The following is a 57671-nucleotide window of genomic DNA, read 5'->3' on the forward strand; positions in this document are numbered from 1 at the left end:
AAATCCCGATTTAACGAGATGTTTGGGGATCCGGTTTTGAATGAAATGGGTTGGGATAAACATGCTTTGAAGGAATTTGGAATATGGAAAAGCGGTGGAACTCCTAAAAGAAATGAAGAAGAATTTTTTAGAGGAAATATTCCTTGGATTACATCAGGAGAACTAGAACATAAATACATTGAAGATTCTTTTGAAAAAATTACAGAAAAGGCAATTGAATGTAGTTCTGCAAAAATAATTGAAAAAGGTAGTTTATTACTGGGTATGTATGATACTGCGGGATTAAAATCATCGATCAATACTAAAGTAATATCTTGCAATCAAGCTATTGCTTTTGCAAAATTAGATGATAAAATAACGAATACTATATATGTTTATTATGTAATTCAAAATTTAAGATCAATGCTATTGAATCAACAAAGAGGCGTACGTCAAAAAAATTTTAACTTATCGATGATCAAAAATATTTCCATCCCCCTCCCCCCTCTAGCCCTCCAAAATGAGTTCGCAGACTTTGTAGCCCAGGTCGACAAATCACAATTGGCAATCCAAAAATTTCTGGAAGAACTTGAAACTTTGAAGAAATCTCTGATGCAGGAGTATTTTGGCTGATATTCTGCCATTGTAATTACGGTAATGATTTGTTATAATACTTCAAAGGAGGAAATCAGATGGTAGTAAAAACAAGAAAACAAGGAAATTCAATCACCATTACGATTCCAAGTGAATTTAATATTCCAAGTGGTGTTAAATACGAAGCGAAATTGTTACCAAGTGGTGAGATTATCTTTACTCCTGAAGAATTGGGGCAGCAGGTTTCTTATGTATCTGATGATGCCTTTGACTTAAATTTAGATAAAATATTTGACGAATACGACGATGTTTTCAAAGCTTTGGTGGAAAAATGACAATCTATCTGACAGAAAAGCAAATTGAAAAAATAAATGCTTTAGCAATTCAACGGTATTCTCCAAATGAGAAAATTCAAACAGTTAGTCCTTCTGCCTTAAATATGATTGTGAACTTACCAGAACAATTTGTCTTTGGGAAGCCTCTTTATCCAACAATTTTTGATAAAGCAACGATACTATTTGTCCAATTGATAAAGAAGCATGTTTTTGCTAATGCTAATAAAAGAACTTCTTTCTTCGTTTTGGTCAAATTTTTACAATTAAATGGCTATCGTTTTTCTGTAACGGTAGAAGAAGCAGTAAAAATGTGTGTAACCATCGCAGTAGAAGCTTTAACTGATGAAAAAATGATAAGCTACTCCAAATGGGTTTCTGAACATTCTGTTAGAGAAAAGGTCAGAAAGTAACCTAGTATGCTGGATTTGAATGGGCACAAGAAAATAAATGAACAGACAATATTAGAATTCTGTAATGCAGAAACTGATATTGTCTCTTTTTATTGATGAATAAGAAAGTGAAAAATTATGGAATCAAAAGTTACAATTATCATGCAAGAAATGTTACCTCTTTTAAATAATGAACAATTACTAGCATTGAGAGAGAGTTTAGAACATCATCTAGTAGACGGAAAAAAGCAGCAGAAGTATTCGAATAATAACCTGTTGCAACTCTTTATCACCGCCAAACAGGTAGAGGGCTGTAGCTCAAAAACAATTCGTTATTACCAGAGGACGATTGAAAACTTGTTTAATGCTATTAAGGAGTCTGTGACACAACTCACAACAGATGATTTAAGGAGTTATTTAGCAAATTACCAGTCTGAAAAGGATTGTAGTAAGGCGAATTTAGACAATATTAGGCGTATATTGTCTTCTTTTTTTGCTTGGCTTGAGCAAGAGGAATATATCATTAAAAATCCCATTCGACGGATAAAGAAAATTAAGACTGAGCAAAATGTGAAGGAAACTTATACTGATGAACATTTGGAAATTATGCGCGATAACTGTGAAAATTTGAGAGATTTGGCAATAATAGACCTACTAGCATCGACAGGTATGCGTGTAGGGGAGCTTGTACAGTTGAATCGTTCAGATATTGATTTTGAAAACAGAGAGTGTGTTGTCTTTGGTAAAGGAAAGAAGGAGAGACCAGTATATTTTGACGCTCGGACGAAAATTCATTTAAGAAACTATCTTAACGACAGAAAAGATAGTCACCCTGCTCTTTTTGTAACGTTAGTTGGAAAAGTCCAGAGGCTTGGAATTGCTGGTGTAGAGATTCGCTTAAGAAAGTTAGGAGACAAACTCGGTATACAAAAGGTTCACCCACATAAGTTCAGAAGAACTTTAGCGACTAAGGCAATTGATAAAGGTATGCCTATCGAACAAGTCCAAAAACTGCTAGGTCATAGCAAGATTGACACAACCCTGGCCTATGCCATGGTCAATCAAAATAATGTCAAGCATTCACACCAAAAATTCATCTCTTAAAAGCAAATCCCGATTTAACGAGATGTTTGGGGATGTTATTCTAAATGAAAAAGAATGGAAAGTTAGCAAATGGAACGAGATTCTAACAATAAGAAATGGTAAAAATCAAAAACAGGTTGAAGATGCTGATGGGAAATTTCCTATTTATGGAAGTGGGGGAATTATGGGATATGCTAAAGATTGGATAGTGAAGAAAAATTCAGTTATTATTGGACGTAAAGGAAATATAAATAAACCTATTTTAGTTAGAGAAAATTTTTGGAATGTAGATACAGCATTTGGATTAGAGCCTGTTTTAGAAAAAATAAACTCAGAATATTTATTCTATTTTTGTCAATTATACAATTTTGAGAAGTTAAATAAGGCTGTAACAATACCTAGTTTAACCAAATCAGATTTATTAGATATTTCCATCCCCCTCCCCCCACTAGCCCTCCAAAATGAGTTTGCAGACTTTGTAGCCCAAGTCGACAAATCACAATTTGCTTGTGAGATAGCTATAAAAGTGTGGAGAAATAGCTTGAAATTTAGTATAATATAGCTAAACTATTTGTTTAAAGTGAGAAAAAAATGGGAAATTTTAGCTTTCTTTTAAAAAATGACGAATATGAATCTTTTTCAAAACCTTGCATTGAAGCTGAGAATATGATTGCTACATCAACTGTGGCTACCGCCTTTATGGCGCGTCGTGCTTTAGAGCAGGCTGTCCATTGGATATATAGTCACGATTCATATTTAGAAGCTCCCTATCGTGCTACTCTATCTTCTTTAGTATGGGATGATGATTTTAGGGATATCGTAGATTCTGAACTCCACAAGCAGATAGTTCTGTTGATTCGATGGGGAAACCATGCTGCTCATGGTGGTGAAATTAAGGAACGAGAAGCGATTTTAGCTTTGCATCATTTGTATCAGTTTGTTAATTTTATCGATTATTGTTACAGCAATGAGTTTGTGGAGCGTTATTTTGATGAGAAGTGCTTACCACTTTCAGCAAACATTAAATACCGAGAAACTCCACAATCTATGATAAAGTTACAAGACAGTTTACCAGAACTGCCTGATTTTCATGAACAGATGGCTGCTCAGTCCGTAGAAGTTCAAGAGACTTATACTGAAAAACGTGAGACTGCAGCGCAACGGCAAGATGTGCCTTTCCATATTGATCAATTATCTGAGGCAGAGACAAGAAAGCTCTTTATTGATATCGATCTCCGTCTAGCAGGATGGATATTTGAAGAAAACTGTCGTGTTGAGATAGCTGTTGATGGTCTCAAGCACGGTTCAGGAATTGGTTACTGTGACTATGTACTTTATGGTAAAAATGGGAAAATTTTAGCGATTGTAGAGGCTAAAAAAGCCTCTGTCAATCCAGAAGTAGGGGAAGTACAGGTCAAAGAATATGCTGAAGCTTTGGAGAAACATATCGGCTATCAGCCAATTTGCTTTATTACAAATGGGTTGAAGCACTATATACTTGATGGTCCGAACCGCCGCCAGATTGCAGGCTTTTACTCTCAAGAAGAATTGCAATTAGTGATGGATAGACGTCATCTTCAAAAACCACTTGAGGATATTTCTAGTAAAATTAGAGACGATATTTCCGGGCGTCACTACCAAAAACATGCGATTGCAAGCGTTTGTGAAGCTTTCTCTAATCATCGTAGACAGGCACTTTTGGTTATGGCAACTGGGGCTGGGAAAACTCGTACAGCAGTTTCTCTAGTTGATATCTTATCACGTCATAACTGGGTAAAAAACGTTCTCTTCTTAGCCGATAGAACTTCCTTGGTTAAGCAAGCATATGATTCGTTTAGAAAATTACTCCCAGATCTTTCCGTTTGTAACTTCTTAGAAGATAAAGAAGGAGCTCAATCAAGTCGCATGGTCTTTTCAACTTATCCGACTATGATTGGAGCGATTAGTGGTCAAGAAGAAGTAAATCAACGCCCTTTCACTGTTGGGCATTTTGACCTTATCATAATTGACGAGTCTCACCGTTCTATTTATCAGAAATACAAGTCCATTTTTGATTATTTTGATGCAAGGATTGTAGGCTTAACAGCTACTCCGCGTCAAGATTTAGATAAAAACACCTATGGATTCTTTAATTTGGAGAATGGTGTTCCAACATATGCATATGATTTGGAAGAGGCTGTTAAAGACGGATATTTAGTAGCCTATCATTCTATCGAAACCAAACTGAAACTACCTACGGATGGTCTACATTATGATGATTTATCCGAAGAAGAAAAGGAACATTTTGATAGCAAATTTGAAGACGATAGCTGTGAAAAAGATATTGATGGGAGTGTGTTTAATTCCTTTATTTTCAATAAAAGTACAGTAGAAATTGTTTTAAATGAACTCATGACAAGAGGAATTCAGACAGCCTCGGGTGATGAAATTGGTAAAACTATTATTTTTGCTAAAAATCATGACCATGCGGAATATATCAGAGGTATTTTTAACAACCGCTATCCTGAAAAAGGGAGCGACTATGCTCAGGTGATTGATTATAGTATTAAGCATTATCAGACCTTGATTGATGATTTTAAAATTAAGGAGAAGTATCCTCAAATTGCGATTTCTGTCGATATGTTAGATACAGGTATTGATGTACCAGAGGTTGTGAATTTAGTCTTCTTCAAGAAAGTACGCTCTAAAACTAAGTTTTGGCAGATGATTGGTCGAGGAACCCGTCTGTGTAAAGATTTATTTGGACCTGAACAGGATAAGGAAAACTTCTTGGTATTTGATTATGGGGACAATTTTGATTATTTTCGTGCAGATCCAAGAGATGGAGAGGGTCGTCACATTGTTTCGTTGACTCAGCGTTTATTTAATATCAAAGTGGACTTGATTCGAGAACTTCAGGGACTCCAATACCAAGAAGATCAGTTTGCGAGAGCATACCGTCAGGAGCTTGTCTCAGAACTTCAAGGTCGTATAGAGAGCTTAAATGAGTTGGACTTCAGGGTTCGTATGGTTTTAGACACAGTTTATAGCTATAGGAAATTGGAAAGTTGGCAGAATCTAACTGCTGTTACAAGTGAAACCATTCAAAAAAATCTCTCTCCGCTTTTATTTGATGAAGATAAAGAAGATGAGATGGCGAGGAGATTTGATTTGTGCTTACTTCATATTCAGTTGGGGCAACTGACAGCTAAATCTTCCACTGTTCATATTTCCCAAGTGATGAAGACGGCTAGAGCTCTTTCTGCTATTGGCAATATCCCGCAGGTTTTTGAGCAGGCTGAAATTATCAGGAAAGTACAGGAGCCTGAATTTTGGAAAGAAGTTAACTTGTCTGATTTGGAAAAAATTCGTCTTGCTATTCGAGATTTATTACAGTTTTTGGATAAAACAGACCGTAAACCCTACTATGTTAACTTTGAAGATCGTATACTCTCCACTGTTCACGAGACCACAGCATTTTTACAGGTCAACGATCTTCGATCTTATAATGAAAAAGTTGAGCATTACTTGAAAACTCATCTGGATGAAGAGTCCATTTCTAAGCTATACCATAATGAAAAGTTGACATCTGATGATATGCTTGCACTTGAAAAATTGCTCTGGGAAAAATTAGGTAGCAAATCAGACTACCAACATCATTATGAAAATAAGGCAATTCCGAGATTGGTGCGTGAGATTATTGGCTTAGATAGAGAGTCTGCCAATCGTATTTTTTCTAAATTTTTGTCGGATGAGAACCTTAATGCCAGGCAGATTTCATTTGTAAAATTGATTGTAGACTACATTGTAGAAAATGGTTGCTTAGAGATGAAAGTGTTAACGCAAGAGCCGTTTAAATCTCATGGATCTGTTCAACTACTCTTTCAACACCAACTACCAGTACTTCGTAATATTGTTCAAACCATTGAACTTATCAATAATCGAGCTGGAGAAGTGGCTTAAATTCTAAAGTGATTGCCATGCTGAGACTCATTTAAAATTAAAAAGAGTAGAAATTTATGTTATATATGAGAAGTTTTATTAGGAAGAATGTCATCGTTTTCCTAGAATACAGTATCAGTTGTTAAGTGGCTGATAAATTTCAAAGTAGATACTTGTACCACGATGTTTGTTGATCGAGTTATTAACAAAAGAGCTACTTTGATTTTAAAGAAATAGAAAACAAAAAGCCGAGCAAGAATTCAATTGCAGGAGAAAATGAAGTAATACTCAGTGAAAATCAAAGAGCAAACTAGGAAACTAGCTGCAGGCTGCTTAAAACACTGTTTTGAGGTTGTAGATAAGACTGACGAAGTCAGTAACCATACCTACGGCAAGGCGATGTTGACGGGGATTGAAGAGATTTTCGAAGAGTATAAATCTTCCTAGGATAAAGCAAAACGCATAGTATCAAGGGTTTTCAACACTTGATACTATGCGTTTTCTGATGTTAAAGACTTTCTACCAGGTTTTTTAAAGCATAATTGTTAGTTGTAGTCATTTATTATTCTTCAAAGAAAAATGGTGGGGCGAATTTTTTCAGTTCTTCAAAGCACTTTTGAGCAGCATCTGTATCTTCACAGATGATAAGGCAAACATCATCACCACAAAGGGTTGCGATAATATATTGGAAATCAAGAGCATCAATAATTGTAGCGAACGATTGTGCTAGACCAGGAAGAGTTTTGAGTAGGACTTGGTGCTGAATAGGTCGCAACATGATGAGGGCATCTTCCATATAGTTTTCCAAACGTTTTTCCCATTTTGAGATGGAACCATTATTAAGAACATAATAAGCGTTATCTTCTTCGCGGACTTTTGATAGGTTCATATTTTTGATGTCGCGTGAGAGGGTTGCCTGGGTCACTTGAATGTCGTTCTCAGCAAGAAGGGACTGCAATTCAGCCTGTGTATGAATCTTGTTTTTTGCGACAAGAGCGCGTATAAGTTGGTGTCGGTGTTCTGATTTATTCATAATAATTTAACTCCTTTTTTAGTAAGGTATTGTAAGTGTGGACTGAGTGAGGTCGACAGTCAAGTGGTAGTCGGTATTGTCACGGATTGTGATTTCAAAGTCAGTAGTATAGAGGACTAAACGAAGAGTATCTCCTTCTTTTAGCTTATAAATAGTTGGTTGCAGTTCAAATTGCACATCCATCCATTCATCTGCAGTAATATCCTCTACTAACAGTAGATCAGTTCTATTTTGTAAATTAAGGTAGCCTTTTGTCACGACTCGTTGTGCATCTGGCCTAAATGGTAATTCACAGAGATTTTCCAACATGTGGTAGCGTCCATTATCAATGGTTTTAGCACTTAAAATAGCTGGATAAGGTTGTAGGTATTTCTTTTGACCAAGTTCCAGTAGTTGAGCAGATAAGAACCCCTTGTTTGTGCTGGATTTGATACGAAGATTAAGCTGAGCGCGACCGTTCAGGTGGAGATCTTTAGTCACAGGCAGGTCAATAGTAATCTGATTGGCTTTCCCTTGATAGAGTTCCGTATTGAAGGTCTGGTAGGTCTTACCATAACGCTCAAAATCCTTATCTGGGTACTGGTTTTGAATAGCTTGCTCTTCTTGCCCAAGTGAGAAGGTTTCAAAGTTTTCTTGCCCACCGAAGTTATCAAGTGATAGCCAAGTCTGTGGAGCTGTATTGTCCTGCCAGATAAGAGTAGGAAGTTGGAAATCTGTATCTTGTCCCAGTAATTTTTTAGTCAATAAGGCATTCATGGCTTCACGGAAATCAATGGACTGCCAGTTATTCATATAAACATGGGCACCATTATGGAAAAAGAGGTGCTTGTTTATATGATTAGGAAGGGCATGGAACATCTGGTAAACATGAAGTGGTTTGACATTCCAATCCTGTGAACCGTGGGTAAAGACAACCTCTGCTTTTACATTATGGGCATTGAGCAGATAGTTGCGATCATGCCAAAACTGGTTATAGTCGCCGGTCTTGCGATCTAGTTGTTCCTTTACTTTTTCTAAGTCAGCTTGGTGAGCTTCATTGCCACGGATATAGTCGCCAGCCAAGAGATTACGAGAATAGGTTAACTCAGCAAGGGAGTCAAAGTCCTCACCGGGATAACCGCCTGGACTAGTTACCAGACCGTTTTCACGGTAGTAGTTGTACCATGAAGAAATGCCAGCCTCAGCAATGATTACTTCTAAACCATCGACGCCTGTAGTCGCAAGCCCATTGGACATAGTTCCAAGATAGGAAAGTCCAGTTGTGGCAACTTTTCCGTTTGACCAGTCAGCTTTGACTTGACGTTGGCGCGTGTGGTCAGTAAAGGCACGGCAACGGCCATTAAGCCAATCGATGACATTTTTATAAGCCTCGATTTGCTGGTAGTCTCCATTAGTCATGAAACCAGTAGAGTCTTTGGTACCAATACCTGACACATAGAGATTGGCAAAACCTCGTGGAAGGAAATAGTCATTAAGAGTATAGCTAGAGTTGATGTGGCTTAGCTTTTCCTCAGCTTCCGACACAAGCTCAGCTTGGCCTTGGGGTTGGACGAGATTGAGTTGAGGTTCCTCTAGTTCAATCTTATGAGCAGGCTTTACCTCAAGCTCGCCCTCCATCTTGTAGAGAGCCTTATCGCTTGCCTTGTCATTTGTTCCCTGATGATAAGGGCTGGCTGTCATGATGGCAGGGATTTTTCCATCAAAACGAGGACGAATAATGCTGACCTTGACTAAGTCTGGAAGACCTTTTTGGTCAGTATCGACACGAGACTCAACGTAAACGACTTCACGAATGACATCATGGCTGGAAAAAGTTGCTAAACTTTTGCCGTTAAAGTAGTGATAGTCATTATCCTCAGAGATAAGACCGTCGCTTACCAGTTGATGAATCAGGGTATTCCCTTTTTTGGTGCGAGTATTGAGTAACTGATAGAGATTTTCAATCAAGTCATCGTATACAATAGGAAATCCAGTCTCTTTACGAAAAGCTTCACTGTCTTCGAAGTCAACCAAATAAGAAAAGCCTAAAAGTTGAAAAGTAACAGTATAAAAAATATCTGCTGTCAAGTCTTTATCAGATTTGAAAAAAGTTAATATGTTAGTTTCTTTGTCTATAGCCAAGCAGGAGAGTGGATAGTCGGTGTTCTCATAAGTGAAAAAGAAGCGACGTAAAAAAGTTTCCAGTAATTCCTTGGGATTGGCTGTGTTTTGTAAATCAAAGCCACATTTTTTTAGTTCAGATAAGATATTTTCTTTTGGAAAAGTGATATAACTATATTGATTAAAACGCATAGAACCTCCATATAGAATGATAGTTAAGGTTATTATATCAAAAAAAAAGCAGAAAGGGAATTGTTAACTGCAAAAGGAAATAATCCAATAAAAATGAATAAAGTGCTAAATTCAATATAGAGAACAGTGTAATAATAGACGTAATGGGTATAATATAAAAATTCTAGGAGATTTATATTGTATGTTTTCTATTTTATATATAATATAGTATAAATATAAAAAATAATGACAAAAACACAAATGAATAAAAAGTAAATTAGTACGCTGATGAAATGTTTCTCAAGAGAAGCCTTTTATAGGTGAAAATGGTATAATATAGTGAGAAGGATAGAGGAGAAGTGTAAATTGATCGCACAACTAGATACAAAAACAGTCTATAGTTTTATGGAGAGTGTCATTTCAATCACCAAGTATGTGAGAGCAGCTAAAGAATTCGGCTACACTCATCTGGCTATAATGGATATTGATAATCTTTATGGTGCTTTTGACTTTCTAGAGGTTACAAAAAAATATGGCATTCATCCTTTATTAGGGCTTGAAATGACTGTATTTGTGGATGCTCAGGAAGTGAATCTGCGCTTTTTAGCTCTATCTAGTGTGGGCTATCAGCAGTTGATGAAGCTTTCAACAGCCAAGATGCAGGGGGAGAAAACTTGGTCAGTCCTGTCTCAGTACCTAGAGGATATCGCGGTAATTGTGCCTTATTTTGAAGAGCTTGAATCACTAAATCTAGGCTGTGATTACTATATAGGGGTTTATCCGGAAACACTGGTAAGCGAATTTTATCGTCCTATCTTACCCCTCTATCGGGTCAATGTCTTTGAAAGTAGGGATAGAGAAGTTCTGCAAGTCTTAACAGCAATTAAAGAAAACCTACCGCTCAGAGAAGTTCCCTTGCGTTCACGACAAGATGTCTTTATATCAGCAAATTCTTTAGAGAAATTATTCCTAGAACGATTTCCGCAAGCCTTGGAAAACTTAGAAAAGCTTATTTCAGGTATTTCTTACGATTTGGATACTAGTTTGAAACTGCCTCGTTTTAACCCAGCTAGACCAGCAGTAGAAGAGTTGAGAGAACGTGCTGAGCTTGGGCTTGCCCAGAAGGGATTGTCTAGTAAAGAATATCAAGATCGACTAGACCAAGAATTGGCTGTTATTCATGATATGGGTTTTGATGATTATTTCTTGGTTGTCTGGGATTTGCTGCGTTTTGGACGCTTGAATGGTTATTATATGGGCATGGGACGGGGTTCCGCAGTTGGTAGCTTGGTTTCCTATGCCTTGGACATTACAGGAATTGACCCAGTAGAGAAAAATCTGATTTTTGAACGTTTCCTCAATCGTGAACGCTATACCATGCCTGATATTGATATTGATATTCCTGATATTTATCGTCCAGATTTTATCAGGTATGTTGGCAATAAATACGGTAGTAAACATGCGGCGCAAATCGTTACTTTTTCTACCTTTGGCGCCAAGCAGGCCTTGCGAGATGTTTTGAAACGCTATGGTGTGCCAGAGTATGAATTATCTGCAATTACTAAGAAAATCAGTTTCCGGGACAATCTTAAGTCGGCTTATGAGGGTAACCTCCAGTTTCGTCAGCAAATCAATAGTAAGTTAGAATACCAAAAAGCCTTTGAAATTGCTTGCAAGATTGAGGGCTATCCAAGACAAACTTCTGTCCATGCGGCTGGTGTTGTGATTAGCGACCAAGATTTGACCAACTACATCCCTCTAAAGCATGGTGACGAAATTCCATTGACTCAGTATGATGCTCATGGAGTTGAAGCTAGTGGGCTTTTGAAGATGGATTTTCTGGGACTACGAAATTTGACCTTTGTCCAGAAAATGCAAGAGTTGCTTGCTGAAACAGAAGATATTCACCTTAAAATTGAAGAAATAGATTTGGAAGACAAAGAAACGTTAGCTTTATTTGCTTCTGGCAATACAAAAGGTATCTTTCAATTTGAGCAACCAGGTGCCATTCGTCTGCTTAAGCGTGTGCAACCAGTCTGTTTTGAGGATGTCGTAGCAACTACTTCTCTAAATCGACCAGGCGCTAGTGACTATATCAATAATTTTGTGGCAAGAAAGCATGGGCAGGAAGAAGTGACTGTTCTGGATCCAGTACTGGAGGATATTTTGGCTCCAACTTACGGAATTATGCTCTATCAGGAGCAGGTTATGCAGGTTGCTCAGCGTTTTGCTGGATTTAGTCTTGGGAAAGCCGATATTTTGCGCCGAGCTATGGGGAAAAAGGATGCCTCTGCCATGCATGAGATGAGGGCTTCTTTTATTCAAGGTTCATTAGAAGCTGGACATACTGCGGAAAAGGCAGAGCAGGTCTTTGATGTCATGGAGAAGTTTGCAGGTTATGGTTTTAACAGGTCACATGCCTATGCATACTCAGCCTTGGCCTTTCAGTTGGCTTATTTCAAAACGCATTATCCAGCCATTTTTTATCAGGTCATGTTGAATTCTGCCAACAGTGATTACTTAACAGATGCCTTAGAAGCAGGCTTTGAAGTGGCGCCTCTGTCCATCAACACCATTCCCTATCACGATAAAATTGCCAACAAGTCCATCTATCTAGGATTGAAATCGATTAAGGGAGTCAGCAAGGATTTGGCGCTTTGGATTATTGAAAATAGACCTTATTCTAGCATTGAAGATTTTGTAGCTAAATTACCTGAGAATTATCTGAAACTTCCTCTGCTAGAACCTTTGGTAAAAGTTGGTCTTTTTGATTCATTTGAAAGAAATCGTCAAAAAGTATTCAATAATTTAGTTAATCTATTTGAATTTGTAAAAGAGTTAGGAAGTTTGTTTGGAGATACTATTTATAGTTGGCAGGAATCGGAAGATTGGACGGAACAAGAAAAATTCTATATGGAACAAGAGCTTTTAGGGATAGGTGTCAGCAAACATCCCCTACAAGCTATTGCAAATAAGGCTATTTACCCGATTACTCCAATTGGGAATTTGTCAGAAAATAGCTACGCTATTATTTTGGTTGAAGTTCAGAAAATAAAAGTAATTCGTACCAAAAAGGGCGAAAACATGGCTTTCTTACAGGTAGATGACAGTAAGAAAAAATTGGATGTCACTCTCTTTTCAGACTTATATCGTCAGGTTGGGCAGGAAATAAAAGAGGGAGCCTTCTACTATATAAAAGGAAAAATCCAGTCACGTGATGGCCGTCTGCAAATGATTGCACAAGAAATAAGAGAAGCAGTTGCTGAACGCTTTTGGATACAGGTAAAAAATTATGATTCGGATCAAGAAATTTCACGTATTTTAGACCAGTATAAGGGCCCAATCCCAGTCATTATCAGGTATGAAGAAGAACAGAAAACAATCGTTTCCCCTCATCATTTTGTAGCTAAATCCAATGAATTAGAGGAGAAATTGAATGAAATCGCTATGAAAACGATTTATCGCTAAAAATACGGAAAATAGAAGAATTTTAAAATCAAATGTGGTATAATCAAGAAGAATGTTAAAAGAAAAAGGAGCATAAACCAATATGAAACGTATTGCTGTTTTAACTAGTGGTGGAGACGCCCCTGGTATGAACGCTGCTATCCGTGCAGTTGTTCGTCAAGCAATTTCAGAAGGAATGGAAGTGTTTGGTATCTATGACGGATATGCTGGTATGGTTGCCGGTGAAATTCATCCCTTAAATGCGGCTTCAGTAGGAAACATCATTTCTCGTGGTGGTACTTTCCTTCACTCAGCTCGTTACCCAGAGTTCGCTCAACTTGAAGGGCAACTAAAAGGGATTGAGCAATTAAAAAAACACGGCATTGAAGGTGTAGTTGTTATCGGTGGAGACGGATCTTACCACGGTGCTATGCGTTTGACTGAGCATGGTTTCCCAGCTATCGGTCTTCCAGGTACAATTGATAACGATATCGTTGGTACTGACTTCACAATCGGTTTTGACACAGCGGTTACGACTGCTATGGACGCTATCGATAAGATTCGTGATACATCATTAAGTCACCGTCGTACTTTTGTCATCGAAGTTATGGGGCGTAACGCTGGTGATATCGCTCTTTGGGCTGGTATCGCAACTGGTGCTGATGAAATTATCATCCCTGAAGAAGACTTCAAAATTGAAGATATCGTAGCAAGCATCAGAGCTGGCTATGAATGTGGTAAAAGACACAATATCATCGTTTTGGCAGAGGGTGTTATGTCAGCAGATGAATTTGCTCAAAAACTAAAAGAAGCTGGAGATACGACCGATCTTCGTGTGACAGAACTTGGACATATTCAACGTGGTGGTTCTCCAACTGCGCGTGACCGTGTATTGGCGTCACGTATGGGTGCCCATGCCGTTAAACTTCTTAAAAAAGGTATCGGTGGTGTTGCGGTAGGTATTCGTAACGAAAAAATGGTTGAAAATCCAATTCTTGGTACTGCAGAAGAAGGAGCATTGTTTAGTTTGGCAGCAGACGGTAAGATTATTGTAAATAATCCACACAAAGCTGATCTTGACCTGTCACAATTGAACAATTGCTTGTCATAATTCATAATTTAGTTAATAAGACCAAAAGGTCATATATATAAAGGAGTCACAAAAAATCATGAACAAACGTGTAAAAATCGTTGCAACTTTGGGTCCTGCGGTAGAAATCCGTGGTGGTAAAAAATTCGGTGATGACGGATACTGGGGTGAAAAACTTGATGTTGAAGCTTCAGCTAAAAACATTGCTAAATTGATTGAAGCTGGTGCTAACACATTCCGTTTCAACTTCTCACACGGTGACCACCAAGAACAAGGTGAGCGTATGGCAACTGTTAAACTTGCTGAAAAACTTGCAGGTAAAAAAGTTGGTTTCCTTCTTGATACAAAAGGACCAGAAATCCGTACAGAATTGTTCGAAGGTGAAGCTAAAGAATATTCATACAAAACTGGTGAAAAAATCCGTGTTGCAACTAAACAAGGAATCAAATCAACTCGTGAAGTGATTGCATTGAACGTTGCTGGTGCTCTTGATATTTATGATGATGTTGAAGTTGGTCGTCAAGTTTTGGTTGACGATGGTAAACTTGGTCTTCGTGTTGTTGCTAAAGATGACGCAACTCGTGAGTTTGAAGTTGAAGTTGAAAATGATGGCGTAATTGCTAAACAAAAAGGTGTGAACATCCCTAACACTAAAATTCCTTTCCCAGCTCTTGCTGAACGCGATAACGACGATATCCGTTTCGGTCTTGAACAAGGTATCAACTTCATCGCGATTTCATTCGTACGTACTGCAAAAGATGTGAACGAAGTTCGTGCAATCTGTGAAGAAACTGGAAACGGACATGTTCAATTGTTCGCTAAAATCGAAAACCAACAAGGTATCGATAACTTGGATGAAATCATCGAAGCAGCTGATGGTATCATGATCGCTCGTGGTGACATGGGTATCGAAGTACCATTCGAAATGGTTCCAGTTTACCAAAAAATGATTATCAAGAAAGTCAATGCTGCAGGTAAAGTTGTTATCACTGCAACAAACATGCTTGAAACAATGACTGAAAAACCACGTGCAACTCGTTCAGAAGTATCAGACGTATTTAATGCTGTTATCGACGGTACTGACGCTACAATGCTATCAGGCGAGTCTGCAAACGGTAAATACCCACTCGAGTCAGTAACTACAATGGCTACAATCGACAAGAATGCTCAAACTCTTCTTAATGAATACGGACGTTTGGATTCAGATTCATTCGAACGTAACTCTAAGACAGAAGTAATGGCTTCAGCTGTTAAAGATGCGACTAACTCAATGGACATTAAATTGGTTGTAACTCTTACTAAGACAGGTCACACTGCACGTTTGATTTCTAAATACCGTCCAAATGCTGACATCTTAGCATTGACATTTGACGAATTGACAGAACGTGGTTTGATGTTGAACTGGGGTGTTATCCCAATGTTAACAGATGCTCCATCTTCAACTGACGATATGTTCGAAATTGCTGAACGTAAAGCAGTTGAAGCAGGTCTTGTAGAATCTGGTGACGATATTGTTATCGTTGCTGGTGTACCAGTAGGAGAAGCTGTTCGCACAAACACAATGCGTATCCGCACAGTACGTTAAGAAAAATATAAAAACCTATCATATCCAGCTTTAGAGCTTGTGTGATAGGCTTTTTTTGTATAGAGGGTAAGAAAGAGGCAAAACTTTCATAATGGATTGATACTCTTCGAAAATCTCTTCAAACCACGTCAGCGTCGCCTTACCGTATATATGGTTACTGACTTCGTCAGTTTTATCTGCAACCTCAAAGCAGTGTTTTGAGCTGACTTCGTCAGTTCTATCTGCAACCTCAAAGCAGTGCTTTGAGCAACCTGCGGCTAGCTTCCTAGTTTGCTCTTTGATTTTCATTGAGTATGAAATAAGATATGCACAAAGTGCTTAGGAAATTCAAATGAATTTCTACAAATATTTTAGCAATCGGAATCTACTTGTCTAGATTCGATCTGATATATTTTCGATTTAATGATATGGTATTTAAAACCTCCAAAGCAGCTTGCTCCATTATTTTACTTACGTGAGTGTAGATGTTATTTATTGTTTTAGCGTCTTTGTGTTCCACTCTAACCATTATAGCATTCTTCTCAGCTAGTGTACTAAGGAGTGTGTGCCTGAAAATATGGGAACTAAGGGGCTGATTTATCGGTTTCGCTAGTTTAGTATTTGCCTTTTGCAAAGTGATCTTAAATCCCTTTCTCTAAATTGACATATCACTAGTGTTTAACAAAATCTAATCTGCTTTAGGTCACTTATTCTTTTTTTGAAATGTAGAATGAACTTTTTCAAAGTTTTTCGAATCCTTTAAAATCTGTTTGTTTTATATCGCCATTCTCCCCCTTTTTTAATTCTCCCTATACAGCCTGGCAATTTTTCCGATGGTACGAATATGGTTGCTTTCGTTTAGGTGGATGTCGGGATTGAGTTTTTTTGAGGTAGCCTTGGCGGAGTTTCTTGACATAGTTAGCGCCGTCTACTTGGAAGATGCCGATGGTATTATAGTCAATCTGTGGGGGATTCTTGATAAATAGGTAGTCGCCGTTTCTTATCTTTGGCTCCATGGCCCTGCTGACGACATAAGCGATTGCGTCTTAGTCGTCTGGGATTTCATCCTCATAGAATGGGAATTCCATATCTAAATCGTCGTCCTGCATCAAGCGGCTACCTGCAGAGATAAACTACCTAAAACGAGAGTAAGTAGTCTGTCTGTAGTCGTCCAGTCTGATGATTTTTACGATACTTCGTTTATCTTCGTTTTTCTGCTCATACAGTTGCCTCTCGGCATAGGTCAGGATTTTACCTTGTCTGGATGGTGTCCGTTGGTCGTAGATAGATTGGATATCGCTAGGAGAATCCTTTTGAACTGGAGGAAAGAGGCATCAATCAAGCTACTGAATACTTTAGCTAAGTCAAATATAGTATTTTTCTTAGTAGTCCTAACCCTTTTTTCATAATTTCCAATGGTGTTTTTACTTATACCTATCTTAGTACCCAATTTTTATTGAGTCCAACCATTTACTAGTCTATATTGTTTTATTTTTAGACTGTAACAATCGCAATCTCTTCTTTATCCACAAATGAAATCGCTTTCTATTTTTATAAGTAAAGCATAACACGAAATCCACGAAAATGAAAACTTTGTTGTGTTTTCATAAAAAATTTGTTGACAGAGCACGAAACGCCTACTATAATTAAATCAAGTTTAAGGAAATAACAAAAAAACAAATCAGAGAGAAAGACGATGAACACATTAAATGAGAAAGTAATCAATATCTGTAAAGCAGTAGTTAAAGAAACTTTAATCCAAGACATTTAGGAGAAAAAGATGAAGAAATCAAGAAAATTAGCTACACTAGGAATCTGTTCTGCCTTGTTTTTAGGCTTGGCTGCTTGTCAACAACAAAATACTACTTCTGATGGGACGAGTCAAAGGCAAAGTAGTTCAACGAAAGTTCCATGGAAAGCTTCATACACCAACCTAAACAATCAGGTAAGTACAGAAGAGGTCAAATCTCTCTTATCAGCTCACTTGGATCCAAATAGTGTTGATGCCTTTTTTAATCTCGTTAATGATTACAATACCATTGTCGGGTCAACTGGCTTATCAGGAGATTTCACTTCCTTTACTCATACAGAATACGATGTTGAAAAAATTAGCAACCTTTGGAATCAAAAGAAGGGCGATTTTGTTGGAACCAACTGCCGTATCAATAGTTATTGTCTTTTGAAAAATTCGGTCACCATTCCAAAACTTGATAAGAATGATCAAATGCTTTTCCTAGATAACGATGCGATTGATAAGGGAAAGGTCTTTGATTCACAAGATAAGGAAGAGTTTGATATTCTATTTTCGAGAGTTCCAACTGAAGCAACTACAGATGTCAATGTTCACGCTGAAAAGATGGAAACATTCTTCTCCCAGTTTCAATTTAACGACAAAGCTCGAATGCTGTCTGTAGTCTTGCACGACAATCTGGATGGTGAGTATCTGTTTGTAGGCCACGTTGGCGTCTTAGTGCCTGCTGATGATGGCTTCTTATTTGTAGAGAAATTGACTTTCGAAGAGCCCTACCAAGCGATTAAATTTGCCAGCAAGGAAGATTGTTACAAGTATTTAGGCACCAAGTATGCGGATTATACAGGCGAGGGACTGGCTCAGCCTTTTATCATGGATAATGATAAGTGGGTTAAACTTTAATGGTGGTATGATATGACAATAATCTTAGGATTTTTATTTCTATTTTTGATGACTTGGTGGGTTATTTCAATCGTTAATAGCCAGAAACCAAGAAAAAATGAAAAATTTAGTGGCTATATCCAAAGATACGATATTGATGGGAATGGCTATCAATCAGAAGTATGGGAAGTGACTGAGGAGGAAGATTTATAATTAAAGAACAGACTCGTCCTTACAGTATTGCACCTATTTCCAAACAGTCCATTTGTAGTTTTATCTGGATTGGTTTATAATTTAACTTAGAGAAAATAGGAGGATCAATCAGATGGAATTAAAAGATTTTACAGAAAAAGAACAGGAAATGATAAAGAATGGGCTGACTACGTCTAAGATTAGTGACAAGGAAACTGCTGAGAAGATTCTTGCTCTAGTACCACAAGACTTGATTAAGCGAATCCCATTTTTCGTCAGAAAACATGCTACAACACGCACGATTAAACGCATTTCAATCGAACACCCTGAGCTTTACGCTGCAGCTCAAACAAGTGGTGAGATTCCAGAAAAAGAACGCGAAGACTTGCGTCAGATTATCACGACTATCTTTGAACAAAAGATGAATAAGCATAGTATTAAGTAGAGAATGAAAATGTATTTGATTTGTGAATTGTTCACTAGTTATAAATTATATTAAGAATCGCAATTTATATTCTACTATACAATACTCAACAAAAAACGAACAGGCTCTTTTTCTGTTATTCAGAAGAGAACTTGTTCGTTTTTATCTTGATTTTCTTAAAAAGCTCGATAAACATAGGGATTTTCTGGTTTATCGACTTTGGTAAAGCTTTCGATTTCCAAGGTTGGGAGGTTTTGTTTGAGTTCTTTATGATAGTGATTGACCAGTTTTCCTTTGGCTGTTATCCAGGTATTGTTTTCGTACTGACGGGTATTTCCCTTGGTCAACAAACCATAGACACCAGAATCTGCGATACAGTGAATAATGCCGAAGCGGAACAGAAATTGGCTATTGGCATGACTGGGGTCATTATAGACAAAGCCTGTAAACTGGACCGTCTTGCCCTCAAACTCATCTGGATAGTCATAGATAGCTTCCATGACCTCCATATAGTTTTCATTAGTGATCTGAATACTATCTTGGGATAAGTATTTATCCGCCGCCGTTCGCATTTCCTTTTCATAGGCTGATTTTGAAAAATAAGAACTGGTATCTGGTTTCAAATATTGGCTTGTTGTCCCTTCGCTTGTCTGAATGGCCAGATCCGTTCCTTCCGATAGGGGGAAATGATAGCCTTTGGCAGAAACGGTCTGAGAATCCAAGCTAACAGTTGGGAAAGTTAAGCCGATGACAAGTGGAATAGCCAGAAGAGAAATACTCGTCATCTTGGCCAATCGGCTGTTCAGATGACTGTGGGTTTTGACTTGCTTCATCCAGATATACAGTTGAACAATTGCCAAAATAAAGGAAAGCACCATGGAGATATAGGCCAGATAGGAATAGTGCATGTTGATGTACTGGTTTAATTTGCCCGACAGATGGAGGTAAATAGTCAGTTCAAAATAGCCAGCTAAAACTAAAAATCGAATCATAGGATGACTCCAATCAAGAGAGAATAGACTAAGACGACAAGAGTCACAATAGTGATAAAGTGACTGATAAATCGTACTTTCAAGTAATTTTTCATCATGAGAATATTTTTGATATCCAGCATTGGACCAATGACGAGAAAGGCCAGAACTGGTGCCAAACCGAAACTCGAGAGAAGAGAAGCACCGATAAAGGCATCCGCCTCACTACAGAGCGAAAGAAGAAAGGCCAAAAGCATCAGGAGCAGAATGGCAAAAAGAGGGGTCGCACTGATAGAGGTCAGAATCCGAGTTGGAACGTAGACCTGTATAACAGAGGCAAAGAGACAGCCAAATACCAAATAACGCCCCGTATCAAAAAATTCATCAATGGCTTGCACAAAGACCTGAAAAACTTTTTTTGCAGGGGTCAAGTGAGAAAAATCATGTTCATGACAGGCCAACCGATTTTCTTTTTGAATCGGTTCTTGCCAGAAAAATCCTAGAACAATCCCAAGTATCACAGCCACAAGAATGGAACCCAGAGCTCGTAATAGGGCGATATGGAAGGAGTTGCCAAAGGCAGAATAGGTCGCAAAGAGAACAATGGGATTGATAACAGGTGCTGTCACAAGAAAGGGAACGGCCGTGTAACTGGGAACCTTCTTTTCCAGAAAACGATTGATAATGGGGACGATTCCACATTCGCAAGAAGGGAAAAGTATCCCAACGAAGGTCCCAAAAAAGATTCTCCCCCAACGATTTCGAGGGAGAAAATGATAAACCTTGTCAGGTGTGATATAGACCTCAATCAGCCCTGAGACAATACTTCCTATCAGAACGAAGGGTAGGGCTTCAATGATTATAGAGAGAAAAATAGCCCCAGTCTGAAGTACACTAGATGGGAGTTGTTGGAAAGCAGTCATCTAGTTTTTCTTTTCTGCTTTGGCTTTTTTCTCTTTGTCATCAGGGAAAGTGACCTGCTTCAAATCTGGGAGTTTAGCAAACTCTTCAAACATCTTGTCCAAGTCGTCTCGTTTTGTAAATTTTACAGCCATAGGTGTACCTCAATTCTAAATTCTACCTCTATTATACTATTATTTTGAGGAAAAGGGAGTTTTTTAATTTGTTTTCGATAGTTGATACTCTTCGAAAATCTCTTCAAACCACGTCAGTTTCGCCTTGCCGTATATATGTGACTGACTTCGTCAGTCTTATCTACAACCTCAAAACGGTGTTTTGAGCAACCTGTGGCTGGCTTCCTAGTTTGCTTTTTGATTTTTATTGAGTATAAAAAGGATTGGAGAAAGCCTTTCAGCTTGTGGTATAATAGATTTATGGATAAAAAATATGAAAAAATCTCTCAGGATTTGGGAGTGACGTTAAAGCAAATTGATACTGTTCTAAGTTTGACAGCTGAAGGGGCGACTATTCCCTTTATCGCGCGTTATCGCAAGGACATGACTGGTAGTTTGGATGAGGTGGCGATTAAGGCCATTATCGATTTGGATAAAAGTCTGACCAATCTCAATGACCGCAAGGAAGCTGTCTTGGCGAAGATTCAAGAACAAGGTAAGTTGACCAAGGAATTGGAAGAAGCTATCTTAGCTGCCGAAAAATTAGCGGACGTTGAAGAACTCTATCTTCCATACAAGGAAAAGCGTCGGACCAAGGCAACCATTGCCCGTGAAGCCGGACTCTTCCCACTTGCTCGCTTGATTTTGCAGAATGTAGCCGACTTAGAAAAAGAGGCTGAAAAGTTTGTCTGTGAAGGATTTGCGACTGGTAAGGAAACCTTGGCTGGTGCAGTTGATATCTTGGTCGAAGCCTTATCGGAAGATGTGGCCTTGCGTTCCATGACTTATCAGGAAGTTCTGAGACACTCTAAACTCACTTCCCAAGTCAAGGATGAAAGTCTTGATGAAAAGCAGGTTTTTCAGATTTATTATGATTTTTCAGAGACGGTTGGAAATATGCAAGGTTATCGTACCTTGGCCCTCAATCGTGGGGAGAAGCTAGGTGTCTTGAAGGTTGGTTTTGAACATGCGACGGACCGCATTCTAGCTTTCTTTGCAGCTCGTTTCAAGGTGAAAAACGCCTATATAGATGAAGTTGTTCAACAGTCAGTTAAGAAAAAAGTTTTGCCTGCTATCGAGCGACGTATTCGGACAGAATTGACTGAGAAAGCGGAAGAAGGGGCTATCCAACTCTTTTCTGACAATCTGCGCAATCTGCTCTTAGTTGCTCCGCTGAAAGGGCGCGTGGTTCTTGGGTTTGACCCAGCCTTTCGTACAGGTGCCAAGCTAGCTGTCGTGGATGCAACAGGGAAAATGCTGACAACACAGGTCATTTACCCTGTCAAACCAGCATCAGCTCGTCAAATTGAAGAAGCCAAGAAAGATTTGGCAGACTTGATTGGTCAGTATGGCGTGGAAATTATTGCTATCGGAAATGGGACGGCCAGTCGTGAAAGTGAAGCCTTTGTGGCGGAAGTTCTGAAAGATTTTCCTGAGGTTAGTTATGTCATTGTAAATGAAAGTGGTGCTTCGGTCTATTCTGCCAGCGAACTTGCTCGTCAGGAGTTTCCAGATTTGACCGTTGAAAAACGCTCTGCTATTTCTATCGCCCGTCGTTTGCAAGATCCTCTTGCCGAATTGGTCAAAATCGATCCTAAGTCAATCGGTGTCGGTCAATATCAACACGATGTCAGTCAGAAGAAACTGTCTGAAAGTCTGGATTTTGTCGTGGATACAGTGGTAAACCAAGTCGGTGTCAATGTCAATACAGCTAGTCCAGCTCTTCTTTCCCACGTTGCTGGACTCAACAAAACTATCTCTGAAAATATTGTCAAATACCGTGAGGAAGAAGGAAAAATCACTTCACGCGCTCAAATCAAGAAAGTTCCTCGTCTGGGGGCCAAGGCCTTTGAACAGGCAGCTGGTTTCCTTCGTATCCCTGAAAGTAGCAATATCCTTGATAATACAGGAGTTCACCCAGAAAATTACAGTGCTGTTAAGGAGCTCTTCAAACGCTTAGATATTAAAGACCTAAACGAAGAAGCCCAAGGCAAACTCAAGTCGCTTTCAGTCAAGGAAATGGCGCAAGAGCTAGACCTTGGACCAGAAACTCTTAAAGATATCATTGCTGACCTTCTAAAACCAGGTCGTGATTTCCGTGATTCTTTTGATGCACCTGTTCTTCGTCAAGATGTCTTGGATATTAAAGACTTAAAAGTCGGCCAGAAGCTGGAAGGTGTGGTGCGTAATGTCGTTGACTTTGGTGCCTTCGTTGATATCGGGATTCACGAGGACGGCTTGATTCATATTTCCCATATGAGTCACAAATTTATCAAACACCCAAGCCAAGTGGTGTCAGTCGGAGATTTGGTGACTGTTTGGGTCAAGAAAATTGATACTGAACGTGAAAAAGTCAATCTGTCGCTCCTAGCTCCAGATGAATCTAACTGATTACGTCAAGCAAGTTTCGCTAGAAGACTTCGGCAGACCTTTTATCCATCAAGCTCAGTGGAATTCTCGTCTACGTTCGACAGGTGGGCGATTTTTCCCCAAAGATGGGCATTTGGATTTTAATCCCAAGGTTTATCAGGAGCTGGGTTTAGACGTTTTTAGGAAAATTGTTCGCCATGAACTCTGTCACTATCACCTCTATTTTCAAGGGAAGGGCTATCAACACAAGGATAGGGATTTTAAGGAACTGTTGAAAGAAGTTGATGGACTGCGCTATGTACCACCCTTGAAAACACAATCTCAAAGTGCCTACCTAGTCTATTAGTGCCAATCTTGCCAGCAAAGTTATCAGCGTAAGAGAAGGATTGATACTCAACGCTATCGCTGTGGACTTTGTCGAGGTAAATTGCTACTAATAAATCAGCCTGAGGACTGATGAAAGTCGAGCCTACCCGTGATATACTATGTCTAACCTAGCAGAAAGAGGAAATATTATGAATAGTAAATTTTATAAAATGAGACGAAATCGCATGATTTCAGGAGTTCTAGCAGGTCTGTCAGACAAGTGGAACTTTGATGTTACCCTTGTTCGTTTTCTGTTTGCCATTTTCACAGTCGCAAATTTTGGACTTGGCGTGATTATCTATATCATCCTAGCTTCTATCATGCCTACCAAGGAAGAAATCGAAGCAGAAATGTACGGAACAGGCCCACGTAAACGAAAAGAAGCCCAAGCCATTGACGATAATGAAGGCTGGTTTTGGTGAGGTTCTACAGAAGATTTGAAATAAGCAAAAAGCTTTAAATCAATAGTCTAAACTGCTTGATTTAAAGCTTTTTTACTTTTAATAAGATTTTCCCAGCTTCTTCTACAAACTAAAAATATTATTTTAAACTCAGGTTTTCTAATCTGTTTTTTCTTGCTGAGACAATACGTTTTTTGAAAAATGGTGGATGCTGATAACAACTGATAGCCAGCAAATAGCATAAGCAGTAGCTGTAAATTCTGTACCGATAAAGTATGTTTTTTCAACTAAGAGCTGACCGATGAATGGAGAGAGGAGATAGAGAAGTCCGATGAGTATATGTTCTTTATGTTTCATTAAAGCGCACCTTCTTTCCTTATAGGTTGAACGACTTGCTAGTGTTAAATTTAATGGTATGTTATCTAGGCAAGCTTACTCAAATGTTAGTTTCCGCTTCCTCCTTTTCAAAGTAAGCCTTTTCATACTTATATTTTACAATTTTAAAAATAGGAAATCAAATTATTTTATAAGTAATTTTGCCTATATTTCCCCCAATCTTACAAAAATGTAAGATTAAAGTCTCTTTTGTAAGGTTAGGTTATGGCAAGCGGTCTTTTTTTGATGTAAACTAGACTCATAAAGAACAAAGGAGTAACATCATGAAACAAATCTTACAGAAGAAAACAAGAAAACCAAGCCATAAAGATATCGAGCGTGTTCAACTGGGATGCGCTATGATGCAAGCAACATTTCATTTGATGGGATATTAAGAAAGGAGATTCTCATGACACTTTTAGATGTAAAACACGTTCAAAAAATTTATAAAACTCGTTTTCAGGGCAACCAAGTAGAAGCCCTCAAGGATATTCACTTTACCGTCGAAAAGGGTGACTACGTTGCCATCATGGGTGAGTCTGGTTCTGGTAAATCCACTCTTCTCAATATCCTAGCTATGCTGGACAAACCAAGTCGTGGTCAGGTTTACCTGAATGGAACAGACACAGCAACTATTAAAAATTCACAGGCTTCTAGCTTCCGTCGTGAAAAGTTGGGCTTTGTCTTTCAAGACTTTAACTTGCTAGATACTCTGTCTGTTAAGGACAATATCTTGCTTCCGCTTGTCTTGTCAAGAAGACCCATTACGGAGATGATGAAGAAATTGGTGGTGACAGCTGAGAATCTAGGCATCAACCAATTGCAAGAGAAGTATCCTTACGAGATTTCTGGTGGTCAGAAACAGCGTGTAGCAGTAGCACGTGCCATCATCACAGAACCTGAAATTCTCCTTGCGGATGAGCCAACAGGTGCCCTTGATTCCAAGTCCTCTGCAGCCTTACTTGATGTCTTTGATGAAATCAATGAGCGTGGCCAAACTATTCTCATGGTAACCCACTCAACAGCAGCAGCTAGCAGAGCTAAACGTGTACTCTTTATCAAAGACGGCATTCTTTATAATCAAATCTACCGTGGAGAGAAGACAGAGCGTCAGATGTTCCAAGAAATCTCTGATACCTTGACTGTCATGGCAAGCGAGGTGAATTAGTATGTTTCGATTAACCAATAAGTTAGCGGTATCGAACTTGATTAAAAACCGCAAACTCTACTATCCCTTTGCGCTGGCTGTTCTCTTGGCAGTCACCGTCACCTATCTCTTTTACTCTCTAACTTTCAATCCTAAGATTGCGGAAATCCGTGGAGGATCAAGCATTCAAGCTACTCTAGGATTTGGTATGTTTGTCGTCACACTTGCGTCAGCCATTATCGTCCTCTATGCCAATAGTTTTGTCATGAAGAACCGTTCCAAGGAACTGGGAATTTATGGCATGCTGGGCTTGGAGAAACGCCACCTGATCAGTATGACCTTTAAGGAGTTAGTGGTGTTTGGGATTCTAACTGTTGGAGCAGGTATCGGTATTGGAGCCTTGTTTGACAAGTTGATTTTCGCTTTCTTGCTCAAACTGATGAAATTGAAGGTGGAGCTGGTCGCTACCTTCCAGATGAAAGTTGTCATTACAGTACTTCTTGTCTTCGGTTTGATTTTCCTAGGCCTCATGTTCCTGAATGCCCTTCGAATCGCCCGTATGAATGCCCTCCAGCTTTCTCGTGAAAAAGCTAGTGGTGAGAAAAAAGGTCGTTTCCTACCTCTCCAAACGATTCTTGGTTCGATTAGCTTAGGGATTGGCTATTATCTTGCCCTTACGGTAAAAGATCCTCTTACAGCCTTAACAACCTTCTTCATAGCTGTTTTACTGGTTATTTTTGGTACTTATCTTTTGTTCAATGCAGGGATTACCGTTTTCCTCCAAATCTTAAAGAAAAATAAGAAATACTATTACCAACCTAATAACCTCATCTCTGTTTCCAACTTGATTTTTCGTATGAAGAAAAATGCAGTTGGACTAGCAACCATCGCTATCTTGTCAACAATGGTTTTGGTAACCATGTCAGCAGCGACAAGCATTTTCAATTCCGCAGAAAGCTTTAAAAAAGTTCTAAATCCTCATGATTTTGGAGTTTCAGGGCAAAATGTTGAAAAAGAAGACTTGGACAAACTCTTGAGCCAGTTTGCAAGTGACAAAGGTTATAAGATTAAAGAAAAAGAAGTGTTTCGTTACACTTACTTCGGTGTTGCGAACCAAGAAGGAAATAAGTTAACCCTTTTTGAAAAAGGACAAAATCGTGTCCAACCCACAACAGTTTTCATGGTATTTGACCAAAAAGATTATGAAAATATGACTGGTCAAAAACTGTCTCTATCAGGAAATGAGGTCGGACTCTTTGCAAAGAATGAGGGAGTTAAAGAACAGAAAACTCTAACTCTGAATGATCATCAATTTTCTGTCAAAGAAGAATTTACTAAAGATTTTATTGTCAACCATGTCCCAAATCAGTTTAATATTTTGACTGCTGATTACAATTACCTTGTTGTACCTGATTTACAAGCCTTTTTGGATCAATTCCCAGATTCGGCTATCTATAATCAGTTTTACGGTGGCATGAATGTAAATGCCAGCGAAGAAGAACAACTCAAGGTCGCTGACGAGTATGATAAATACCTCGATCAGTTTAATGCTCAATTAAATACGGAAGGTAGCTATGTGTATGGTAGTAATTTATCAGATGCTAGTGCTCAGATGAGTGCCCTCTTTGGAGGTGTCTTCTTTATCGGTATTTTCCTATCCATTATCTTTATGGTCGGAACCGTTCTGGTCATCTACTACAAACAAATTTCTGAAGGCTATGAAGACCGTGAGCGCTTTATTATCTTGCAGAAAGTTGGTTTAGATCAAAAGCAAATCAAGCAAACCATCAACAAACAGGTTTTAACTGTTTTCTTCCTTCCTTTACTCTTTGCCTTCCTACATCTAGCCTTTGCCTACCATATGCTTAGTCTGATTTTAAAAGTGATTGGTGTACTGGATACGACTATGATGTTGATTGTGACCTTGTCTATCTGTGCTATCTTCCTCATCGCCTATGTGCTGATTTTCATGATTACTTCAAGAAGCTATCGCAAGATTGTCCAAATGTAAAAAAAAGATACCTCGACTTCAAAATCGAGGTATTTCTTGTATTTTATACTCAATGAAAATCAAAAAGCAAACTAGAAAGCTAGCCGCAGGTTGCTCAAAGCACTGCTTTGAGGTTGTAGATAAGACTGACGAAGTCAGTGACCATATCTACGGCAAGGCAACGCTGACGTGGTTTGAAGAGATTTTCGAAGAGTATTAAATGCTGAAAAGTTGTCCGAGCAGGAAGGTAACGCCCATGGTCAAGAGACCAATAGCTAGGTTCCGAATCATAGCTGTTCTAGTCGGAGCCTTTCCAAGTTTGGCACTAGTGTAACCAGTGAGAAGAAGAGCCACACCGACGATAAGGACAGTAACAGGGATGCGGTATTCACTTGGGAAAATAGTTACTGACAGCATTGGTGGTAAGCTACCAAGGAAAAAAGAAATAAAGCTAGAGATAGCAGCATGCCAAGGATTGGTAAATTCTTCATACTCAATACCGTATTTTTCCTCTACCAAAGCCTTGAGCGGATTATTTAAAAAGGCTTTGTTGGTCAAGAGTTGAGCAGAGGTTTCACATTCTCCATTTTGGATATAGGCAGCATAGAGGGACTTTTTGGCTAGTTCCATATCTTGGTCTAGCAAGAGCTGCTCACGCGCAACGGCTGCTTCCTCGGTATCTTTTTGAGTTGAAACGGACACATATTCTCCACCAGCCATTGAAAAGGCACCTGCCAAAATAGCTGCAAATCCTGATAAAAAGATAATCCAGATATTGCTCGTAGCACTAGCAACCCCAATAACCACACCAGCAATGGAAATAATCCCATCGTTAGCACCAAGAACACCCGCACGCAGAATATTTAAACGACCTGCAAAATTTGAATCGATTTCGTGATTTGTTTCTGACATACTATTCTCCTTTTTATCCAGTATAAAGGAAACATATAGGGAAATCAATCTTTTAAAAGTATCTGAAAAAAGTTGCACGATTTTAATGATATAAAAATGTCGACATCTTCTCTGATAGATCAAACACCGAAGGTAAAGAGTGTAGAATAGCATAAAAAATTTTAAATTAAATACGATAATCATTTTGTTCACTTTATAATCGATTACAAGAAAATAATTAGTGTGAAATCAAATAAAATCCAAATATTTTACGAACTTTTTTATATTTTTTTCGTAAAACGCTTTACAAGTTCTTAAAAACATGATATAGTAATAAAGCTTAGAAAATGAGATGATGTTTTCTAGCAAATATAAACCCGAGTAAAAAATGCCTACGGACAGGCAGGGTTGAATGCCGAAGCGTGGTTGAAAAACCACATTATTGATAGGGTTAAAAGCCTACTTTTATAAGTTGATGTTAGGACGTTTGTCCTAATTCATAAATTTTTAGTGTGGTGAAAGCACACGTCATCTTGTGAAACGATCAATAAAGTACGTAATATTTGCTACTAGAGAGTTAGGAAACATCGGGAACAGACATACTCAACAGAAACAAACATAAAAACGTCAGAAGATTGCAGAGCAGGTGAAATCCTGCTCTTTTTTCATGAGTCAACCTTTAGTCGCCTTCGTCTTCTTGAAGCGCTAAAAATACGGTAAAGGAGTATGTCTTGAAAGAGTTAGATCAGAACCAAGCCCCTATTTATGAGGCCTTGGTGAAGTTACGCAAGAAAAGGATTGTTCCCTTTGATGTTCCAGGTCACAAGCGTGGACGGGGAAATCCAGAACTTGTCGAACTGTTAGGTGAAAAATGTGTTGGCATTGATGTCAATTCGATGAAACCCTTGGATAATCTTGGTCACCCCATTTCGATTATTCGGGATGCAGAGGAGCTGGCAGCTGATGCTTTTGGAGCAGCCCATGCCTTTCTCATGATTGGTGGAACAACTTCATCGGTGCAGACTATGATTCTGTCAACCTGCAAGGCAGGAGATAAGATTATTCTGCCACGAAATGTCCACAAATCTGCTATCAATGCGCTGGTTCTATGTGGTGCCATTCCCATCTATATCGAGATGAGTGTGGATCCTAAGATTGGTATCGCTTTAGGTCTTGAAAATGACCGAGTAGCCCAGGCCATAAAGAACCATCCAGATGCCAAGGCCATTTTGATTAACAATCCTACTTACTACGGCATCTGTTCAGACCTAAGGGGATTGACAGAAATGGCCCATGAAGCTGGTATGATGGTTTTGGTAGATGAGGCCCACGGAGCGCATTTGCATTTTACAGATAAACTTCCAATTTCTGCTATGGATGCAGGAGCTGATATGGCAGCAGTTTCCATGCATAAGTCTGGTGGGAGTTTGACCCAAAGTTCGCTTCTTTTAATCGGGAATCAGATGAATCCCGAATACGTACGTCAGATTATCAACCTGACCCAGTCAACATCCGCCTCTTATTTGTTGATGGCTAGTTTGGATATTTCGCGTCGCAACTTGGTCTTTCGTGGTAAAGAGTCGTTTGAGAAGGTCATTGAGCTATCCGAGTATGCTCGCCGTGAAATCAATGCTATCGGTGGCTACTATGCCTACTCAAAAGAGTTAATAGATGGTGTCTCGGTATGTGATTTTGATGTAACCAAGTTGTCAGTTTACACTCAGGGTATTGGCTTAACAGGTATAGAGGTTTATGACCTCCTACGAGACGAATACGACATTCAGATCGAGTTTGGAGATATTGGTAATATCTTGGCCTATATTTCGATTGGTGACCGTATCCAAGACATCGAGCGTTTGGTCGGTGCTTTGGCTGATATAAAGAGACTATACTCACGAGATGGGAAGGACTTGATAGCTGGAGAATATATCCAGCCTGAGTTGGTGTTATCTCCTCAGGAAGCCTTCTATTCAGAGAGAAGAAGTTTGACCTTGGACGAATCTGTCGATCAAGTCTGTGGAGAATTTGTCATGTGTTATCCTCCAGGGATTCCTATCTTGGCTCCTGGAGAACGCATTACACGAGAAATTGTAGACTATATTCAATTTGCCAAAGAACGTGGTTGCTCCCTCCAAGGGACGGAAGATCCCGAGGTCAATCACATCAACGTCATTAAGAGAAAGGAGAACTAGATGGATTTATGGTTTTCTGAAGTTCATACTCCAGATGTGAAATTATCCCTGAGAACTGCCAAACAACTCTACGCTGGAAAAAGTGAATGGCAGGATATCGAAGTCTTGGATACGCCAGCTTTTGGGAAAATACTGATTTTAAATGGGCACGTCTTGTTTTCAGATGCGGATGATTTTGTCTACAATGAAATGACCGTCCACGTTCCCATGGCTGTCCACCCAAATCCCAAGAAAGTCTTGGTTATTGGGGGTGGTGACGGTGGTGTTGCTCAAGTTTTGACACTGTATCCTGAACTGGAGCAAATCGATATTGTGGAACCAGATGAGATGTTGGTTGAGGTCTGTCGTGAGTATTTCCCAGACTTTGCTGCGGGGCTAGATGATCCTCGTGTTACCATTTACTATCAAAACGGGCTACGCTTTTTGCGAAACTGTGAAGATGACTACGATATTATCATCAACGATGCGACAGATCCATTTGGACATACGGAAGGGCTCTTTACCAAGGAATTTTACGGTAACAGTTATCGGGCTCTTAAAGAAGACGGTATCATGATCTATCAGCATGGGAGTCCCTTCTTTGACGAGGATGAGTCAGCTTGCCGAAGCATGCACCGCAAGGTCAATCAAGCCTTTCCAATCAGCCGAGTCTATCAGGCCCATATTCCAACTAGCCCAGCTGGCTATTGGTTGTTTGGATTTGCATCGAAAAAATACCACCCTGTCAAAGATTTTGACAAGGAAGGCTGGAAAGAACGCCAGCTTTTCACAGAATACTACACTGCAAACTTACACGTGGGAGCCTTTATGTTGCCCAAGTATGTTGAAGACATTTTAGAAGAAGAGGAAGGAAAAAAATGAGTCGTTTACTAGTTATTGGATGTGGGGGCGTTGCCCAAGTTGCTATTTCAAAGATTTGTCAAGATAGCGAAACGTTTAAAGAAATTATGATTGCTAGCCGTACTAAGTCAAAATGTGATGACTTGAAGGCTAAACTGGAGGGCAAAACAAGTACAAAGATTGAGACAGCTGCTCTTGATGCTGACAAGGTAGAAGAAGTGATTGCCCTGATTGAAAGCTACAAACCAGAAGCTGTTTTGAACGTAGCTTTACCATATCAAGATTTAACCATTATGGACGCTTGTTTGGCAACAGGTGTCCACTATATCGACACAGCCAACTACGAGGCAGAGGATACAGAAGATCCTGAGTGGCGTGCCATCTATGAGAAACGTTGCAAGGAACTTGGTTTTACAGCCTACTTTGACTACTCATGGCAGTGGGCTTATCAGGAGAAATTCAAAGAAGCAGGTTTGACTGCTCTGCTTGGATCTGGCTTTGACCCAGGTGTGACTAGTGTCTTTTCTGCCTATGCTCTCAAACATTATTTTGATGAAATCCACTATATCGACATTTTAGACTGTAATGGTGGTGACCACGGTTATCCATTTGCGACCAACTTCAACCCAGAAATCAATCTACGCGAGGTTTCTGCGCCAGGTTCTTACTGGGAAGATGGAAAATGGGTCGAAGTCGAAGCCATGTCTATCAAGCGTGAGTATGATTTTCCACAGGTTGGACAAAAAGATATGTATCTCCTTCACCACGAAGAAATTGAATCATTGGCCAAAAACATTCCAGGTGTCAAACGTATTCGTTTCTTTATGACTTTTGGTCAATCTTATCTAACACATATGAAATGCTTGGAAAATGTAGGGCTCCTTCGTACGGATACCATTAACTTTAACGGCCAAGAAATCGTTCCAATCCAATTCTTAAAAGCCTTGCTTCCAGATCCAGCCAGCCTTGGACCACGTACTGTAGGTAAAACCAATATTGGATGTATCTTTACAGGTGTAAAAGATGGCGTTGAAAAGACCATCTACATTTACAATGTTTGCGACCATCAGGAATGTTACGCAGAAGTTGGTTCACAAGCCATTTCTTACACGACAGGCGTTCCAGCCATGATTGGGACAAAATTGGTTATGAACGGTACTTGGAAACAAGCTGGAGTGTATAACCTTGAGGAGTTAGATCCAGATCCATTCATGGAAGCTTTGAATGAGTATGGTTTGCCATGGGTTGTGGTTGAAAATCCACAAATGGTGGACTAATGAAGTTAGAACAAGTACCAACACCAGCTTACGTCATTGACTTGACAAAGTTAGAAGCAAACTGCCGCATTCTACAATATGTACAAGAAGAAGCTGGTTGCAAGGTTTTGCTTGCCCAGAAGGCATATTCCCTCTACAAAACCTATCCCCTAATTAGCCAATATCTCTCTGGTACAACGGCTAGTGGACTCTATGAGGCCAAATTGGCAAGGGAAGAATTTCCTGGTGAAGTCCATGTATTTGCGCCTGCTTTCAAGGATGCAGACTTGGAGGAATTGCTTGAGATAACAGACCATATCGTTTTTAATTCTGAGAGACAGTTGCGTAAGCATGGTTCGCGTTGTCGTGAGGCTGGTATCAGTGTTGGTTTACGTCTCAATCCTCAATGTTCAACACAGGGTGACCATGCGCTCTATGACCCTTGTGCACCTGGTTCTCGTTTTGGCGTAACTTCAGACAAGATACCGAGTGATTTGCTGGATTTGGTGGATGGTCTTCATTTTCACACCCTTTGTGAGCAGGGAGCAGATGATTTACAGACAACTTTGAAAGCAGTAGAAGCGCAGTTTGGTTCTTATTTACATGAAGTAAAATGGCTCAACATGGGTGGTGGTCATCACATCACAAGAGAAGACTATGATGTGAATTTGCTGATTTCTGAAATCAAACGTATTCGAGAAACTTACAATCTTGAAGTTTATATCGAGCCGGGTGAAGCCATTGCGCTCAATGCAGGTTATCTAGCAACTGAAGTATTGGATATTGTAGAAAACGGTATGGAAATCTTGATTTTAGACGCCTCTGCGACCTGCCATATGCCTGACGTACTTGAGATGCCCTATCGTCCACCTTTGAGAAATGGTTTTGAGGCACAGGATAAAGCCCATACCTATAGACTTTCTTCCAATACTTGTCTGACGGGTGATGTAATTGGTGATTATAGCTTTGAAAATCCAGTCCAAATTGGAGACAGACTTTATTTCGAAGACATGGCCATTTATTCTTTTGTCAAAAATAATACCTTTAATGGTATTGGATTGCCAAGTCTCTATCTCATGGACGAACAGGGAGACTGTAGCTTAGTCAAAGCATTTGGCTATCAAGATTTTAAAGGGAGATTATCATGATGGAAAGTCCAAAAAAATTAGGCTATCGTATGCCAGCAGAGTACGAATCACATCATGGTACCCTCATGATATGGCCTACTCGACCAGGTTCATGGCCCTTTCAAGGAAAGGCTGCTAAAGCAGCTTTTAGTCAGATTATTAAGACCATAGCAGAAGGGGAAAGAGTCTATCTTTTGGTGGAGCAAGACTACTTAGCTGAAGCCCAAGACTATCTTGGAGATAGCGTTGTTTATTTAGACATTCCCACCAATGATGCTTGGGCTCGAGATACTGGACCAATCATTCTTCTCAATGACAAAAGAGAAAAGATGGCCGTTGATTGGTCTTTCAATGCTTGGGGTGGTGCTGTTGATGGTCTTTATCAAGATTATGAAGATGATGACCAAGTGGCCAGTCGTTTTGCTGAGTCCTTGGAAATGCCTGTTTATGATGCCAAACCTTTTGTCCTAGAAGGCGGAGCGATACATAGCGATGGTCAAGGAACCATTATCGTAACTGAAAGTTGCCTTCTCAGTCTTGGTCGCAATCCTCATCTGACTAAAGAGGAAATCGAGAGTACCTTATTAGAGTACCTTGGAGCTGAAAAAGTCATTTGGCTTCCTTATGGTATTTATCAGGACGAAACCAATGAACACGTTGACAATGTTTCTGCCTTTGTTGGTCCTGCAGAGCTTGTCTTGGCTTGGACGGACGACGAAAGTGATCCTCAATATGCCATGTCAAAAGCAGATCTCGAACTCTTAGAGCAAGAAACAGATGCAAAAGGTCGTCCCTTCACCATTCATAAACTTCCAATTCCAGCTCTTCATCAAATTGTAACCAAAGAGGATTTGCCAGGCTACATCTATGAAGAAGGAGAAGAAGAACGCTACGCAGGTGAACGACTAGCAGCTTCCTACGTAAACTTTTATATCGCCAACAAGGCTGTCTTGGTTCCACAGTTTGAGGATGTAAACGACCAAGTGGCCCTAGATATTCTCAGCAAGTGTTTCCCAGACCGTAAAGTTGTCGGAATACCAGCCAGAGATATTCTTTTAGGTGGTGGCAATATCCACTGTATCACCCAACAAATCCCAGAATAGGAGAAAAAGATGAGAAATGTAAAAGTTGCAGCCATTCAAATGCAATGCGCTAAGGATGTGGCAACAAATATCCAAACCGCAGAGCGTTTAGTACATCAGGCTGCAGAACAAGGCGCACAAATTATTCTTTTACCCGAGTTGTTTGAACGTCCCTATTTCTGTCAGGAACGCCAGTATGACTACTACCAGCATGCCCAGTCGGTGACAGACAATACAGCTATTCAACATTTTAAAACCATTGCCAAGGAGCTAAAGGTCGTTTTACCAATCAGTTTCTATGAAAAAGATGGCAATATCTTGTATAACTCTATTGCCGTTATTGATGCTGATGGGGAAGTGCTAGGCGTTTATCGGAAGACCCATATACCAGATGATCATTATTATCAAGAAAAGTTTTATTTCACACCCGGTAACACAGGTTTCAAGGTCTGGGATACTCGCTATGCCAAGATTGGTATCGGTATCTGTTGGGATCAATGGTTCCCTGAAACAGCGCGCTGTCTTGCATTGAATGGTGCTGAATTGCTCTTTTATCCAACAGCCATCGGTTCAGAGCCGATTTTGGATACAGATAGTTGTGGCCATTGGCAACGTACCATGCAAGGACACGCAGCAGCAAATATTGTTCCAGTTATTGCAGCCAATCGCTATGGCTTGGAAGAGGTCACGCCTAGTGAGGAAAATGGCGGACAGAGTTCCAGTCTTGACTTCTACGGTTCCTCCTTTATGACGGATGAAACAGGAGCTATTCTAGAGCAAGCTGAAAGACAAGCTGAAGCTGTTCTGTTAGCAACTTATGACCTAGATAAGGGAGCAAGCGAACGCTTAAACTGGGGACTGTTTCGAGATAGAAGACCAGAAATGTATCAACGTATTACGGACTAGTAGGGGAGAAATGAGAGATTCATTCTGCTAGACTAACTTCTTATTAGCAACTATAAGGATACTAGGTCATCTAGCAAGTGGATTTTATATTTTAACCCTCTAAGGCTTTCTCGCGCTTTTATGCGAGGAGCTTTTCTGTTTAAGCTTTATCAATAAAACATGCTATAATAGTTGCAGAAAGGTTGGTATTTATGGCTAGGATATTGGTTATTGAAGACAATAGTGACATTCAAGAGATTTTACGAACACTTCTTACTGAGGAGCATGAGGTGATTCAAGCCTTTTCTGGTACAGAAGGAATCATGCGTTTTGACCAAGGTGAGATTGACCTCGTTTTGCTAGATATCATGCTTCCTGGGAAAAATGGGGATCAGGTTTTAAAAGCCATCAGGGAACAAAGTCAAACTCCAGTCATTATGCTAACAGCTTTGAGCGATAAGAAGTTAATCAGTCAATACCTCTTAGAGGGGGCCAATGATTACATAGTGAAACCCTTTGATTTGGACGAAGTCTTTGCCAGAATTACTGTTCAGTTACGTCAAAGCGTAGAAAAACAGTCTATGGAAATAGGAAAAACTGAACATCTGCCACAAAACTTGAAAAATATCCAGTTTGATGCAGAAAGTTTTGAAATCAAAAATAGTCAGGAAACCATTCGCCTTGCCAAGAAAGAATGCTTGATTCTCCAAACTCTCCTCAAACACCCTAAGAAAATATTTACCAAGGAAGAACTTAATGAACTGGTCTGGGAGGATAGCTATCTACCTGGAGATAATACCCTCAATACGCATTTGAGTAATCTTCGTAAAAAATTAAACCAGCTTGACCCAAATCAAGAATATATTGAAACCATTTGGGGTGTTGGGATAAGATTAAAAGGAGACAAGCAATGACCTACATGATGATCTTTGTTCTACTGATACTCCTAACTATTTTATCGATTGTATTAATTCGCTACCATCTAGCACTTAAAAACTTGAGTCAACAGATTGAGGACAAGATTCTCACAGGTAGTATGAAAAGAGTCGGAGTCAGCATTTTTTCCAAACATTTTTTACAACTCTACCAGCAAATTGAAAATCTATTTCTGGAAGTAGAACAGTCTCGGTTGGTTATGAAAAGGGAAAAGCAGACTCTGGATATGGCCATCAGCAATATTGCCCATGATATTCGGACACCTTTGACTATCGCGTCAGGCTACACGCAACAATTGATAAAAACTCCTGAAGACAAATCAGAAACCTTACAAAAAATAGCCCAACATCTTGATTTAGTTTCCAAACGTTTGGAGGCTCTCCTAGAATATCGTCGTTTGATGGAAGGGGCTGTCAAACCGAAACTGGAAGAAGTGGATCTTTCAGCTTTTATCACCAAGAAGACTCTGGCTTATTATGATGTTTTTCAGGCGGCAAATATCACGCTTGATTTTAAGGTTGAAGCTGGTCTGAAAATAAGGACTGATGAAGACTTGCTGGATCGAATTTTACAAAATCTGCTTGGAAATGTCCTAAAACATGGCAAGGAAGAAGCGCGTCTATCTTTGAGAAAGGAAAAGGGACAGCTTGTCTTAGAGATTGCAAACCTTGTCAAACAGCCCATCAAAAAAATAGAAAATCTCAGCAACCGTTTTTATTCTGAAAATCTATCAGACACCGAAGAATCCTCTGGTTTAGGACTTTATATTACTGAGGAATTATGTCATCTTCTCGGTGCAGATATGAAACTAAGCACAGATGGGCAATGGTTGTCGGTTTTCATTTACTTTTAACGAAAGAAACCTCCTCTGTAGGCTAGAGGAGGTCATTTTTTATAGACTTTTCTTTTTGAAAACTGTCAATCCACCTATATTAAAGATTACAATAACAGCTAAGCTAACTATAAGCGTGTAGAGAATTGACTCACTATTAGCAGTCATAGCATAGGAAAATTGCAAGGACAAATAGGGTAAAAATTTGATATTTGGAAAAATGATCATTGGCATAGAAAGTAAGGTAGAGCTGACCAAGTAACCAATAAATACTGCAAGATAAGAATGACTAACATAGAGGATGAAGGAAACAATAGAAAGCCAAGCAAGGAGGCAAAGGAATTGAAGGGAAATGGTTATCAGTAGATTTCCAATAAAGCCATCAGGCATAGTCCCAAATCCATTTAAGATAGTTGCTGGAATAAAGGCAATCACGAGACCGATGATGAGTTGAGAAAGTCCAATGCAAGCCAATACAAAGGCTTTGGCAAGGAAAAACTCGGTACGAGAAACACCCACTGTTAAATTATTTTTATAGAGTTTACCGATTAAATCAACTCCAAGCACGAGGCAGGCTAGGACGATGCAGAGAAAAACGAGGTTTGAACCTTGACTAGATGCGTTGATCAGGGCTTGTATACCATTCCAACCTTGGATTGGTATATCTGGTTCTTCTGTCTGGATTGCCATTAGTTGACCCGTAGCCCCAAAAACAGCCCCCATTAACATGAGTAAAAAGAGAATGAACTCTGTAATCCAGAATCCTTTGGAACGGAAAAGACGGTAAAAGTCTGCTTGAATGGTATGTATCATGATTTTTCTCCTATTGGACCAATTGAGTGAAGTATTCTTCTAGGTTTTGACGGGCATAGTAAATCTCGTCAATGGCAACATCTGCCAAGGTTAATTCTTTGAGAATCTGTTTGACATCTTGTTCCTGACCAAAGATGTGGATTTCGTTTTCAGGATTAACAACCTTGAACTGGAGCTGGATTTGTTCTTTCAATACTTGACAAGCTTTCTCTTTATCAGCTGTCTTAAGAACAATGTAATCCTCACTTAGTGTTTCAAATTCAGCTTTGCTGATTTCACGGATAACCTTGCCTTGATCTAAAATACCAAAGCGATTAGCTAGGAGATAGAGTTCTGACAAGATATGGCTAGAGATGAGAATGGTGATCCCTTTTTCTTGATTGAGCCGTTGAATCATGAGTCGAAATTCTTTGATACCGATTGGGTCGAGACCGTTGATAGGTTCATCTAAAATCAGGAAGTCTGGTTTAGATAGAAGGGCAATGGCGATACCAAGTCTTTGTTTCATTCCAAGAGAGAAATCACGAAAGAATTTTTTACCTGTATCTGCCAAACCTACATAGTCCAGCGTTTCTCGAATGACTTGATCAGCATTTGGAATATGGCGAATCATACAGTAATATTTCAGATTTTGGTAGGCTGTTAAGTGATTATGGGCCACAGGTGATTCGATCACTGAACCTACTCGAGATAGAGCCTTGCTCCACTCATTTTCCGTTTGGCTAGAGAAGAGGGAAACAGTCCCTTTATCCGCAAACAGTAGTTGCGTAATAATTTTGATTAAGGTGGTTTTCCCAGCTCCGTTCTTCCCGATAAGTCCATAAATATCTCCCTCTCTTATCGTTAGATGAAGATCCTGAAGGATAGCTTGTTTGTCAAAGTTTTTGGACAATCCATGAATATCAAGTACTGTTTTCATGATTCTCTCCTTTTGATTTATTTTGATAACTTTAGTATAAAGCATAGAAATCAAAGAAAGCTCAAGCATTTCTAAAGAGTTTCTAAAGTTTTAGGAATTCTTAAATATCAAAACCCAGTTGACACGAACTGGGCTTCTTAATTATAGAATATATTTCTCAATGGCACGCGCAACGCCGTCTTCTTCGTTGCTTGCTGTAACGGAATCCGCAAGAGATTTGACATAATCGCTGGCATTTCCCATAGCAATGCCAAGCCCTGCAAACTGGAGCATTTCGATATCGTTATTGGCATCGCCCATAGCCATGATTTCTGAGGAATCAAGCTTCAAAATCTCTGCTAGTCGAGAAAGAGCAGTAGCCTTTGTCGTACCAAGTGGCATGGCTTCATAAATGACAGGCTGTGAACGAACTCCACTAAATCGTTGACAGAGTTCCCCAGCAAAACGCTTCTCAAAATCGTCCGTTTGGCTCTCTGTCCCCAAAAACATCCCTTGGAACATACGGTACTTGCCACTAGTCGCTTCCTCAAGAGAAATTTCAGTCAGGTCTGAAAAGACCAGCTTGGCATCATTTTCAATGACTTGATTAGGTTTGCCACCGAGGACGAAATAATGTTCCTCATCAAAAAGAGTCAACTGAACATCACTTTTTTCAGCTAGGTCATAGAGGTACTCGATGTCTGCTGGACTAAGTTCTTGCCAGTCAACTAGCTCCCAATCACTGGTCTGGTGAGTTGAACAACCGTTGTTAACAATGACATATTCATTCTGGAGGTCTAGCCCCAGTTTTTTGTAGTAGGGGAGAACACCGAAAAGCGGGCGACCTGTACAAAGTACCAGTTTGACACCTTTTTCAATAGCTTGGTGAATGGCAGTGATGTGAGCTTGTGGGATTTCCTTGGCTTCATTTAGGAGGGTTCCATCCATATCCAAGGCTAGTAGTTTAATCATAAGTCTTCCTTCTTTATCTTTTGGTATTATTATAGCATATTTGGGAGAAGAAATTGATAGAAAGCTTGGGGCTAATTGATTTTACAGTTTAGGATGTTTTGATGACAATTCATGATTTGAAGAGGATATTTGGCCAAGATATGCTATACTAAAATTGTCAATGTTGCAACTAGACAAATTAAAAAACCAACTTAATATAATATTTTTTTTTGTAAGTAGGTATGAGTATCAGATTACTCAACTAATCTAAACAATAACGGAGGAAATATATCATGATTTTAATGACAAAAAATATAAATCTAACAAATGAAGAATTAGAGATGATCCAAGGTGGAGCAGATCCCTATGGTAAAGAACCTAATGGTTATTATGCTTGGCAAATGGAACCAGTATTAACTATGCCGGTTCATGGATTTTGTCCCAGAGGAACCTATGATTTAGGATATATTGGAGGAGGTAACCATCTTTGCAAAGGAAGTGCCGCGAGATTTTAAGTAAAATTTAGTAGGAATATGAAGAAACAAGGGGAGAAAACAGAGGATTTAATATGAAAAAACGGATTATTCAGATTTTACTAGCATTATCCTTAATTTTTTACAAATCAACTTGGTTTTGGGGAATTTTCAATCACCTCGCAAAGCCCTATCTACCAGCAAGTCGTGAGTTTTTTCAGATTCTACTTTTGCTGGAAAGTGGTGTTCTTTTGTCAGCAGTCATCTATCTACTAGTTTTTGCAGGAAAGAAGACTTTTCATTTCACGTGGCAGTTGAGGTACTTTATCTACCTTTTACTGGGCTACATCATTTTGTATATGTCGGACTTCCTCTTGTCTTATTTCATAACCTCGACTTCAAATCAAATCTCTTTGAATGAAACGATAGAAATGATGGGGAGACAGGAATTACCCTATTTCTTGCTCATAGCTTGCTTCATCGGCCCTATTGCTGAGGAATTGATTTATCGCGGTGTGCTTATGACAACCTTTTTCAAAAACTCGCCTTGGTACGGAGATGTCTTGCTTTCTGCTATTATTTTCGGTTATATTCATATCAATTTCGCTTTAACACCTTTTGCTTTTTTCATTTATGCTAGTGGAGGTCTCATTTTAGCTCTACTGTATCGCATGACAAAAAATCTCTACTATCCAATACTAGTTCATATTCTCATCAATATCACTGCTTTCTGGAATGTGTGGTTACTCCTATTTTCAGGAAGTTAGCTTACTAAAAAAATGTCGGAACTTTCCGGCATTTTCTTTTTTTCACAAATAGTCATCGTTTTTCTTTCCTATACTAAAGTGGTGTGTATCCAGTTATTTTTTTGAATTGATTTTGAAAATAAGATTGGCTTGAGAAAGGCAGATAGTGAAGATAGTTAAGAAGGTTAAGAAGAATAGGATGTTCTTTTTTCCTTTTTGGAAAACTTCTAAAATATGGTATAATGAAAAGATAAAGAAGTTGGGGGTAGAAGATGAACATTCAACAATTACGCTATGTTGTGGCTATTGCAAATAGCGGTACTTTCCGTGAAGCTGCTGAAAAGATGTATGTTAGTCAGCCGAGTCTGTCTATTTCTGTTCGGGATTTGGAAAAAGAATTGGGCTTTAAGATTTTCCGTCGGACCAGCTCAGGGACTTTCTTGACCCGTCGTGGTATGGAATTCTATGAAAAAGCGCAAGAATTGGTTAAAGGATTTGATATTTTTCAAAATCAGTATGCCAATCCTGAAGAAGAAAAAGATGAATTTTCCATTGCCAGTCAGCACTATGACTTCTTGCCACCAACCATTACGGCCTTTTCAGAGCGCTATCCTGATTATAAGAACTTTCGTATTTTTGAATCAACTACTGTTCAAATTTTAGACGAAGTAGCTCAGGGGCACAGTGAGATTGGGATTATCTACCTCAACAATCAAAATAAAAAGGGGATTATGCAACGCGTTGAAAAGCTAGGTCTGGAGGTCATTGAATTGATTCCCTTCCATACCCATATTTATCTCCGTGAGGGGCATCCTTTAGCCCAGAAAGAGGAATTGGTTATGGAGGATTTAGCGGATCTACCGACAGTTCGTTTCACTCAAGAGAAAGATGAGTACCTTTATTATTCAGAGAACTTTGTTGATACCAGCGCTAGCTCACAGATGTTTAATGTGACAGACCGTGCCACCTTGAATGGTATTTTGGAGCGGACGGACGCCTATGCAACAGGTTCTGGATTTTTAGATAGTGACAGTGTCAATGGCATCACAGTTATTCGTCTCAAGGATAACCTAGATAATCGCATGGTCTATGTTAAACGTGAGGAAGTGGAGCTGAGTCAGGCTGGAACTCTTTTCGTAGAAGTCATGCAAGAATATTTTGATCAGAAGAGGAAATCATGAAAAAAAGAGCAATAGTGGCAGTCATTGTACTGCTTTTGATTGGGCTGGATCAGTTGGTCAAATCCTATATCGTCCAGCAAATTCCACTGGGTGAAGTGCGTTCTTGGATTCCCAATTTTGTTAGCTTGACCTACCTGCAAAATCGAGGGGCAGCCTTTTCTATCTTACAAGATCAGCAGTTGCTATTCGCTGTCATTACTCTGGTTGTCGTGGTAGGTGCCATTTGGTATCTACATAAACACATGGAGGACTCACTCTGGATGGTCTTGGGTTTGACCTTGATTATTGCAGGTGGTCTTGGAAACTTTATTGACAGGGTGAGTCAGGGCTTTGTTGTGGATATGATCCACCTTGACTTTATCAATTTTGCAATTTTCAATGTGGCAGATAGCTATCTGACTGTTGGAGTGATTATTTTATTGATTGCAATGTTAAAAGAGGAAATAAATGGAAATTAAAATTGAAACTGGTGGCCTGCGTTTGGATAAGGCTTTGTCAGATTTGACAGAATTATCACGTAGTCTCGCGAATGAACAAATCAAATCAGGTCAGGTTTTGGTCAATGGCCAAGTCAAGAAAGCTAAATACACTGTCCAAGAGGGTGATGTCGTTACTTACCATGTGCCAGAGCCGGAGGTCTTAGAGTATGTGGCTGAGAATCTTCCGCTAGAAATCATCTACCAAGATGAGTATGTGGCTGTCGTTAACAAACCTCAGGGGATGGTTGTGCATCCGAGTGCTGGTCATACTTGTGGAACTCTGGTAAATGCCCTTATGTATCATATTAAGGACTTGTCGGGTATTAATGGAGTTCTGCGTCCAGGAATTGTTCACCGTATTGATAAGGATACATCAGGCCTTCTCATGATTGCTAAAAACGATGAGGCGCATCTAGCACTTGCTCAAGAACTCAAGGATAAAAAGTCTCTTCGCAAATATTGGGCGATTGTTCATGGAAATTTGCCCAATGATCGTGGTGTGATTGAAGCACCGATTGGCCGTAGTGAAAAAGACCGTAAGAAACAAGCTGTAACGGCTAAAGGGAAGCCTGCAGTGACTCGTTTCCACGTCTTGGAACGCTTTGGCGATTATAGCTTAGTGGAGTTGCAGCTGGAGACAGGTCGCACTCATCAGATTCGTGTCCATATGGCTTATATTGGTCATCCAGTCGCTGGTGATGAAGTCTATGGTCCTCGTAAGACACTGAAAGGGCATGGACAATTTCTTCATGCCAAGACTTTAGGTTTTACTCATCCGAGAACAGGTGAGACCTTGGAATTTACAGCAGATATCCCAGAGATTTTTAAGGAAACTTTGGAGAGATTAAGGAAGTAAGAATGAAAAAGAAATTGATTAGTTTAGCACTTGCAGGCGCTTTTTTAGGTTTGTCATGGTATGGGAATGTTCAAGCTCAAGAAAGTTCAGGAAATAAAATTCACTTTATCAATGTTCAAGAAGGTGGCAGTGATGCGATTATTCTTGAAAGCAATGGACATTTTGCCATGATTGATACAGGAGAAGATTATGATTTCCCAGATGGAAGTGATTCTCGTTATCCATGGAGAGAAGGAATTGAAACGTCTTATAAGCATGTTCTGACAGACCGTGTCTTTCGTCGTTTGAAGGAATTGGGTGTTCAAAAACTTGATTTTATTTTAGTCACTCATACTCACAGTGACCATATTGGAAATGTTGATGAATTACTGTCTACCTATCCAGTTGACCGAGTCTATCTTAAAAAATATAGTGATAGTCGTATTACTAATTCTGAACGTCTATGGGATAATCTGTACGGTTATGATAAGGTTTTACAGACTGCTTCAGAAAAAGGTGTTTCAGTTATTCAAAACATCACACAGGAAGATGCTCATTTTCAGTTTGGGGACATGGATATTCAACTCTATAACTATGAAAATGAAACTGATTCATCAGGTGAATTAAAGAAAATTTGGGATGACAATTCCAATTCCCTGATTAGTGTAGTGAAAGTCAATGGCAAGAAAATTTACCTTGGGGGCGACTTAGATAATGTGCATGGAGCGGAAGATAAGTATGGACCTCTCATTGGAAAAGTTGATTTGATGAAGTTTAATCATCACCATGATACAAACAAATCAAATACCAAGGATTTCATTAAAAATTTGAGTCCGAGTTTGATTGTTCAAACTTCGGATAGTCTACCTTGGAAAAATGGTGTTGATAGTGAGTATGTTAATTGGCTCAAAGAACGAGGAATTGAGAGGATCAACGCAGCCAGCAAAGACTATGATGCAACAGTTTTTGATATTCGAAAAGACGGTTTAGTCAATATTTCAACTTCCTACAAGCCGATTCCAAGTTTTCAAGCTGGTTGGCATAAGAGTGCATATGGAAACTGGTGGTATCAAGCGCCTGATTCTACAGGAGAGTATGCTGTCGGTTGGAATGAAATCGAAGGTGAATGGTATTACTTTAACCAAACGGGTATCTTGCTACAGAATCAATGGAAAAAATGGAACAATCATTGGTTCTATTTGACAGACTCTGGTGCTTCTTCTAAAAATTGGAAGAAAATTGATGGAATCTGGTATTATTTCAACAAAGAAAATCAGATGGAAATTGGTTGGGTAAATACTGGAGGTCAATCCTATTATTTATCAAAGGATGGCTCTATGAAGACAGGCTGGCTTCAATATAAGGGGCAATGGTATTACTTTGCTCAATCAGGAGAAATGAAAACGGGTTGGGTAAAAGATAAAGAAACCTGGTACTATATGGATTCTACTGGTATCATGAAGACAGGCGAGATAGAAGTTGCTGGTCATCATTATTATCTGGAAGATTCAGGAGCTATGAAGCAAGGTTGGCTTAAAAAGGCAAATGATTGGTATTTCTACAAGGAAGACGGTTCACGAGCTGTGGGTTGGATCAAGGACAAGGATAAATGGTACTTCTTGAAAGAAAATGGTCAATTACTTGTGAACGGTAAGACACCAGAAGGCTATACTGTTGATTCAAGTGGTGTCTGGTTGGTGGATGTTCCGGTCGAGAAATCTGCTATAATTAGAACTACAAGTAATTCAGAAATAAAAGAATCCAAAGAAGTAGTGAAAAAAGATCTTGAAAATAAAGAAACGAGTCAACATGAAAGTGTTACAAGTTCTTCAACTAGTCAAGATTTGACTTCTTCAACTTCACAAAGCTCTGAAACGAGTGCAAACAAATCGGAATCAGAACAGTAGTAAAAAAGAAGGTTTTAGGACCTTCTTTTTCCTATCAACTCTTTTCTATTTCCTGCCATTCATGTTATAATGGACAAATATAAAGAATCGGAGTGAGACTATGAAATACAAACGGATTGTCTTTAAGGTGGGGACTTCTTCTCTGACAAATGAGGATGGAAGTTTATCACGTAGTAAGGTAAAGGCTATTACCCAGCAGTTGGCTATGCTGCACGAGGTTGGTCATGAATTGATTTTGGTGTCGTCAGGTGCCATTGCTGCAGGTTTTGGGGCCTTAGGATTTAAAAAGCGTCCGACTAAGATTGCTGATAAACAGGCTTCAGCAGCGGTAGGGCAAGGGCTCTTGTTGGAAGAATACACGACCAATCTTCTCTTGCGCCAAATCGTTTCTGCACAAATCTTGCTGACCCAAGATGACTTTGTGGATAAGCGCCGTTATAAAAATGCCCATCAAGCTTTGTCGGTTTTACTTAGCCGCGGGGCGATTCCTATCATCAATGAGAATGACAGTGTCGTCATTGATGAGCTCAAGGTTGGGGACAATGACACTCTGAGTGCCCAGGTAGCGGCTATGGTCCAAGCAGACCTTTTGGTTCTCTTGACAGATGTGGACGGTCTCTATACTGGAAATCCTAATTCAGATCCAAGAGCAAAACGCTTGGAGCGAATCGAGACCATCAATCGTGAGATTATTGATATGGCCGGTGGAACAGGTTCGTCAAACGGTACTGGGGGCATGTTAACCAAAATCAAAGCAGCGACTATTGCGACAGAATCAGGAGTTCCTGTTTATATCTGCTCATCCTTGAAGGCAGATGCCATGATTGAGGCAGCTGAGGAGACCAAGGATGGTTCTTACTTTGTTGCTCAAGAGAAGGGACTTCGCACCCAGAAACAATGGCTGGCCTTCTATGCTCAGAGCCAAGGTTCTATTTGGGTTGATAAAGGGGCTGCGGAAGCTCTCTCTCAACATGGAAAGAGTCTTCTCTTATCTGGTGTTGTTGACGCAGAAGGCGCCTTTTCTTACGGTGATATTGTGACAGTATTTGACAAGGAAAGTGGAAAATCACTTGGAAAAGGGCGCGTGCAATTTGGAGCATCTGCTTTGGAGGATATGTTGCGTTCTCAAAAAGCCAAGGGTGTCTTGATTCACCGTGATGACTGGATTTCCATTACTCCTGAAATCCAACTACTCTTTACAGAATTTTAGAGGTAAACTATGGTAAGTACACAAGAACAATTTGAACAGGTACAGGCTGTTAAAAAATCGATCAACACAGCTAGTGAAGACGTGAAAAACCAAGCCTTGCTAGCCATGGCTGATCACTTAGTGGCTGCTACTGAGGAGATTTTAGCGGCAAATGCCCTCGATATGGAAGCGTCCAAGGGTAAAATCTCAGATGTGATGCTGGATCGTCTTTATTTGGATGCAGGTCGTATAGAAGCAATGGCAACTGGTATTCGTGAAGTGGTTGCTTTACCAGATCCAATCGGTGAAGTTTTAGAAACCAATCATCTTGAAAATGGTTTGGTTCTCACCAAGAAACGGGTGGCTATGGGGGTTATCGGTATTATCTATGAAAGCCGTCCAAATGTGACGTCTGATGCGGCTGCTTTGGCTCTTAAAAGTGGAAATGCAGTTGTTCTTCGTAGTGGTAAGGATGCCTATCAAACAGCCCATGCCATTGTCACAGCTTTGAAGAAGGGCTTGGAGACAACGATCATTCATCCAGATGTGATTCAACTGGTGGAAGATACCAGTCGTGAAAGCAGCTATGCCATGATGAAGGCCAAGGGCTATTTAGATCTTCTCATTCCTCGTGGAGGGGCTGGTTTGATCAATGCAGTTGTTGAAAATGCGATCGTACCTGTTATTGAGACAGGGACTGGGATTGTCCATGTCTATGTAGATAAGGATGCTGATGAAGACAAGGCTCTGTCTATTATCAACAATGCTAAAACTAGTCGTCCTTCTGTCTGCAATGCCATGGAGGTTCTACTTGTTCATGAAGACAAGGCAGCAAGTTTTCTTCCTCGCTTGGAACAAGTGCTGGTTGCAAATAGAAAAGAAGCTGGGTTGGAACCAATTCAATTCCGCTTGGATGAAAAAGCAAGCCAGTTTGTTTCAGGCCAAGCAGCTGAAGCACAAGACTTTGATACCGAGTTTTTAGACTATGTCCTAGCTGTTAAAGTTGTGAGCAGTTTAGAAGAAGCGGTTGCCCATATTGAGGCTCACAGTACCCATCATTCGGATGCGATTGTGACGGAAAATGCTGAAGTTGCAGCTTACTTTACAGATCAAGTGGACTCTGCAGCGGTTTATGTTAATGCATCAACTCGTTTCACCGATGGTGGCCAATTTGGTCTGGGTTGTGAAATGGGGATTTCAACTCAGAAACTGCACGCGCGTGGTCCAATGGGATTAAAAGAGTTGACTAGCTACAAGTATGTGGTTATGGGTGATGGTCAGATAAGGGAGTAAGAGATGAAAATTGGATTTATCGGTTTGGGGAATATGGGAGCTAGCTTGGCTAAGGCTGTTTTGCAGGCTAAGACGGGTGATGACCTTCTCCTTGCCAATCGTAGTCAAGCCAAGGTGGATGCTTTCATTGCTGACTTTGGCGGTCAGGCTTCCAGCAATGAAGAAATATTCGCAGAAGCAGATGTGATTTTTCTAGGAGTGAAGCCTGCTCAGTTCTCAGACTTGCTTTCTCAATACCATACTATCCTTGAAAAACGAGCAAGTCTTCTTTTAATCTCCATGGCAGCTGGATTGACTTTAGAAAAACTGGCTAGTCTTCTTCCAAGTCAACACCGAATAATTCGTATGATGCCAAATACCCCTGCTTCTATCGGACAAGGAGTCATTAGTTATGCCTTGTCCCCTAATTGCAGGGCTGAGGACAGTGAGCTCTTTTGTCAGCTGTTAGCCAAGGCTGGTCTCTTGGTTGAACTTGGAGAAGACTTAATCGACGCGGCGACAGGTCTTGCAGGTTGTGGGCCGGCCTTTGTCTATCTCTTTATTGAGGCTTTGGCGGATGCAGGGGTTCAGACGGGATTACCACGAGAAACAGCATTGAAAATGGCGGCTCAAACTGTGGTAGGAGCTGGACAATTGGTCCTTGAAAGTCAGCAACATCCTGGGGTCTTAAAAGACCAAGTTTGCAGCCCAGGCGGTTCGACTATCGCTGGTGTAGCAAGCCTAGAAGCGCATGCTTTTCGAGGAACGGTCATGGATGCAGTTGGTCAAGCCTACAAACGAACACAAGAACTAGGTAAATAAGAGGTGGCTTTGACTGCCTCTTTTATGGTGGTTGATACTCTTCGAAAATCTCTTCAAACTGCGTCAGCTTCCATCTGCAACCTCAAAACAGTGTTTTTAGCAACCTGCGGTTAGCTTCCTAGTTTGCTCTTTGATTTTCATTGAGTATGAAATGAGAAGACAAAAAGATTGTCACAAACCCCTATTTTTTTGATAGAATAGAAGTAGTAAAAAAGAAATGAGTTAGACATGTCAAAAGGATTTTTAGTCTCTCTTGAGGGACCAGAGGGAGCAGGAAAGACCAGTGTTTTAGAGGCTCTGCTACCAATTTTAGAGGAAAAAGGGGTAGAGGTGCTGACGACCCGTGAACCTGGCGGGGTCTTGATTGGGGAGAAGATTCGGGAAGTAATTTTGGATCCAAGTCATACTCAGATGGATGCGAAGACAGAGTTGCTTCTTTATATTGCTAGTCGCAGACAGCACTTGGTGGAAAAAGTTCTTCCAGCACTTGAAGCTGGCAAGTTGGTCATTATGGATCGCTTCATCGATAGTTCTCTTGCCTATCAGGGATTTGGTCGTGGCTTGGATATTGACGCCATTGATTGGCTCAATCAGTTTGCGACAGATGGACTCAAACCCGATTTGACACTCTATTTTGATATTGAGGTGGAAGAAGGACTGGCTCGCATTGCTGCTAATAGCAATCGCGAGGTCAATCGTTTGGACTTGGAAGGCTTGGACTTGCATAAAAAAGTTCGACAAGGCTATCTTTCTCTTCTGGATAAAGAAGGAAATCGCATTGTCAAGATCGATGCTAGTCTCCCTTTGGAGCAGGTTGTGGAAACTACCAAGGCTGTCTTGTTTGACAGAATGGGCTTGGCCAAATGAAACAAGATCAACTAAAGGCTTGCCAACCAGCCCAGTTTGACCGCTTTGTCCGTATCTTGGAGCAAGACCAGCTCAATCATGCCTACCTCTTTTCAGGTTTCTTTGGAAGCTTGGAAATGGCGCAATTTTTGGCTAAAAGTCTCTTTTGCACGGATAAAGTAGGTGTTTTACCATGTGAGAAATGCCGAAATTGTAAGCTGATTGAACAGGGAGAATTTCCCGATGTCACTTTGATTAAGCCAGTCAATCAGGTCATTAAGACAGAACGCATTCGGGAATTGGTGGGACAGTTTTCTCAAGCAGGGCTTGAAAGCCAGCAGCAGGTCTTTATCATTGAGCAAGCTGAGAAAATGCATCCCAACGCAGCCAATTCTCTGCTCAAGGTCATCGAAGAACCCCAGAGTGAGGTTTATATTTTCTTCTTGACTAGCGATGAGGAAAAGATGTTGCCGACAATCCGAAGTCGGACCCAGATTTTCCACTTTAAAAAACAAGAAGAGAAACTCATCTTACTCTTAGAACAAATGGGACTGGTTAAGAAAAAAGCAACTCTCTTAGCCCAGTTTAGTCAATCGCGATCTGAAGCAGAAAAGTTAGCCAATCAGGCAAGCTTTTGGACCTTGGTTGATGAAAGTGAACGCCTGCTGACTTGGTTAGTAGCTAAGAAAAAAGAAAGTTATCTTCAAGTAGCCAAATTAGCTAGCTTGGCAGATGACAAGGAAAAACAAGATCAGGTTTTACGGATTCTTGAAGTCCTCTGTGGGCAGGACCTTTTACAAGTAAGAGTAAGGGTGATTCTACAAGATTTGCTAGAAGCTAGAAAAATGTGGCAAGCTAATGTCAGCTTTCAAAATGCCATGGAATATCTGGTCTTGAAAGAAATATAAACTCAAAAATGAACGATAAAGAAAGGAAAGGGCTGTTTTATGGACAAAAAAGAATTATTTGACGCGCTGGATGATTTTTCCCAACAGTTATTGGTAACCTTGGCCGATGTGGAAGCCATCAAGAAAAATCTCAAGAGCCTGGTAGAGGAAAATACAGCTCTTCGTTTGGAAAATAGTAAGTTGCGCGAACGCTTGGGTGAGGTGGAAGCAGACGCTCCTGTCAAGGCTAAGCATGTTCGTGAAAGTGTCCGTCGCATTTATAAAGATGGTTTTCACGTATGTAATGATTTTTATGGACAACGTCGAGAGCAGGATGAGGAATGTATGTTCTGTGACGAGTTGTTGTACAGGGAGTAGGCATGCAGATTCAAAAAAGTTTTAAGGGGCAGTCTCCCTATGGCAAGCTTTACCTAGTGGCAACGCCGATTGGTAATTTAGATGATATGACCTTTCGAGCTATTCAGACCTTGAAAGAAGTGGACTGGATTGCTGCTGAGGACACGCGCAATACAGGTCTATTGCTCAAGCATTTTGACATTTCGACCAAGCAGATCAGTTTTCATGAGCACAATGCCAAGGAAAAAATTCCTGATTTGATTGGTTTCTTGAAAGCAGGGCAAAGCATTGCTCAGGTATCCGATGCGGGTCTGCCTAGCATCTCAGACCCTGGTCATGATTTGGTTAAGGTAGCGATTGAGGAAGAAATTGCGGTTGTCACTGTTCCAGGTGCCTCTGCAGGGATTTCTGCCTTGATTGCCAGTGGTTTAGCGCCACAGCCACATATCTTTTACGGCTTTTTACCGAGAAAATCAGGCCAGCAAAAGCAATTTTTCGACTCGAAAAAAGACTATCAAGAAACCCAGATTTTCTATGAATCTCCTCATCGTGTGGCAGATACGTTGGAAAATATGCTAGAAGTCTACGGCGACCGATCGGTCGTCTTGGTCAGAGAATTGACCAAAATCTATGAAGAATACCAAAGAGGTACCATTTCTGAATTGCTGGAAAGCATTGCTGAAACGCCACTCAAGGGAGAATGCCTTATCATTGTTGAAGGTGCCAGTCAGGATGTGGAAGAAAAAGACGAGGAGGACTTGTTCTTAGAAATCCAAGCCCGTATCCAGCAAGGTATGAAGAAAAATCAAGCTATCAAGGAAGTAGCTAAGTTTTACCAATGGAATAAGAGCCAGCTCTACGCAGCCTACCATGACTGGGAAGAAAATCAAGAAAATGACTAAACAGGGAAGTTTGCCTTCTTCCCTTTTTTTGTTATACTAGTAGAAGAAAAAAATAGAAAGATTTGTGGGAGTGAAAAAGTCCGGGGGACTTTTTCAGCCTGAGCCAAGAAACTCGAAAGCGAGGAAAGTCCAGTGGACTTTTTCAGCCTGAGCCAAGAAACTCGAGAGCGAAGTAAGTCCGGGGGACTTTTTCAGCCTGAGCCAGGAAATTTGAAAGCGAAGTAAGTTCTGTGGACTTTTTCATCCTGAGCCAAGAAATTCGAAAGCTCTTAAGTCCGATTGGCTTTTTCAATGTGAACCTTGTCTTCACACTCCCAAAGAGGTATTAGTGTCGTGTCTCAATCTTATATCAATGTTATCGGTGCTGGTTTGGCAGGTTCTGAAGCAGCCTACCAAATTGCAGAACGTGGTATTCCAGTTAAACTTTATGAAATGCGTGGTGTCAAGTCAACACCTCAACACAAAACAGATAATTTTGCAGAGTTAGTTTGTTCTAATTCCTTGCGTGGGGATGCCTTGACTAATGCTGTTGGTCTCCTCAAGGAAGAAATGCGTCGCTTGGGTTCTGTTATCTTGGAATCTGCTGAAGCAACTCGTGTTCCTGCAGGAGGAGCGCTTGCGGTGGACCGTGATGGTTTCTCCCAAATGGTGACCGAAAAAGTGGCCAACCACCCCTTGATTGAAGTGGTGCGTGATGAAATTACAGAATTGCCGACGGATGTTATTACGGTTGTTGCTACTGGGCCTTTGACCAGCGATGCTCTGGCTGAGAAGATTCATGACCTTAATGATGGCGATGGTTTCTATTTCTACGATGCGGCAGCGCCTATTATCGATGTCAACACTATCGATATGAGCAAGGTTTATCTCAAGTCTCGTTATGATAAGGGAGAAGCCGCTTATCTCAACGCTCCCATGACCAAGCAGGAGTTTATGGATTTCCATGAAGCCTTGGTCAATGCAGAAGAAGCACCGCTCAATTCCTTTGAAAAAGAAAAGTACTTTGAAGGCTGTATGCCTATCGAAGTTATGGCCAAACGTGGCATTAAAACTATGCTTTATGGTCCTATGAAACCAGTCGGTTTGGAGTATCCAGACGACTACACAGGACCTCGTGATGGAGAATTTAAAACACCTTATGCGGTTGTGCAACTTCGTCAGGATAATGCAGCTGGTAGCCTATACAATATTGTTGGTTTTCAGACCCACCTCAAATGGGGAGAACAAAAGCGTGTCTTCCAAATGATTCCAGGTCTTGAAAATGCCGAGTTTGTCCGTTATGGTGTTATGCATCGCAATTCTTACATGGATTCACCAAATCTTCTTGAGCAGACTTACCGTTCTAAGAAACAACCAAATCTCTTCTTTGCTGGTCAGATGACGGGTGTGGAAGGCTATGTTGAGTCCGCAGCGTCAGGATTAGTTGCGGGTATTAACGCTGCTCGTCTCTTCAAGGGAGAAAGCGAGGCTATTTTCCCAGAGACAACAGCGATTGGAAGTCTGGCTCATTACATCACCCATGCTGACAGCAAACATTTCCAACCAATGAATGTCAATTTTGGGATTATCAAGGAGTTGGAAGGCGAACGTATTCGTGATAAGAAGGCTCGTTATGAAAAAATTGCAGAGCGTGCCCTTAGTGACTTAGAGGAATTTTTAACGGTCTAATTTTTTTGAAAGAATTGCTCATGATACTATAAAAATCTTAGAAATTGTGATAAAATAGGTAGGATAAAAGAAGGAGAGTGAAAATGGCGAATCCCAAGTATAAACGTATTTTAATCAAGTTATCAGGTGAAGCCCTTGCCGGTGAACGTGGCGTAGGGATTGATATCCAAACAGTTCAAACAATCGCAAGAGAGATTCAAGAAGTTCATAGCTTAGGTATCGAAATTGCCCTTGTTATTGGTGGAGGAAATCTCTGGCGTGGAGAACCTGCTGCAGAGGCAGGAATGGACCGCGTTCAGGCAGATTACACAGGAATGCTTGGGACTGTTATGAATGCTCTTGTGATGGCAGATTCATTGCAACAAGTTGGGGTTGATACACGTGTGCAAACAGCTATTGCCATGCAACAAGTGGCAGAGCCTTATGTCCGTGGACGTGCCCTTCGTCATCTTGAAAAAGGCCGTATCGTTATCTTTGGTGCTGGAATTGGTTCACCTTACTTCTCAACAGATACAACAGCGGCCCTTCGTGCAGCTGAAATCGAAGCGGATGCTATCCTTATGGCTAAAAATGGCGTAGATGGTGTTTACAATGCCGATCCTAAGAAGGACAAGACAGCTGTTAAATTTGAAGAATTGACTCACCGTGACGTTATCAATAAAGGTCTTCGTATCATGGACTCAACAGCTTCAACCCTCTCAATGGACAACGACATTGACTTGGTTGTCTTTAACATGAACCAACCAGGTAACATCAAACGTGTCGTATTTGGCGAAAATATCGGAACAACAGTTTCAAATAATATTGAAGAAAAGGAATAAGAAAGATTATGGCTAACGCAATTATTGAAAAAGCTAAAGAGAGAATGACCCAATCTCACCACTCACTTGCTCGTGAATTTGGTGCTATCCGTGCCGGTCGTGCTAATGCAAGTTTGCTCGACCGTGTACATGTAGAATACTATGGAGTAGAGACTCCTCTTAACCAAATCGCTTCAATTACGATTCCAGAAGCGCGTGTTTTGTTGGTGACACCATTTGATAAGTCTTCATTGAAAGACATCGAACGTGCTTTGAACGCTTCTGATCTTGGTATCACACCAGCTAACGATGGTTCTGTGATTCGCTTGGTTATCCCAGCTCTAACAGAAGAAACTCGTCGTGATCTTGCTAAAGAAGTGAAGAAGGTCGGTGAGAGTGCTAAAGTGGCTGTCCGCAATATCCGTCGCGATGCTATGGATGAAGCTAAGAAACAAGAGAAAGCAAAAGAAATCACTGAAGACGAATTGAAGACTCTTGAAAAAGACATTCAAAAAGTAACAGACGATGCTGTTAAACACATCGACGACATGACTGCCAACAAAGAGAAAGAACTTTTGGAAGTCTAAGAAATAAACAGAAAAACTCAGTTGGCATTGCTGGCTGAGTTTTATTCGAAAGAAGGAAATATGAATACAAATCTTGCAAGTTTTATCGTTGGACTGATCATCGATGAAAATGACCGTTTTTACTTTGTGCAAAAGGATGGTCAAACCTATGCTCTTGCTAAGGAAGAGGGTCAGCATACAGTAGGGGATACGGTTAAAGGTTTTGCCTACACGGATATGAAGCAAAAACTCCGCTTGACCACTCTAGAAGTGACTGCAACTCAGGACCAATTTGGTTGGGGCCGTGTTACAGAGGTTCGTAAGGACTTGGGTGTCTTTGTGGATACAGGCCTTCCTGACAAGGAAATCGTTGTGTCGCTCGATATTCTCCCTGAGCTCAAGGAACTCTGGCCTAAGAAGGGCGACCAACTCTACATCTGTCTTGAAGTGGACAAGAAAGACCGTATCTGGGGACTCTTGGCCTATCAAGAAGACTTTCAACGTCTGGCTCGTCCTGCCTACAACAACATGCAGAACCAAAACTGGCCAGCCATTGTTTACCGTCTCAAGCTGTCAGGAACTTTTGTTTACCTGCCAGAAAATAACATGCTTGGTTTTATCCATCCTAGCGAACGCTACGCAGAGCCACGTTTGGGGCAAGTGTTGGATGCGCGTGTCATTGGTTTCCGTGAAGTGGACCGCACTCTGAACCTCTCCCTCAAACCTCGTTCTTTTGAGATGTTGGAAAATGATGCTCAGATGATTTTGACTTACTTGGAAAGCAATGGCGGTTTCATGACCTTAAATGATAAGTCATCTCCAGACGACATCAAGGCAACCTTTGGCATTTCTAAAGGTCAGTTCAAGAAAGCACTCGGTGGTTTGATGAAGGCTGGTAAAATCAAGCAAGACCAGTTTGGGACAGAGTTGATTTAGGGTGGCTTATGAGAAAATCATTTTACATTTGGCTCATGACCGAGCGAAATCCTAAAAGTAACAGTCCCAAAGCTATCTTGGCAGACCTAGCTTTTGAGGAGTCAGCCTTCCCAAAACACACAGATGATTTTGATGAGGTCAGTCGATTTTTGGAGGAACATGCCAGTTTCTCTTTTAACCTAGGAGACTTTGACAGCATTTGGCAAGAATATTTAGAACACTAGACTTTATTCATTAGGTTTGGGCTAGTAATTTATCCATCCCTTTGCTATAATAAAAAGAAATAAAAGGATTAGAGAGGTTCTTTATTTGAAGGAACATTCAATTGACATTCAACTGAGTCATCCAGATGACCTGTTTCATCTTTTTGGTTCCAATGAACGCCATCTTCGTTTGATGGAAGAAGAGCTTGATGTGGTGATTCATGCTCGTACGGAGATTGTCCAAGTTTTGGGAGAAGAGGCTGCCTGTGAGGAAACCCGTCAGGTTATTCAGGCTTTGATGGTCTTGGTCAATCGTGGGATGACCGTTGGCACGCCAGATGTGGTGACTGCGATTAGCATGGTCAAAAACGATGAAATCGACAAGTTTGTCGCCCTTTATGAAGAAGAAATCATCAAAGATAATACAGGAAAGCCTATCCGTGTCAAAACACTGGGTCAAAAACTTTATGTGGACAGTGTCAAACAGCATGATGTAACCTTTGGAATTGGGCCCGCAGGGACAGGGAAGACCTTTCTTGCAGTTACTTTGGCCGTGACTGCCCTTAAACGTGGTCAGGTCAAGCGGATTATCCTAACTCGTCCAGCGGTGGAAGCAGGAGAGAGTCTAGGCTTTCTTCCGGGTGATCTCAAGGAGAAGGTAGATCCTTACCTTCGACCTGTTTATGATGCCTTGTATCAGATTCTGGGAAAAGACCAAACGACTCGTCTCATGGAGCGTGAAATCATTGAGATTGCACCTCTTGCCTACATGCGTGGACGAACCTTGGATGATGCTTTTGTCATTCTCGATGAGGCGCAAAATACGACCATCATGCAGATGAAGATGTTTTTGACTCGTTTAGGCTTTAATTCTAAGATGATTGTCAATGGAGATATCAGCCAGATTGACCTGCCACGTAATGTCAAGTCCGGTTTGATTGATGCCCAAGAAAAGCTCAAGAACATTCACCAGATTGACTTTGTTCATTTTTCAGCTAAGGATGTGGTTCGCCATCCAGTCGTCGCTCAGATTATCCGAGCCTATGAACCAGCACCGATTAAAAATGAAGAGCGTGAAGAATTAGATCCTCAACCTCTATCTGAAGGATAGTTATTTTGTACTTAAAGTTATCTCAATACTAAGTATAAATTTGCTTTTTAAATGTTTCATTCAATATCCCTATATTAGTTAGAAACTTTTCAAGTAGAAGAAACGTATGGAATCAATCTTTTTAAAACTAGCTCAGTATCC

59 protein-coding genes and 1 pseudogene (1 of these 60 running past the window's edge) are annotated in these 57671 nt (G+C 40.2%); 47 read left to right on the forward strand and 13 right to left on the reverse strand.

Annotation, left to right across the window (positions count from 1 at the left end; genetic code table 11):
• The 7 genes from HT679_RS00345 to HT679_RS00375 all read left to right on the forward strand — a co-directional run.
• The coding region (locus HT679_RS00345) for a restriction endonuclease subunit S (protein WP_173212256.1) at positions 1–612 on the forward strand (612 nt) is incomplete at its 5' end.
• Positions 613–671: 59 nt separating this feature from the next.
• Positions 672–908, forward strand: coding sequence for an AbrB family transcriptional regulator (locus HT679_RS00350; protein WP_000260605.1), 237 nt, complete (start codon positions 672–674; stop codon positions 906–908).
• Positions 905–1318, forward strand: coding sequence for a type II toxin-antitoxin system death-on-curing family toxin (locus HT679_RS00355; RefSeq protein WP_164225979.1), 414 nt, complete (start codon positions 905–907; stop codon positions 1316–1318). The genes HT679_RS00350 and HT679_RS00355 overlap by 4 nt, the downstream gene beginning before the upstream one ends.
• Before the next feature lie 117 nt (positions 1319–1435).
• Positions 1436–2401 carry a site-specific tyrosine recombinase/integron integrase gene (gene xerA / locus HT679_RS00360; protein WP_000444456.1) on the forward strand — a complete coding sequence of 322 codons (966 nt, stop codon included), beginning with the start codon at positions 1436–1438 and terminating at the stop codon, positions 2399–2401.
• Between the two features lie 22 nt (positions 2402–2423).
• Positions 2424–2942, forward strand: coding sequence for a restriction endonuclease subunit S (locus tag HT679_RS00365; RefSeq protein ID WP_173212258.1), 519 nt, complete (start codon positions 2424–2426; stop codon positions 2940–2942).
• A gap of 29 nt (positions 2943–2971) precedes the next feature.
• Positions 2972–6322: a DEAD/DEAH box helicase family protein gene (locus tag HT679_RS00370; RefSeq protein WP_173212260.1), complete on the forward strand. Its 3351-nt coding sequence runs from the start codon at positions 2972–2974 to the stop codon at positions 6320–6322.
• A gap of 270 nt (positions 6323–6592) precedes the next feature.
• On the forward strand, positions 6593–6748 hold the full coding sequence (locus HT679_RS00375) for a hypothetical protein (RefSeq protein ID WP_173212262.1): 156 nt from the start codon (positions 6593–6595) through the stop codon (positions 6746–6748).
• A 115-nt stretch (positions 6749–6863) separates the two neighbouring features.
• On the opposite strand, the gene HT679_RS00380 is transcribed toward HT679_RS00375, so the two are convergent.
• Together HT679_RS00380 and HT679_RS00385 are read right to left on the reverse strand one after the other, a co-directional pair.
• Complete coding sequence (locus HT679_RS00380) at positions 6864–7334, reverse strand: arginine repressor (RefSeq protein ID WP_001043011.1); 471 nt, start codon at positions 7332–7334, stop codon at positions 6864–6866.
• Positions 7335–7352: 18 nt separating this feature from the next.
• Positions 7353–9626 carry a Xaa-Pro dipeptidyl-peptidase gene (locus tag HT679_RS00385; protein WP_173212264.1) on the reverse strand — a complete coding sequence of 758 codons (2274 nt, stop codon included), beginning with the start codon at positions 9624–9626 and terminating at the stop codon, positions 7353–7355.
• A 345-nt stretch (positions 9627–9971) separates the two neighbouring features.
• Between HT679_RS00385 and HT679_RS00390 the strand changes: the two genes are divergently transcribed.
• The 3 genes from HT679_RS00390 (at position 9972) to pyk (ending at position 15727) form a co-directional block, all read left to right on the forward strand.
• Positions 9972–13073 (forward strand): DNA polymerase III subunit alpha, encoded by a 3102-nt coding sequence (locus HT679_RS00390; RefSeq protein WP_173212266.1) that lies wholly within the window; start codon positions 9972–9974, stop codon positions 13071–13073.
• Between the two features lie 82 nt (positions 13074–13155).
• Positions 13156–14163: a 6-phosphofructokinase gene (pfkA, locus tag HT679_RS00395; RefSeq protein WP_173212268.1), complete on the forward strand. Its 1008-nt coding sequence runs from the start codon at positions 13156–13158 to the stop codon at positions 14161–14163.
• Between the two features lie 58 nt (positions 14164–14221).
• On the forward strand, positions 14222–15727 hold the full coding sequence (pyk, locus tag HT679_RS00400; protein ID WP_050224194.1) for a pyruvate kinase: 1506 nt from the start codon (positions 14222–14224) through the stop codon (positions 15725–15727).
• A gap of 30 nt (positions 15728–15757) precedes the next feature.
• Here pyk and HT679_RS11195 read toward each other — a convergent pair whose 3' ends face one another.
• Entirely contained in the window at positions 15758–16015 is a 258-nt protein-coding gene (locus tag HT679_RS11195; protein ID WP_240149002.1) for a hypothetical protein, read from the reverse strand.
• A 500-nt stretch (positions 16016–16515) separates the two neighbouring features.
• On the reverse strand, positions 16516–16722 hold the full coding sequence (locus HT679_RS00410) for a S24 family peptidase (RefSeq protein ID WP_173212270.1): 207 nt from the start codon (positions 16720–16722) through the stop codon (positions 16516–16518).
• Between the two features lie 764 nt (positions 16723–17486).
• Here HT679_RS00410 and HT679_RS00415 point away from each other — a divergent pair.
• From HT679_RS00415 to HT679_RS00425, 3 genes are all read left to right on the forward strand, one after another.
• A complete protein-coding gene (locus tag HT679_RS00415) occupies positions 17487–18359 on the forward strand; it encodes a DUF4300 family protein (protein WP_173212272.1) in 873 nt (290 codons plus the stop codon).
• A 12-nt stretch (positions 18360–18371) separates the two neighbouring features.
• Positions 18372–18551, forward strand: a complete 180-nt coding sequence (locus HT679_RS00420; protein ID WP_173212274.1) for a hypothetical protein — start codon at positions 18372–18374, stop codon at positions 18549–18551.
• Between the two features lie 112 nt (positions 18552–18663).
• Positions 18664–18975, forward strand: coding sequence for a hypothetical protein (locus tag HT679_RS00425; RefSeq protein ID WP_173212277.1), 312 nt, complete (start codon positions 18664–18666; stop codon positions 18973–18975).
• 155 nt (positions 18976–19130) lie between these two features.
• On the opposite strand, the gene HT679_RS00430 is transcribed toward HT679_RS00425, so the two are convergent.
• Genes HT679_RS00430 through HT679_RS11510 form a run of 3 tightly spaced genes read right to left on the reverse strand, consistent with a single transcriptional unit; the run spans position 19131 to position 20980 of the window.
• Positions 19131–19946, reverse strand: coding sequence for a TIGR03943 family protein (locus tag HT679_RS00430; protein WP_173212279.1), 816 nt, complete (start codon positions 19944–19946; stop codon positions 19131–19133).
• Complete coding sequence (locus tag HT679_RS00435; protein WP_023941381.1) at positions 19943–20848, reverse strand: permease; 906 nt, start codon at positions 20846–20848, stop codon at positions 19943–19945. The genes HT679_RS00430 and HT679_RS00435 overlap by 4 nt, the downstream gene beginning before the upstream one ends.
• On the reverse strand, positions 20849–20980 hold the full coding sequence (locus HT679_RS11510; RefSeq protein ID WP_000268685.1) for an SPJ_0845 family protein: 132 nt from the start codon (positions 20978–20980) through the stop codon (positions 20849–20851).
• A 279-nt stretch (positions 20981–21259) separates the two neighbouring features.
• Between HT679_RS11510 and HT679_RS00440 the strand changes: the two genes are divergently transcribed.
• The 3 genes and pseudogenes from HT679_RS00440 (at position 21260) to HT679_RS00450 (ending at position 24156) form a co-directional block, all read left to right on the forward strand.
• A complete protein-coding gene (locus tag HT679_RS00440) occupies positions 21260–23389 on the forward strand; it encodes a Tex family protein (protein WP_173212281.1) in 2130 nt (709 codons plus the stop codon).
• A pseudogene (locus HT679_RS00445) lies at positions 23376–23825 on the forward strand (SprT family protein). Before HT679_RS00440 ends, HT679_RS00445 begins: the two are co-directional and overlap by 14 nt.
• Before the next feature lie 58 nt (positions 23826–23883).
• Positions 23884–24156 (forward strand): PspC domain-containing protein, encoded by a 273-nt coding sequence (locus HT679_RS00450; RefSeq protein WP_001085044.1) that lies wholly within the window; start codon positions 23884–23886, stop codon positions 24154–24156.
• Positions 24157–24294: 138 nt separating this feature from the next.
• Here HT679_RS00450 and HT679_RS00455 read toward each other — a convergent pair whose 3' ends face one another.
• Entirely contained in the window at positions 24295–24492 is a 198-nt protein-coding gene (locus HT679_RS00455) for a hypothetical protein (RefSeq protein WP_050223462.1), read from the reverse strand.
• A 427-nt stretch (positions 24493–24919) separates the two neighbouring features.
• Between HT679_RS00455 and HT679_RS00460 the strand changes: the two genes are divergently transcribed.
• The 3 genes from HT679_RS00460 to HT679_RS11200 are packed head-to-tail and all read left to right on the forward strand — an operon-like array spanning position 24920 to position 27867.
• The gene (locus tag HT679_RS00460) at positions 24920–25678 is read left to right on the forward strand and encodes an ABC transporter ATP-binding protein (protein WP_000173358.1); all 759 of its coding nucleotides are present in this window, start codon (positions 24920–24922) and stop codon (positions 25676–25678) included.
• Between the two features lies 1 nt (position 25679).
• Positions 25680–27668: an ABC transporter permease gene (locus tag HT679_RS00465; protein ID WP_000489375.1), complete on the forward strand. Its 1989-nt coding sequence runs from the start codon at positions 25680–25682 to the stop codon at positions 27666–27668.
• Positions 27669–27720: 52 nt separating this feature from the next.
• Positions 27721–27867: a hypothetical protein gene (locus tag HT679_RS11200; protein ID WP_166735307.1), complete on the forward strand. Its 147-nt coding sequence runs from the start codon at positions 27721–27723 to the stop codon at positions 27865–27867.
• Here HT679_RS11200 and HT679_RS00475 read toward each other — a convergent pair.
• The gene (locus HT679_RS00475) at positions 27864–28559 is read right to left on the reverse strand and encodes a VIT family protein (RefSeq protein ID WP_173212283.1); all 696 of its coding nucleotides are present in this window, start codon (positions 28557–28559) and stop codon (positions 27864–27866) included. The two genes, HT679_RS11200 and HT679_RS00475, sit on opposite strands and share 4 nt — an antisense overlap.
• 710 nt (positions 28560–29269) lie before the next feature.
• Between HT679_RS00475 and HT679_RS00480 the strand changes: the two genes are divergently transcribed.
• The 8 genes from HT679_RS00480 to HT679_RS00515 all read left to right on the forward strand — a co-directional run bounded on the left by HT679_RS00480 (position 29270) and on the right by HT679_RS00515 (position 37709).
• Entirely contained in the window at positions 29270–30730 is a 1461-nt protein-coding gene (locus HT679_RS00480) for an aminotransferase class I/II-fold pyridoxal phosphate-dependent enzyme (RefSeq protein WP_173212285.1), read from the forward strand.
• Positions 30731–31591 (forward strand): polyamine aminopropyltransferase, encoded by an 861-nt coding sequence (speE, locus tag HT679_RS00485; protein ID WP_000366711.1) that lies wholly within the window; start codon positions 30731–30733, stop codon positions 31589–31591.
• Complete coding sequence (locus HT679_RS00490) at positions 31588–32847, forward strand: saccharopine dehydrogenase family protein (protein WP_000088751.1); 1260 nt, start codon at positions 31588–31590, stop codon at positions 32845–32847. The genes speE and HT679_RS00490 overlap by 4 nt, the downstream gene beginning before the upstream one ends.
• Positions 32847–33974, forward strand: a complete 1128-nt coding sequence (gene nspC, locus HT679_RS00495; protein WP_173212287.1) for a carboxynorspermidine decarboxylase — start codon at positions 32847–32849, stop codon at positions 33972–33974. Before HT679_RS00490 ends, nspC begins: the two co-directional genes overlap by 1 nt.
• A complete protein-coding gene (gene aguA / locus HT679_RS00500; protein ID WP_173212289.1) occupies positions 33971–35056 on the forward strand; it encodes an agmatine deiminase in 1086 nt (361 codons plus the stop codon). The genes nspC and aguA overlap by 4 nt, the downstream gene beginning before the upstream one ends.
• 9 nt (positions 35057–35065) lie before the next feature.
• Positions 35066–35941: an N-carbamoylputrescine amidase gene (gene aguB / locus HT679_RS00505; protein WP_173212291.1), complete on the forward strand. Its 876-nt coding sequence runs from the start codon at positions 35066–35068 to the stop codon at positions 35939–35941.
• Between the two features lie 191 nt (positions 35942–36132).
• Positions 36133–36834 (forward strand): response regulator transcription factor, encoded by a 702-nt coding sequence (locus HT679_RS00510; protein ID WP_173212293.1) that lies wholly within the window; start codon positions 36133–36135, stop codon positions 36832–36834.
• Positions 36831–37709 (forward strand): HAMP domain-containing sensor histidine kinase, encoded by an 879-nt coding sequence (locus tag HT679_RS00515; RefSeq protein WP_173212295.1) that lies wholly within the window; start codon positions 36831–36833, stop codon positions 37707–37709. The genes HT679_RS00510 and HT679_RS00515 overlap by 4 nt, the downstream gene beginning before the upstream one ends.
• Before the next feature lie 39 nt (positions 37710–37748).
• Here the strand turns inward: HT679_RS00515 and HT679_RS00520 are convergent, their stop codons facing one another.
• The 3 genes from HT679_RS00520 to HT679_RS00530 form a co-directional block, all read right to left on the reverse strand.
• On the reverse strand, positions 37749–38501 hold the full coding sequence (locus HT679_RS00520) for an ABC transporter permease (protein WP_173212297.1): 753 nt from the start codon (positions 38499–38501) through the stop codon (positions 37749–37751).
• Between the two features lie 10 nt (positions 38502–38511).
• Complete coding sequence (locus HT679_RS00525; RefSeq protein WP_173212299.1) at positions 38512–39420, reverse strand: ABC transporter ATP-binding protein; 909 nt, start codon at positions 39418–39420, stop codon at positions 38512–38514.
• Positions 39421–39561: 141 nt separating this feature from the next.
• Entirely contained in the window at positions 39562–40371 is an 810-nt protein-coding gene (locus HT679_RS00530) for a Cof-type HAD-IIB family hydrolase (RefSeq protein WP_173212301.1), read from the reverse strand.
• A gap of 272 nt (positions 40372–40643) precedes the next feature.
• On the opposite strand from HT679_RS00530, the gene HT679_RS00535 reads away from it, so the two are divergent.
• Both HT679_RS00535 and HT679_RS00540 read left to right on the forward strand, forming a co-directional pair.
• Positions 40644–40865 (forward strand): SP_0924 family bacteriocin-like peptide, encoded by a 222-nt coding sequence (locus HT679_RS00535; protein ID WP_033683595.1) that lies wholly within the window; start codon positions 40644–40646, stop codon positions 40863–40865.
• Between the two features lie 53 nt (positions 40866–40918).
• Positions 40919–41590 carry a CPBP family intramembrane glutamic endopeptidase gene (locus tag HT679_RS00540; RefSeq protein WP_138704472.1) on the forward strand — a complete coding sequence of 224 codons (672 nt, stop codon included), beginning with the start codon at positions 40919–40921 and terminating at the stop codon, positions 41588–41590.
• A 73-nt stretch (positions 41591–41663) separates the two neighbouring features.
• On the opposite strand, the gene HT679_RS00545 is transcribed toward HT679_RS00540, so the two are convergent.
• The gene (locus tag HT679_RS00545; protein ID WP_138704473.1) at positions 41664–41849 is read right to left on the reverse strand and encodes an AraC family transcriptional regulator; all 186 of its coding nucleotides are present in this window, start codon (positions 41847–41849) and stop codon (positions 41664–41666) included.
• On the opposite strand from HT679_RS00545, the gene HT679_RS00550 reads away from it, so the two are divergent.
• From HT679_RS00550 to HT679_RS00635, 18 genes are all read left to right on the forward strand, one after another.
• On the forward strand, positions 41842–42750 hold the full coding sequence (locus tag HT679_RS00550) for a LysR family transcriptional regulator (RefSeq protein ID WP_001025693.1): 909 nt from the start codon (positions 41842–41844) through the stop codon (positions 42748–42750). The genes HT679_RS00545 and HT679_RS00550 overlap by 8 nt on opposite strands.
• Complete coding sequence (lspA, locus tag HT679_RS00555) at positions 42747–43208, forward strand: signal peptidase II (protein ID WP_138704474.1); 462 nt, start codon at positions 42747–42749, stop codon at positions 43206–43208. The genes HT679_RS00550 and lspA overlap by 4 nt, the downstream gene beginning before the upstream one ends.
• Positions 43198–44085, forward strand: a complete 888-nt coding sequence (locus HT679_RS00560; protein ID WP_138704475.1) for an RluA family pseudouridine synthase — start codon at positions 43198–43200, stop codon at positions 44083–44085. Before lspA ends, HT679_RS00560 begins: the two co-directional genes overlap by 11 nt.
• 2 nt (positions 44086–44087) lie before the next feature.
• Positions 44088–45971 carry a phosphorylcholine esterase CbpE gene (gene cbpE / locus HT679_RS00565; RefSeq protein ID WP_173212304.1) on the forward strand — a complete coding sequence of 628 codons (1884 nt, stop codon included), beginning with the start codon at positions 44088–44090 and terminating at the stop codon, positions 45969–45971.
• Positions 45972–46071: 100 nt separating this feature from the next.
• The gene (gene proB, locus HT679_RS00570) at positions 46072–47181 is read left to right on the forward strand and encodes a glutamate 5-kinase (RefSeq protein ID WP_191994082.1); all 1110 of its coding nucleotides are present in this window, start codon (positions 46072–46074) and stop codon (positions 47179–47181) included.
• 9 nt (positions 47182–47190) lie between these two features.
• Positions 47191–48453 (forward strand): glutamate-5-semialdehyde dehydrogenase, encoded by a 1263-nt coding sequence (locus HT679_RS00575; protein WP_173212306.1) that lies wholly within the window; start codon positions 47191–47193, stop codon positions 48451–48453.
• A 3-nt stretch (positions 48454–48456) separates the two neighbouring features.
• Positions 48457–49254 carry a pyrroline-5-carboxylate reductase gene (proC, locus tag HT679_RS00580; protein WP_173212307.1) on the forward strand — a complete coding sequence of 266 codons (798 nt, stop codon included), beginning with the start codon at positions 48457–48459 and terminating at the stop codon, positions 49252–49254.
• Between the two features lie 228 nt (positions 49255–49482).
• Positions 49483–50121, forward strand: coding sequence for a dTMP kinase (gene tmk / locus HT679_RS00585; protein WP_173212309.1), 639 nt, complete (start codon positions 49483–49485; stop codon positions 50119–50121).
• The gene (locus HT679_RS00590) at positions 50118–51008 is read left to right on the forward strand and encodes a DNA polymerase III subunit delta' (protein ID WP_173212311.1); all 891 of its coding nucleotides are present in this window, start codon (positions 50118–50120) and stop codon (positions 51006–51008) included. The genes tmk and HT679_RS00590 overlap by 4 nt, the downstream gene beginning before the upstream one ends.
• 39 nt (positions 51009–51047) lie before the next feature.
• Positions 51048–51365, forward strand: coding sequence for a DNA replication initiation control protein YabA (gene yabA, locus HT679_RS00595; RefSeq protein ID WP_000358227.1), 318 nt, complete (start codon positions 51048–51050; stop codon positions 51363–51365).
• Between the two features lie 2 nt (positions 51366–51367).
• On the forward strand, positions 51368–52246 hold the full coding sequence (gene rsmI, locus HT679_RS00600; RefSeq protein ID WP_173212313.1) for a 16S rRNA (cytidine(1402)-2'-O)-methyltransferase: 879 nt from the start codon (positions 51368–51370) through the stop codon (positions 52244–52246).
• Between the two features lie 333 nt (positions 52247–52579).
• The gene (gene trmFO, locus HT679_RS00605) at positions 52580–53914 is read left to right on the forward strand and encodes a methylenetetrahydrofolate--tRNA-(uracil(54)-C(5))-methyltransferase (FADH(2)-oxidizing) TrmFO (protein WP_173212316.1); all 1335 of its coding nucleotides are present in this window, start codon (positions 52580–52582) and stop codon (positions 53912–53914) included.
• 83 nt (positions 53915–53997) lie between these two features.
• Positions 53998–54735: a UMP kinase gene (gene pyrH / locus HT679_RS00610; RefSeq protein WP_039704027.1), complete on the forward strand. Its 738-nt coding sequence runs from the start codon at positions 53998–54000 to the stop codon at positions 54733–54735.
• An 8-nt stretch (positions 54736–54743) separates the two neighbouring features.
• Positions 54744–55301, forward strand: a complete 558-nt coding sequence (frr, locus tag HT679_RS00615) for a ribosome recycling factor (RefSeq protein ID WP_173212318.1) — start codon at positions 54744–54746, stop codon at positions 55299–55301.
• 60 nt (positions 55302–55361) lie between these two features.
• Entirely contained in the window at positions 55362–56216 is an 855-nt protein-coding gene (gene cvfB / locus HT679_RS00620; protein ID WP_173212320.1) for an RNA-binding virulence regulatory protein CvfB, read from the forward strand.
• Positions 56217–56224: 8 nt separating this feature from the next.
• Positions 56225–56440: a YozE family protein gene (locus tag HT679_RS00625; RefSeq protein ID WP_173212322.1), complete on the forward strand. Its 216-nt coding sequence runs from the start codon at positions 56225–56227 to the stop codon at positions 56438–56440.
• An 85-nt stretch (positions 56441–56525) separates the two neighbouring features.
• Positions 56526–57530 (forward strand): PhoH family protein, encoded by a 1005-nt coding sequence (locus HT679_RS00630; protein ID WP_173212324.1) that lies wholly within the window; start codon positions 56526–56528, stop codon positions 57528–57530.
• Between the two features lie 106 nt (positions 57531–57636).
• Positions 57637–57671: the 5' portion of a GNAT family N-acetyltransferase gene (locus HT679_RS00635; protein WP_000443728.1), read on the forward strand. Its footprint extends 535 nt past the window's final position; 35 of the gene's 570 nt are visible here — the first part of the coding sequence; the start codon lies at positions 57637–57639; the stop codon falls past the right edge of the window.

It is taken from the genome of Streptococcus sp. 4886 (genome assembly GCF_013276485.1).
Classification (GTDB): domain Bacteria; phylum Bacillota; class Bacilli; order Lactobacillales; family Streptococcaceae; genus Streptococcus.

Bases quoted from the DNA above. Each gene is read 5' to 3' on its own strand.
- HT679_RS00380 (WP_001043011.1), bottom strand. From the start codon at position 7,334: ATGAATAAATCAGAACACCGACACCAACTTATACGCGCTCTTGTCGCA.
- HT679_RS00370 (WP_173212260.1), top strand. From the start codon at position 2,972: ATGGGAAATTTTAGCTTTCTTTTAAAAAATGACGAATATGAATCTTTT.
- aguA (WP_173212289.1), top strand. From the start codon at position 33,971: ATGATGGAAAGTCCAAAAAAATTAGGCTATCGTATGCCAGCAGAGTAC.
- HT679_RS00355 (WP_164225979.1), top strand. From the start codon at position 905: ATGACAATCTATCTGACAGAAAAGCAAATTGAAAAAATAAATGCTTTA.
- HT679_RS00560 (WP_138704475.1), top strand. From the start codon at position 43,198: ATGGAAATTAAAATTGAAACTGGTGGCCTGCGTTTGGATAAGGCTTTG.
- HT679_RS00540 (WP_138704472.1), top strand. From the start codon at position 40,919: ATGAAAAAACGGATTATTCAGATTTTACTAGCATTATCCTTAATTTTT.
- HT679_RS00460 (WP_000173358.1), top strand. From the start codon at position 24,920: ATGACACTTTTAGATGTAAAACACGTTCAAAAAATTTATAAAACTCGT.
- HT679_RS00385 (WP_173212264.1), bottom strand. From the start codon at position 9,626: ATGCGTTTTAATCAATATAGTTATATCACTTTTCCAAAAGAAAATATC.
- rsmI (WP_173212313.1), top strand. From the start codon at position 51,368: ATGCAGATTCAAAAAAGTTTTAAGGGGCAGTCTCCCTATGGCAAGCTT.
- HT679_RS00530 (WP_173212301.1), bottom strand. From the start codon at position 40,371: ATGATTAAACTACTAGCCTTGGATATGGATGGAACCCTCCTAAATGAA.
- HT679_RS00625 (WP_173212322.1), top strand. From the start codon at position 56,225: ATGAGAAAATCATTTTACATTTGGCTCATGACCGAGCGAAATCCTAAA.
- pyk (WP_050224194.1), top strand. From the start codon at position 14,222: ATGAACAAACGTGTAAAAATCGTTGCAACTTTGGGTCCTGCGGTAGAA.
- aguB (WP_173212291.1), top strand. From the start codon at position 35,066: ATGAGAAATGTAAAAGTTGCAGCCATTCAAATGCAATGCGCTAAGGAT.
- lspA (WP_138704474.1), top strand. From the start codon at position 42,747: ATGAAAAAAAGAGCAATAGTGGCAGTCATTGTACTGCTTTTGATTGGG.
- HT679_RS00430 (WP_173212279.1), bottom strand. From the start codon at position 19,946: ATGATTCGATTTTTAGTTTTAGCTGGCTATTTTGAACTGACTATTTAC.
- HT679_RS00545 (WP_138704473.1), bottom strand. From the start codon at position 41,849: ATGTTCATCTTCTACCCCCAACTTCTTTATCTTTTCATTATACCATAT.
- pfkA (WP_173212268.1), top strand. From the start codon at position 13,156: ATGAAACGTATTGCTGTTTTAACTAGTGGTGGAGACGCCCCTGGTATG.
- nspC (WP_173212287.1), top strand. From the start codon at position 32,847: ATGAAGTTAGAACAAGTACCAACACCAGCTTACGTCATTGACTTGACA.
- HT679_RS00535 (WP_033683595.1), top strand. From the start codon at position 40,644: ATGATTTTAATGACAAAAAATATAAATCTAACAAATGAAGAATTAGAG.
- HT679_RS00365 (WP_173212258.1), top strand. From the start codon at position 2,424: ATGTTTGGGGATGTTATTCTAAATGAAAAAGAATGGAAAGTTAGCAAA.
- speE (WP_000366711.1), top strand. From the start codon at position 30,731: ATGGATTTATGGTTTTCTGAAGTTCATACTCCAGATGTGAAATTATCC.
- HT679_RS00450 (WP_001085044.1), top strand. From the start codon at position 23,884: ATGAATAGTAAATTTTATAAAATGAGACGAAATCGCATGATTTCAGGA.
- HT679_RS00550 (WP_001025693.1), top strand. From the start codon at position 41,842: ATGAACATTCAACAATTACGCTATGTTGTGGCTATTGCAAATAGCGGT.
- xerA (WP_000444456.1), top strand. From the start codon at position 1,436: ATGGAATCAAAAGTTACAATTATCATGCAAGAAATGTTACCTCTTTTA.
- HT679_RS00410 (WP_173212270.1), bottom strand. From the start codon at position 16,722: ATGGAGCCAAAGATAAGAAACGGCGACTACCTATTTATCAAGAATCCC.
- HT679_RS00590 (WP_173212311.1), top strand. From the start codon at position 50,118: ATGAAACAAGATCAACTAAAGGCTTGCCAACCAGCCCAGTTTGACCGC.
- cbpE (WP_173212304.1), top strand. From the start codon at position 44,088: ATGAAAAAGAAATTGATTAGTTTAGCACTTGCAGGCGCTTTTTTAGGT.
- HT679_RS00525 (WP_173212299.1), bottom strand. From the start codon at position 39,420: ATGAAAACAGTACTTGATATTCATGGATTGTCCAAAAACTTTGACAAA.
- yabA (WP_000358227.1), top strand. From the start codon at position 51,048: ATGGACAAAAAAGAATTATTTGACGCGCTGGATGATTTTTCCCAACAG.
- pyrH (WP_039704027.1), top strand. From the start codon at position 53,998: ATGGCGAATCCCAAGTATAAACGTATTTTAATCAAGTTATCAGGTGAA.
- HT679_RS00490 (WP_000088751.1), top strand. From the start codon at position 31,588: ATGAGTCGTTTACTAGTTATTGGATGTGGGGGCGTTGCCCAAGTTGCT.
- proC (WP_173212307.1), top strand. From the start codon at position 48,457: ATGAAAATTGGATTTATCGGTTTGGGGAATATGGGAGCTAGCTTGGCT.
- HT679_RS11200 (WP_166735307.1), top strand. From the start codon at position 27,721: ATGAAAATCAAAAAGCAAACTAGAAAGCTAGCCGCAGGTTGCTCAAAG.
- HT679_RS11195 (WP_240149002.1), bottom strand. From the start codon at position 16,015: ATGAAAATCAAAGAGCAAACTAGGAAGCTAGCCGCAGGTTGCTCAAAG.
- proB (WP_191994082.1), top strand. From the start codon at position 46,072: ATGAAATACAAACGGATTGTCTTTAAGGTGGGGACTTCTTCTCTGACA.
- cvfB (WP_173212320.1), top strand. From the start codon at position 55,362: ATGAATACAAATCTTGCAAGTTTTATCGTTGGACTGATCATCGATGAA.
- HT679_RS00420 (WP_173212274.1), top strand. From the start codon at position 18,372: ATGACAATAATCTTAGGATTTTTATTTCTATTTTTGATGACTTGGTGG.
- HT679_RS00415 (WP_173212272.1), top strand. From the start codon at position 17,487: ATGAAGAAATCAAGAAAATTAGCTACACTAGGAATCTGTTCTGCCTTG.
- tmk (WP_173212309.1), top strand. From the start codon at position 49,483: ATGTCAAAAGGATTTTTAGTCTCTCTTGAGGGACCAGAGGGAGCAGGA.
- frr (WP_173212318.1), top strand. From the start codon at position 54,744: ATGGCTAACGCAATTATTGAAAAAGCTAAAGAGAGAATGACCCAATCT.
- HT679_RS00515 (WP_173212295.1), top strand. From the start codon at position 36,831: ATGACCTACATGATGATCTTTGTTCTACTGATACTCCTAACTATTTTA.
- HT679_RS00435 (WP_023941381.1), bottom strand. From the start codon at position 20,848: ATGACTGCTTTCCAACAACTCCCATCTAGTGTACTTCAGACTGGGGCT.
- HT679_RS00465 (WP_000489375.1), top strand. From the start codon at position 25,680: ATGTTTCGATTAACCAATAAGTTAGCGGTATCGAACTTGATTAAAAAC.
- HT679_RS00440 (WP_173212281.1), top strand. From the start codon at position 21,260: ATGGATAAAAAATATGAAAAAATCTCTCAGGATTTGGGAGTGACGTTA.
- HT679_RS11510 (WP_000268685.1), bottom strand. From the start codon at position 20,980: ATGGCTGTAAAATTTACAAAACGAGACGACTTGGACAAGATGTTTGAA.
- HT679_RS00350 (WP_000260605.1), top strand. From the start codon at position 672: ATGGTAGTAAAAACAAGAAAACAAGGAAATTCAATCACCATTACGATT.
- HT679_RS00575 (WP_173212306.1), top strand. From the start codon at position 47,191: ATGGTAAGTACACAAGAACAATTTGAACAGGTACAGGCTGTTAAAAAA.
- HT679_RS00425 (WP_173212277.1), top strand. From the start codon at position 18,664: ATGGAATTAAAAGATTTTACAGAAAAAGAACAGGAAATGATAAAGAAT.
- HT679_RS00455 (WP_050223462.1), bottom strand. From the start codon at position 24,492: ATGAAACATAAAGAACATATACTCATCGGACTTCTCTATCTCCTCTCT.
- HT679_RS00510 (WP_173212293.1), top strand. From the start codon at position 36,133: ATGGCTAGGATATTGGTTATTGAAGACAATAGTGACATTCAAGAGATT.
- HT679_RS00520 (WP_173212297.1), bottom strand. From the start codon at position 38,501: ATGATACATACCATTCAAGCAGACTTTTACCGTCTTTTCCGTTCCAAA.
- HT679_RS00475 (WP_173212283.1), bottom strand. From the start codon at position 28,559: ATGTCAGAAACAAATCACGAAATCGATTCAAATTTTGCAGGTCGTTTA.